The organism is Nonomuraea insulae (assembly GCF_042656245.1).
In genome coordinates, this window is record NZ_JBHSPA010000062.1 from 113,108 (window position 1) to 166,214 (window position 53,107).

The 53,107-nt window shown below is 70.2% G+C and carries 60 protein-coding genes, 2 tRNA genes and 1 pseudogene (1 of these 63 only partly in view); 26 read left to right on the top strand and 37 right to left on the bottom strand.

Annotated features, from left to right (window positions below):
• Positions 1–16: 16 nt before the first annotated feature.
• The 3 genes from ACFPZ3_RS46035 to ACFPZ3_RS46045 form a co-directional block, all read right to left on the bottom strand.
• Positions 17–211: a PspC domain-containing protein gene (locus ACFPZ3_RS46035; RefSeq protein WP_375114816.1), complete on the bottom strand. Its 195-nt coding sequence runs from the start codon at positions 209–211 to the stop codon at positions 17–19.
• 65 nt (positions 212–276) lie between these two features.
• A complete protein-coding gene (locus ACFPZ3_RS46040) occupies positions 277–783 on the bottom strand; it encodes an HAD domain-containing protein (protein WP_379520734.1) in 507 nt (168 codons plus the stop codon).
• Positions 780–1,703: an AraC family transcriptional regulator gene (locus ACFPZ3_RS46045; RefSeq protein WP_379520735.1), complete on the bottom strand. Its 924-nt coding sequence runs from the start codon at positions 1,701–1,703 to the stop codon at positions 780–782. The genes ACFPZ3_RS46040 and ACFPZ3_RS46045 overlap by 4 nt, the downstream gene beginning before the upstream one ends.
• 75 nt (positions 1,704–1,778) lie before the next feature.
• On the opposite strand from ACFPZ3_RS46045, the gene ACFPZ3_RS46050 reads away from it, so the two are divergent.
• Positions 1,779–2,588 carry an NmrA family NAD(P)-binding protein gene (locus ACFPZ3_RS46050; protein ID WP_379520736.1) on the top strand — a complete coding sequence of 270 codons (810 nt, stop codon included), beginning with the start codon at positions 1,779–1,781 and terminating at the stop codon, positions 2,586–2,588.
• Here the strand turns inward: ACFPZ3_RS46050 and ACFPZ3_RS46055 are convergent.
• Positions 2,585–3,409: a helix-turn-helix transcriptional regulator gene (locus ACFPZ3_RS46055; protein ID WP_379520737.1), complete on the bottom strand. Its 825-nt coding sequence runs from the start codon at positions 3,407–3,409 to the stop codon at positions 2,585–2,587. The two genes, ACFPZ3_RS46050 and ACFPZ3_RS46055, sit on opposite strands and share 4 nt — an antisense overlap.
• 103 nt (positions 3,410–3,512) lie before the next feature.
• On the opposite strand from ACFPZ3_RS46055, the gene ACFPZ3_RS46060 reads away from it, so the two are divergent.
• Positions 3,513–4,244 carry a dienelactone hydrolase family protein gene (locus ACFPZ3_RS46060; protein ID WP_379520738.1) on the top strand — a complete coding sequence of 244 codons (732 nt, stop codon included), beginning with the start codon at positions 3,513–3,515 and terminating at the stop codon, positions 4,242–4,244.
• Here ACFPZ3_RS46060 and ACFPZ3_RS46065 read toward each other — a convergent pair.
• The 6 genes from ACFPZ3_RS46065 to ACFPZ3_RS46090 are packed head-to-tail and all read right to left on the bottom strand — an operon-like array spanning position 4,228 to position 10,419.
• Complete coding sequence (locus tag ACFPZ3_RS46065) at positions 4,228–4,986, bottom strand: ABC transporter ATP-binding protein (protein WP_379520739.1); 759 nt, start codon at positions 4,984–4,986, stop codon at positions 4,228–4,230. The two genes, ACFPZ3_RS46060 and ACFPZ3_RS46065, sit on opposite strands and share 17 nt — an antisense overlap.
• Complete coding sequence (locus ACFPZ3_RS46070) at positions 4,986–5,927, bottom strand: ABC transporter ATP-binding protein (RefSeq protein ID WP_379520740.1); 942 nt, start codon at positions 5,925–5,927, stop codon at positions 4,986–4,988. The genes ACFPZ3_RS46065 and ACFPZ3_RS46070 overlap by 1 nt, the downstream gene beginning before the upstream one ends.
• Positions 5,927–6,769 (bottom strand): ABC transporter permease, encoded by an 843-nt coding sequence (locus tag ACFPZ3_RS46075; RefSeq protein WP_379520741.1) that lies wholly within the window; start codon positions 6,767–6,769, stop codon positions 5,927–5,929. The genes ACFPZ3_RS46070 and ACFPZ3_RS46075 overlap by 1 nt, the downstream gene beginning before the upstream one ends.
• Entirely contained in the window at positions 6,766–7,680 is a 915-nt protein-coding gene (locus ACFPZ3_RS46080; RefSeq protein ID WP_379520742.1) for an ABC transporter permease, read from the bottom strand. The genes ACFPZ3_RS46075 and ACFPZ3_RS46080 overlap by 4 nt, the downstream gene beginning before the upstream one ends.
• A gap of 4 nt (positions 7,681–7,684) precedes the next feature.
• Positions 7,685–9,292 carry an ABC transporter substrate-binding protein gene (locus ACFPZ3_RS46085; RefSeq protein WP_379520743.1) on the bottom strand — a complete coding sequence of 536 codons (1,608 nt, stop codon included), beginning with the start codon at positions 9,290–9,292 and terminating at the stop codon, positions 7,685–7,687.
• Positions 9,289–10,419: a C45 family autoproteolytic acyltransferase/hydolase gene (locus tag ACFPZ3_RS46090; protein WP_379520744.1), complete on the bottom strand. Its 1,131-nt coding sequence runs from the start codon at positions 10,417–10,419 to the stop codon at positions 9,289–9,291. The genes ACFPZ3_RS46085 and ACFPZ3_RS46090 overlap by 4 nt, the downstream gene beginning before the upstream one ends.
• A gap of 115 nt (positions 10,420–10,534) precedes the next feature.
• Here ACFPZ3_RS46090 and ACFPZ3_RS46095 point away from each other — a divergent pair, with 115 nt between their 5' ends.
• Positions 10,535–11,416, top strand: coding sequence for a MurR/RpiR family transcriptional regulator (locus ACFPZ3_RS46095; RefSeq protein WP_379520745.1), 882 nt, complete (start codon positions 10,535–10,537; stop codon positions 11,414–11,416).
• Between the two features lie 42 nt (positions 11,417–11,458).
• The gene (locus tag ACFPZ3_RS46100; RefSeq protein ID WP_379520746.1) at positions 11,459–12,289 is read left to right on the top strand and encodes an undecaprenyl-diphosphate phosphatase; all 831 of its coding nucleotides are present in this window, start codon (positions 11,459–11,461) and stop codon (positions 12,287–12,289) included.
• On the opposite strand, the gene ACFPZ3_RS46105 is transcribed toward ACFPZ3_RS46100, so the two are convergent.
• The 3 genes from ACFPZ3_RS46105 to ACFPZ3_RS46115 all read right to left on the bottom strand — a co-directional run bounded on the left by ACFPZ3_RS46105 (position 12,258) and on the right by ACFPZ3_RS46115 (position 14,701).
• Complete coding sequence (locus ACFPZ3_RS46105; protein ID WP_379520747.1) at positions 12,258–12,947, bottom strand: hypothetical protein; 690 nt, start codon at positions 12,945–12,947, stop codon at positions 12,258–12,260. The two genes, ACFPZ3_RS46100 and ACFPZ3_RS46105, sit on opposite strands and share 32 nt — an antisense overlap.
• A gap of 156 nt (positions 12,948–13,103) precedes the next feature.
• The gene (locus ACFPZ3_RS46110; protein ID WP_379520748.1) at positions 13,104–13,529 is read right to left on the bottom strand and encodes a tetratricopeptide repeat protein; all 426 of its coding nucleotides are present in this window, start codon (positions 13,527–13,529) and stop codon (positions 13,104–13,106) included.
• Between the two features lie 23 nt (positions 13,530–13,552).
• Positions 13,553–14,701: an MFS transporter gene (locus tag ACFPZ3_RS46115; RefSeq protein WP_379520749.1), complete on the bottom strand. Its 1,149-nt coding sequence runs from the start codon at positions 14,699–14,701 to the stop codon at positions 13,553–13,555.
• An 89-nt stretch (positions 14,702–14,790) separates the two neighbouring features.
• On the opposite strand from ACFPZ3_RS46115, the gene ACFPZ3_RS46120 reads away from it, so the two are divergent.
• From ACFPZ3_RS46120 to ACFPZ3_RS46130, 3 genes are read left to right on the top strand one after another with little or no spacing between them, the layout of a single operon-like run.
• Positions 14,791–15,129, top strand: a complete 339-nt coding sequence (locus ACFPZ3_RS46120; protein ID WP_379520750.1) for an ArsR/SmtB family transcription factor — start codon at positions 14,791–14,793, stop codon at positions 15,127–15,129.
• The gene (gene hrpB, locus ACFPZ3_RS46125) at positions 15,116–17,491 is read left to right on the top strand and encodes an ATP-dependent helicase HrpB (protein WP_379520751.1); all 2,376 of its coding nucleotides are present in this window, start codon (positions 15,116–15,118) and stop codon (positions 17,489–17,491) included. Before ACFPZ3_RS46120 ends, hrpB begins: the two co-directional genes overlap by 14 nt.
• Positions 17,443–18,105: a hypothetical protein gene (locus ACFPZ3_RS46130; protein ID WP_379520752.1), complete on the top strand. Its 663-nt coding sequence runs from the start codon at positions 17,443–17,445 to the stop codon at positions 18,103–18,105. The genes hrpB and ACFPZ3_RS46130 overlap by 49 nt, the downstream gene beginning before the upstream one ends.
• Here the strand turns inward: ACFPZ3_RS46130 and ACFPZ3_RS46135 are convergent.
• Positions 18,095–19,273 (bottom strand): threonine synthase, encoded by a 1,179-nt coding sequence (locus tag ACFPZ3_RS46135; RefSeq protein WP_379520753.1) that lies wholly within the window; start codon positions 19,271–19,273, stop codon positions 18,095–18,097. The genes ACFPZ3_RS46130 and ACFPZ3_RS46135 overlap by 11 nt on opposite strands.
• A 56-nt stretch (positions 19,274–19,329) precedes the next feature.
• Between ACFPZ3_RS46135 and ACFPZ3_RS46140 the strand changes: the two genes are divergently transcribed.
• Both ACFPZ3_RS46140 and ACFPZ3_RS46145 read left to right on the top strand, forming a co-directional pair.
• Positions 19,330–20,769 carry an amidase gene (locus ACFPZ3_RS46140; protein WP_379520754.1) on the top strand — a complete coding sequence of 480 codons (1,440 nt, stop codon included), beginning with the start codon at positions 19,330–19,332 and terminating at the stop codon, positions 20,767–20,769.
• A 68-nt stretch (positions 20,770–20,837) separates the two neighbouring features.
• On the top strand, positions 20,838–22,109 hold the full coding sequence (locus tag ACFPZ3_RS46145; RefSeq protein WP_379520755.1) for an FAD-binding oxidoreductase: 1,272 nt from the start codon (positions 20,838–20,840) through the stop codon (positions 22,107–22,109).
• On the opposite strand, the gene ACFPZ3_RS46150 is transcribed toward ACFPZ3_RS46145, so the two are convergent.
• The 4 genes from ACFPZ3_RS46150 to deoC are packed head-to-tail and all read right to left on the bottom strand — an operon-like array spanning position 22,106 to position 25,482.
• Positions 22,106–22,951, bottom strand: a complete 846-nt coding sequence (locus tag ACFPZ3_RS46150) for an aldehyde dehydrogenase family protein (RefSeq protein WP_379520756.1) — start codon at positions 22,949–22,951, stop codon at positions 22,106–22,108. The genes ACFPZ3_RS46145 and ACFPZ3_RS46150 overlap by 4 nt on opposite strands.
• Positions 22,944–23,138 (bottom strand): hypothetical protein, encoded by a 195-nt coding sequence (locus tag ACFPZ3_RS46155; protein WP_379520757.1) that lies wholly within the window; start codon positions 23,136–23,138, stop codon positions 22,944–22,946. Before ACFPZ3_RS46155 ends, ACFPZ3_RS46150 begins: the two co-directional genes overlap by 8 nt.
• The gene (locus ACFPZ3_RS46160) at positions 23,131–24,549 is read right to left on the bottom strand and encodes an aldehyde dehydrogenase family protein (RefSeq protein WP_379520758.1); all 1,419 of its coding nucleotides are present in this window, start codon (positions 24,547–24,549) and stop codon (positions 23,131–23,133) included. The genes ACFPZ3_RS46155 and ACFPZ3_RS46160 overlap by 8 nt, the downstream gene beginning before the upstream one ends.
• A 3-nt stretch (positions 24,550–24,552) precedes the next feature.
• Positions 24,553–25,482: a deoxyribose-phosphate aldolase gene (gene deoC, locus ACFPZ3_RS46165; protein WP_379520759.1), complete on the bottom strand. Its 930-nt coding sequence runs from the start codon at positions 25,480–25,482 to the stop codon at positions 24,553–24,555.
• A gap of 200 nt (positions 25,483–25,682) precedes the next feature.
• On the opposite strand from deoC, the gene ACFPZ3_RS46170 reads away from it, so the two are divergent.
• Positions 25,683–25,829: a hypothetical protein gene (locus tag ACFPZ3_RS46170; RefSeq protein WP_379520760.1), complete on the top strand. Its 147-nt coding sequence runs from the start codon at positions 25,683–25,685 to the stop codon at positions 25,827–25,829.
• A gap of 102 nt (positions 25,830–25,931) precedes the next feature.
• Positions 25,932–28,784, top strand: coding sequence for an ATP-binding protein (locus ACFPZ3_RS46175; protein ID WP_379520761.1), 2,853 nt, complete (start codon positions 25,932–25,934; stop codon positions 28,782–28,784).
• A gap of 50 nt (positions 28,785–28,834) precedes the next feature.
• Here ACFPZ3_RS46175 and ACFPZ3_RS46180 read toward each other — a convergent pair whose 3' ends face one another.
• The 12 genes from ACFPZ3_RS46180 to ACFPZ3_RS46235 all read right to left on the bottom strand — a co-directional run bounded on the left by ACFPZ3_RS46180 (position 28,835) and on the right by ACFPZ3_RS46235 (position 36,194).
• Entirely contained in the window at positions 28,835–29,401 is a 567-nt protein-coding gene (locus ACFPZ3_RS46180) for a TMEM165/GDT1 family protein (RefSeq protein ID WP_379520762.1), read from the bottom strand.
• Between the two features lie 231 nt (positions 29,402–29,632).
• Positions 29,633–30,670 carry a UDP-N-acetylmuramate dehydrogenase gene (locus ACFPZ3_RS46185; RefSeq protein ID WP_379520763.1) on the bottom strand — a complete coding sequence of 346 codons (1,038 nt, stop codon included), beginning with the start codon at positions 30,668–30,670 and terminating at the stop codon, positions 29,633–29,635.
• A gap of 11 nt (positions 30,671–30,681) precedes the next feature.
• Entirely contained in the window at positions 30,682–31,878 is a 1,197-nt protein-coding gene (locus ACFPZ3_RS46190) for a hypothetical protein (protein WP_379520764.1), read from the bottom strand.
• Positions 31,879–31,981: 103 nt separating this feature from the next.
• Positions 31,982–32,410 (bottom strand): MaoC family dehydratase, encoded by a 429-nt coding sequence (locus tag ACFPZ3_RS46195; protein WP_379520765.1) that lies wholly within the window; start codon positions 32,408–32,410, stop codon positions 31,982–31,984.
• Between the two features lies 1 nt (position 32,411).
• The gene (locus tag ACFPZ3_RS46200) at positions 32,412–32,861 is read right to left on the bottom strand and encodes a MaoC family dehydratase N-terminal domain-containing protein (protein ID WP_379520766.1); all 450 of its coding nucleotides are present in this window, start codon (positions 32,859–32,861) and stop codon (positions 32,412–32,414) included.
• A 188-nt stretch (positions 32,862–33,049) separates the two neighbouring features.
• Entirely contained in the window at positions 33,050–33,214 is a 165-nt protein-coding gene (gene rpmG / locus ACFPZ3_RS46205) for a 50S ribosomal protein L33 (protein WP_019632658.1), read from the bottom strand.
• Between the two features lie 71 nt (positions 33,215–33,285).
• Positions 33,286–33,359: transfer RNA gene (locus tag ACFPZ3_RS46210), tRNA-Met, on the bottom strand.
• A 276-nt stretch (positions 33,360–33,635) separates the two neighbouring features.
• Positions 33,636–33,708, bottom strand: a tRNA-Thr gene (locus ACFPZ3_RS46215).
• Between the two features lie 39 nt (positions 33,709–33,747).
• Positions 33,748–33,978, bottom strand: coding sequence for a transposase (locus ACFPZ3_RS46220; RefSeq protein WP_379520767.1), 231 nt, complete (start codon positions 33,976–33,978; stop codon positions 33,748–33,750).
• Positions 33,979–34,062: 84 nt separating this feature from the next.
• Positions 34,063–34,584: a C40 family peptidase gene (locus ACFPZ3_RS46225; protein WP_379520768.1), complete on the bottom strand. Its 522-nt coding sequence runs from the start codon at positions 34,582–34,584 to the stop codon at positions 34,063–34,065.
• Positions 34,585–34,620: 36 nt separating this feature from the next.
• Positions 34,621–35,580, bottom strand: coding sequence for a lysozyme (locus tag ACFPZ3_RS46230; protein WP_379520769.1), 960 nt, complete (start codon positions 35,578–35,580; stop codon positions 34,621–34,623).
• A 50-nt stretch (positions 35,581–35,630) separates the two neighbouring features.
• Positions 35,631–36,194 carry a P-loop nucleotide/nucleoside kinase family protein gene (locus tag ACFPZ3_RS46235; RefSeq protein ID WP_379520770.1) on the bottom strand — a complete coding sequence of 188 codons (564 nt, stop codon included), beginning with the start codon at positions 36,192–36,194 and terminating at the stop codon, positions 35,631–35,633.
• A gap of 198 nt (positions 36,195–36,392) precedes the next feature.
• Between ACFPZ3_RS46235 and ACFPZ3_RS46240 the strand changes: the two genes are divergently transcribed.
• The 3 genes from ACFPZ3_RS46240 to ACFPZ3_RS46250 are packed head-to-tail and all read left to right on the top strand — an operon-like array spanning position 36,393 to position 38,600.
• Positions 36,393–37,334: an ATP-binding cassette domain-containing protein gene (locus tag ACFPZ3_RS46240; protein ID WP_379520771.1), complete on the top strand. Its 942-nt coding sequence runs from the start codon at positions 36,393–36,395 to the stop codon at positions 37,332–37,334.
• On the top strand, positions 37,315–38,058 hold the full coding sequence (locus ACFPZ3_RS46245; RefSeq protein ID WP_379520772.1) for an ABC transporter permease: 744 nt from the start codon (positions 37,315–37,317) through the stop codon (positions 38,056–38,058). The genes ACFPZ3_RS46240 and ACFPZ3_RS46245 overlap by 20 nt, the downstream gene beginning before the upstream one ends.
• Before the next feature lie 41 nt (positions 38,059–38,099).
• Positions 38,100–38,600, top strand: coding sequence for an NUDIX hydrolase (locus tag ACFPZ3_RS46250; RefSeq protein WP_379520773.1), 501 nt, complete (start codon positions 38,100–38,102; stop codon positions 38,598–38,600).
• A gap of 19 nt (positions 38,601–38,619) precedes the next feature.
• On the opposite strand, the gene ACFPZ3_RS46255 is transcribed toward ACFPZ3_RS46250, so the two are convergent.
• Positions 38,620–39,345 carry an alpha/beta fold hydrolase gene (locus ACFPZ3_RS46255; protein WP_379520774.1) on the bottom strand — a complete coding sequence of 242 codons (726 nt, stop codon included), beginning with the start codon at positions 39,343–39,345 and terminating at the stop codon, positions 38,620–38,622.
• Between the two features lie 156 nt (positions 39,346–39,501).
• Between ACFPZ3_RS46255 and ACFPZ3_RS46260 the strand changes: the two genes are divergently transcribed.
• Positions 39,502–40,383 carry a helix-turn-helix domain-containing protein gene (locus ACFPZ3_RS46260; RefSeq protein ID WP_379520775.1) on the top strand — a complete coding sequence of 294 codons (882 nt, stop codon included), beginning with the start codon at positions 39,502–39,504 and terminating at the stop codon, positions 40,381–40,383.
• Here ACFPZ3_RS46260 and ACFPZ3_RS46265 read toward each other — a convergent pair.
• Complete coding sequence (locus tag ACFPZ3_RS46265; RefSeq protein ID WP_379520776.1) at positions 40,341–40,997, bottom strand: flavin reductase family protein; 657 nt, start codon at positions 40,995–40,997, stop codon at positions 40,341–40,343. The two genes, ACFPZ3_RS46260 and ACFPZ3_RS46265, sit on opposite strands and share 43 nt — an antisense overlap.
• 72 nt (positions 40,998–41,069) lie before the next feature.
• Here ACFPZ3_RS46265 and ACFPZ3_RS46270 point away from each other — a divergent pair, with 72 nt between their 5' ends.
• Positions 41,070–41,600 (top strand): DinB family protein, encoded by a 531-nt coding sequence (locus ACFPZ3_RS46270; RefSeq protein ID WP_379520777.1) that lies wholly within the window; start codon positions 41,070–41,072, stop codon positions 41,598–41,600.
• A gap of 256 nt (positions 41,601–41,856) precedes the next feature.
• Complete coding sequence (locus ACFPZ3_RS46275) at positions 41,857–42,351, top strand: GNAT family N-acetyltransferase (protein WP_379520778.1); 495 nt, start codon at positions 41,857–41,859, stop codon at positions 42,349–42,351.
• 8 nt (positions 42,352–42,359) lie between these two features.
• Here the strand turns inward: ACFPZ3_RS46275 and ACFPZ3_RS46280 are convergent, their stop codons facing one another.
• Entirely contained in the window at positions 42,360–42,998 is a 639-nt protein-coding gene (locus tag ACFPZ3_RS46280; protein ID WP_379520779.1) for a CGNR zinc finger domain-containing protein, read from the bottom strand.
• A gap of 31 nt (positions 42,999–43,029) precedes the next feature.
• On the opposite strand from ACFPZ3_RS46280, the gene ACFPZ3_RS46285 reads away from it, so the two are divergent.
• The 3 genes from ACFPZ3_RS46285 to ACFPZ3_RS46295 are packed head-to-tail and all read left to right on the top strand — an operon-like array spanning position 43,030 to position 45,640.
• The gene (locus ACFPZ3_RS46285) at positions 43,030–43,899 is read left to right on the top strand and encodes an SCO6745 family protein (protein WP_379520780.1); all 870 of its coding nucleotides are present in this window, start codon (positions 43,030–43,032) and stop codon (positions 43,897–43,899) included.
• A complete protein-coding gene (locus tag ACFPZ3_RS46290; RefSeq protein ID WP_379520781.1) occupies positions 43,896–44,222 on the top strand; it encodes a hypothetical protein in 327 nt (108 codons plus the stop codon). The genes ACFPZ3_RS46285 and ACFPZ3_RS46290 overlap by 4 nt, the downstream gene beginning before the upstream one ends.
• 8 nt (positions 44,223–44,230) lie before the next feature.
• Entirely contained in the window at positions 44,231–45,640 is a 1,410-nt protein-coding gene (locus ACFPZ3_RS46295) for a M20/M25/M40 family metallo-hydrolase (protein WP_379520782.1), read from the top strand.
• A 6-nt stretch (positions 45,641–45,646) separates the two neighbouring features.
• On the opposite strand, the gene ACFPZ3_RS46300 is transcribed toward ACFPZ3_RS46295, so the two are convergent.
• Together ACFPZ3_RS46300 and ACFPZ3_RS46305 are read right to left on the bottom strand one after the other, a co-directional pair.
• Positions 45,647–46,108, bottom strand: a complete 462-nt coding sequence (locus ACFPZ3_RS46300) for a VOC family protein (RefSeq protein WP_379520783.1) — start codon at positions 46,106–46,108, stop codon at positions 45,647–45,649.
• Positions 46,105–46,668 carry a DinB family protein gene (locus tag ACFPZ3_RS46305; protein ID WP_379520784.1) on the bottom strand — a complete coding sequence of 188 codons (564 nt, stop codon included), beginning with the start codon at positions 46,666–46,668 and terminating at the stop codon, positions 46,105–46,107. The genes ACFPZ3_RS46300 and ACFPZ3_RS46305 overlap by 4 nt, the downstream gene beginning before the upstream one ends.
• A gap of 52 nt (positions 46,669–46,720) precedes the next feature.
• Here ACFPZ3_RS46305 and ACFPZ3_RS46310 point away from each other — a divergent pair, with 52 nt between their 5' ends.
• Positions 46,721–47,689, top strand: coding sequence for a helix-turn-helix transcriptional regulator (locus ACFPZ3_RS46310; protein WP_379520785.1), 969 nt, complete (start codon positions 46,721–46,723; stop codon positions 47,687–47,689).
• On the opposite strand, the gene ACFPZ3_RS46315 is transcribed toward ACFPZ3_RS46310, so the two are convergent.
• A complete protein-coding gene (locus tag ACFPZ3_RS46315) occupies positions 47,669–48,058 on the bottom strand; it encodes a VOC family protein (RefSeq protein ID WP_379520786.1) in 390 nt (129 codons plus the stop codon). The two genes, ACFPZ3_RS46310 and ACFPZ3_RS46315, sit on opposite strands and share 21 nt — an antisense overlap.
• 91 nt (positions 48,059–48,149) lie before the next feature.
• Here ACFPZ3_RS46315 and ACFPZ3_RS46320 point away from each other — a divergent pair, with 91 nt between their 5' ends.
• The 5 genes from ACFPZ3_RS46320 (at position 48,150) to ACFPZ3_RS46340 (ending at position 52,247) form a co-directional block, all read left to right on the top strand.
• A complete protein-coding gene (locus ACFPZ3_RS46320) occupies positions 48,150–49,166 on the top strand; it encodes a helix-turn-helix transcriptional regulator (RefSeq protein WP_379520787.1) in 1,017 nt (338 codons plus the stop codon).
• A 154-nt stretch (positions 49,167–49,320) separates the two neighbouring features.
• Positions 49,321–50,052, top strand: coding sequence for an SDR family oxidoreductase (locus ACFPZ3_RS46325; RefSeq protein WP_379520788.1), 732 nt, complete (start codon positions 49,321–49,323; stop codon positions 50,050–50,052).
• A gap of 212 nt (positions 50,053–50,264) precedes the next feature.
• Positions 50,265–50,534: a 30S ribosomal protein S15 gene (rpsO, locus tag ACFPZ3_RS46330; RefSeq protein WP_379520801.1), complete on the top strand. Its 270-nt coding sequence runs from the start codon at positions 50,265–50,267 to the stop codon at positions 50,532–50,534.
• A 91-nt stretch (positions 50,535–50,625) separates the two neighbouring features.
• Entirely contained in the window at positions 50,626–51,588 is a 963-nt protein-coding gene (locus tag ACFPZ3_RS46335) for a TIGR03564 family F420-dependent LLM class oxidoreductase (RefSeq protein ID WP_379520789.1), read from the top strand.
• A gap of 50 nt (positions 51,589–51,638) precedes the next feature.
• Positions 51,639–52,247, top strand: coding sequence for a flavin reductase family protein (locus tag ACFPZ3_RS46340; RefSeq protein WP_379520790.1), 609 nt, complete (start codon positions 51,639–51,641; stop codon positions 52,245–52,247).
• Between the two features lie 25 nt (positions 52,248–52,272).
• On the opposite strand, the pseudogene ACFPZ3_RS46345 reads toward ACFPZ3_RS46340, so the two are convergent.
• Positions 52,273–53,107, bottom strand: a pseudogene (locus ACFPZ3_RS46345) (dihydroxy-acid dehydratase domain-containing protein); its annotated part runs 41 nt beyond the window's last position; the annotation flags it as partial.

A 53,107-nucleotide genomic window follows, 5' to 3' on the forward strand; every position in this document is an offset into this window, starting at 1 on the left:
GCCCATCGGCAACGACTTAGGCGGCGGTGCGGTAGCCCTTCGGCTCCTCCGGGATGAGGATCCACATCACGACGTACACGACCCAGAGCGGCCCCGGGATGAGCGAGAGCAACAGCCAGAGGATCCGTACGAGCGTAGGGGGCAGACCCATCTTGTCGGCCAGGCCGCCGCAGACGCCGGCCAGGATCCTGTGCTCTCGTGAGCGGTACATTCTGTTCCTCCGTGTGGTTGTGCTACCTATCTTTGGCAACGGACGAGCAGGCCCACAGACTCCCGTCAGGAACCCTGAGAAAACCCTGTAAGGGTCAGCCACTCATGTGCCATGCCCAGATGACGGCTGGTCAGTCCGCGTCTGGGATCCACGTGGATGAGCAGGAAATCGTCGAGACCCTGATGGACCCTGAGGTATTCCTCGTCCTCCGCCCACACCTGGTCATCGAACCAGACAAAGGGCCGCCGTCCCGCGTACGCGGCCACGTGCGGAGTCTTGAACATCTCCCCGAACTCGCTGGGCGCCTCGGGGCTCATGGTGATGACGGGCAGGGACGGCAGGCCGATTCTGGGAGCGATCCAATCGTTGGCGTGATGCTCCCAGGTGGTGGCCCAGACGAGCTCGGAGCCGGTGGCCAGGGCCAGGTCGAGCAGGCGGCGGCCGTGCCTGGCGTTGAGGTAGACGGTGTAGACGTCGGTGCCGATCGTGCATCGGTACGGCCGGAAGTCAGGGCTGGGCCGTCCCATCGGGTTGAGCACGCCGTCCACGTCGATCAGGAGCAGAGGTTTCAATGAACAACAGCTCCGGCCCGGAATTCCTGCGGACTGATCCCTCGGACCCGCTTGAAAGCCGCACTCAGCGCGAACGGGCTCCCGTACCCCACTTTTCTGGCCACCGATCCGATCGTCGCGTGCGGCTCCCGCAGCAGGTCGGCGGCCATCGCGAGACGCCAGTCGGTGAGGAAGGCCATCGGCGGCTCGCCGACCAGTTCGGTGAAACGCCTGGCCAGGGAGGCTCTCGACACGCCCACCTCGGCGGCCAGCGCGGCGACCGTCCACGGATGGGCGAGGTTGTTGTGCAACATCCGCATGGCCTTGCCGACCACGGGGTCGCTCATCGCGCGGTACCAGGCGGGCGCGTCGTGCGTGGCGAAGTGCGCCCGCAGCACCGCGATGAGCAGCAGATCCAGCAGTCGGTCGAGGACGGCCTCCTGCCCCGGCTCGTCCTTGACGATCTCCGCCCCGAGCAACGAGATGAGCGGGTCGCCCGGCTGCACGATGAGCGTCGGCAGCGCTTCGAGCAGCCGCCTGCTGACCTCGCCCTCCAGGTTGTAGGTGCCGGTGAGCAGCATGGTGCCGCCGTCTGGATCGTTGCCCCACGTACGAATGCCCAGGTCCATGGCCTGGTAGACGGACTCGCCGTCGAGCGTGGTGCAGCGCTGGCCGGGGTGGATGACGATCTGCGGCCTGGTGCCGGGCTCATCGGCCACCGTGTACGGCTCCGGCCCCCGCGCCACCGCCACCTCCCCTGGCTTCAGCCGCACGGGTTCACCGTCGTCGAACATGATCCACGACTCACCGCGCACCTGTGCCATCACCGACAGCGGCGCCTCGTCCTGAATGCGCAGCGACCAGGGCGGGTCAAGGACCGAGCGGAGCAGGAAGGCGCCCCGAGCTCTCGGGCCGTCGAGTAGCGCCGCGAGCTGATCCATGGGTTAGACGATCGCATATGGGATTGCGCTTCTCAACCATGGAGAGTCTTATCGGTATGAGGACTTACTAGATACATGACGATTCTGGTACTCGGCGGGAACGGAAAGACCGGCCGCCGCATCGCCGAAAGGCTCACCGCGCAGGACCTTCCCGTACGGATCGGCTCGCGCTCCGGCACGCCCGCCTTCGACTGGAAGGACCGTTCCACCTGGGAGGACGCCCTCGACGGCGTCACGGCCGTCTACCTGTCCTACTACCCCGACCTGTCCTTCCCCGGCGCGTACGACGACATCAAGGCGCTCACCGACCTGGCCGTGCGCGGGGGCGTACGGCGGCTGGTGCTGCTGTCCGGGCGCGGCGAGCCGGAGACGCAGGCCAGCGAGCGCGCGGTGCGGGAGTCGGGCGCCGAGTGGACGGTGCTGCGCTGCAGCTGGTTCATGCAGAACTTCAGCGAGGACTTCCTGCTCGGCCCGGTGCTCGACGGCGTCATCGCGCTGCCGGCCGCCGACGTGCCCGAGCCGTTCCTGGACGTGGACGACATCGCCGACATCGCCGCGGCGGCACTCAGCCAGGAGGGGCACACGGGCAGGCTGTACGAGCTGACGGGGCCGCGGCTGCTGACGTTCGCCGACGTGGCGGAGGAGTTGTCCAAGGCGACCGGCAGGAAGATCTCGTTCGTACAGGTCACGCCGGAGGAGTACATGGCCGACGCCGTGGGGCACGGGGTCCCCCGCGACGAGGCCGAGGGCCTGACCCACCTGTTCACCGGCATCCTCGACGGCCGCAACGCCAGCCTGACCGGCGACGTACGCGAGGCGCTCGGCCGACCGGCCCGCGACTTCACCGACTACGCCAGGGCCAACGTCCACGTCTGGACGGACTAGTACGCCGGCGAAAGGCTCCAGCCCGCGAGGAGTTGCACCGCGGCCTCGGTGGCGCTCCCCTCGACCGGCACGAGCACGACGAGCCGCTGCCGCGAGTCCCCCGCCGGGACGAAATGCTCATAGCTAAACGTCACGGTCCCCAACGCGGGATGCCGGAAACTCTTCACCCCATACGTACGAACACTGACATCCCGCGCGCCCCACATTCCGCGGAACGCCTCACTGCCGTCACGCAGCTCGTCCACGAGCGCGGCCAGTTCGGCGTCCCTCGGATACAACCCGGACGTGAGCCGCAGCTGCCCGGCGGTCTCGGCGGCGACCGCGTCCCACTCCACGTAGAAGTCCCCGCCGTCGAGGAACAACTTCCTGGCCAGGTTCGCCGGGGACCCGTCGAGCATGAACAGGCGGGCGGCCACGGCGTTGGCCACGAGAACGTCGAACCGGTCGTTGATCACCAGGGCGGGCGTGCGGACCAGCTCCAGCATCCGCACCAGCTCCGGCCGCGCCGCCCCGGCCGGCCGCGCGGCCCGGCGACGCGGCTCGCGGCGGCGCCCGGAGCCGGCCAGCGTGCGCAGGTGCTCACGTTCCACGTCGTCGAGCCGGAGCGCGGTGGCGAGGGCGTCGAGCACCTCGGGCGACGGATGCCCGGCCCGCCCCTGCTCCAGCCGCTGGTAGTACTCCACGCTGATCCCGGCGAGCTGGGCGACCTCCTCCCGCCGCAGCCCCGCCACCCGGCGCCGCCCCAGCCCGGTGATCCCCACACTCTCGGGGCTGATCCGTCCCCTGCGAGACCTGAGGAATCCCGCCAGCTCATCGCCCATGACGTCCAGTATGTCGGATTCACCCCTCGCGCTGGGTGGCCCTGCCAGTACCCGTAACCGCCGGGCCTGGGACGCCTGCCCCGACCCCGCCAGGCTTGCCAGCATGTGTCACGACATCGACAGCAGACCACCCGCCGCGCCCGTCGTCACCGGAAAGGTGGCCGAGCACGGGTCCCTGGAGCTCGGCGCCACGGACGGCAACCGTTTCCAGGCCTACCGAGCGGCCCCGACCGTCCCCAATGGCAGCAATGTGCTCCTGATGCCCGACGTGCGGGGCTTCCACCCGTTCTACGCGAGCCTGGCGCACCGGTTCGCCGAGGCGGGCTTCCACACCCTGGTGATGGACTACTACGGCCGCAGCGCCGGCACCGGCCCCCGGGACGACACCTTCGACGGCTACGCCCACATGGCCCTGCTCGAACCCCAGCACGTCGAGACCGACGCCGCCGCGGCCGCCGGCACGCTGCGCGCCTGGCATCCCGGCCCCCTCTTCACCGTCGGCTTCTGCCTCGGCGGCGCCTACTCCTGGCGCCTGGCCGCCGCCGGCCTCGGCCTGGCCGGCGCGGTCGGCTTCTACGGACCGCCGCGCTTCCTCGGCGACCGCACGTCCGAACCGTCCGCCCCGCTGCTCATGCTGCTCGCCGGCGACGACGTGGCCACCACCCCCGAGGAGTACGCCGCGCTGACCGCCGAGTTCGACCGGTCCGGCAAGACGTATGAGGGCCACGTGTACGACGGCGCGCCCCACTCCTTCTTCGACGCCTCCTACGAACAGTGGCAGGAGGCGTGCACCGACGCCTGGCACCGCATCCTCACCTTCACCTCCCACCGCTGACGAGCCACCCGGGCCGGGGCACGGAGTCGAGCAGCAGCCGGGTGTAGGGGTGCTCCGGCTCGGCCAGCACCCGCTCCACCGCCCCCCGCTCCACCACGACCCCCCGGTGCAGCACCAGCGTCTGCTCGCACAGGTGCCGCACCACGGCCAGGTCGTGGCTGACGAACAGCAGCGCCACCCCCGACTCGCGCCGCACCCGGGCCAGCAGTTCGAGGATCTGCGCCTGGATCGACACGTCGAGCGCGGCCACGGCCTCGTCGAGCACCAGCACCGACGGCTCCACCGCCAGCGCCCTGGCGATGGCCAGGCGCTGCCGCTGCCCGCCGCTGAGCTGGTGCGGCCGCGCCCCGGCCTCGCGGCTGCCCAGCCCGACCTGCTCCAGCAGCTCCGGAGCGCGCGTGCGGGGCTTGCCGTGCAGCCTGAGCGCCGTGTGCAGGCACTGCTCGGCCGTCAGCCGGGGATCGAGCGAGAGGTAGGGGTCCTGGAAGACCATCTGGATCTCCCTGGCCCTGCGCAGCCTGGCGGCCCTGCCGCGCTCTCTCAGGCCCCTTTCCCGCCCGTCCACGGTGATCGTGCCCGAGTCGGGGGTGACGAGGCCGACGAGCATGCGGGCGATCGTGGTCTTCCCCGATCCCGACTCACCGACCAGCCCGAGCGAGCCGCCCGCGGCCAGGTCGAAACAGACGTCGTCGGCGGCCACCGTGGCGCCGAAGGACTTGCGCAGATCGTTTACGGCGAGCATCAGACCTCCACCAGCCGGCAGGCGGCGGACCCGCCGGACACGCTCACGGGCACCGGCTGCCACTCCTCGCAAGCCTGCGTCGCCCCGGGACACCGGGGCACGAACGGGCAGCCCGTGAAGGCGTCGTCCAGCGACGGCGGCCGGCCGGGAATGGGCTGGATCGGACGAGGGTCGCCCAGTTCGGGCGTGCAGGCCAGCAGACCGGCGGTGTAGGGATGGCGCGGGTCCTCGAACAGCTCCTTGGCCGGCCGCGACTCCACCACCGTGCCCGCGTAGAGCACGTGAATGCGGTCGCAGAAGGCCGCCGCCAGGTGCAGATCGTGCGTGATGAACAACATGCCGAGCTCCCGCTCCGCCTGCACCCGCCGCAGCAGCGCCAGCGTCTCGGCCTGGGTGGTGACGTCGAGCGCGCTCGTCGCCTCGTCGGCCAGCAGCAGCGCCGGATCGGCGGCCAGCGCGGCGGCGATCACCACGCGCTGCAACATGCCGCCGGACAACTCGTGCGGATACTGCCGCATCCGCAACTCGGGATCACGCATCCCCACCGCGTCCAGCAGCTCCAGCGCCCGTGCCCGCGCCTCGGCCTTGGGCCGGCCCAGCGTGAGCACCATGCGCTCGGTCAGGAAGTCACCGATCCGGCGAACCGGGTTGAGGGACGACCGCGGATCCTGGTAGATCATCGACACCCGCGAGGCCCGCAGATCCCTGAGCGCGGCGGGCGACATCGTGAGCACGTCATCGCCGGACACCGCCACCCGGCCGGAGACCCGGGCATGGGCGGGCAGCAGGCGCAGCACCGAGCGGGCGATCGTGGACTTGCCCGAGCCGGACTCCCCAACCAGGCCCACGATCTCGCCCTTGCCGACGCCGAGCGACACCTCGCGCAGGATCGGCCGCCGGCCGCCCGCCTCGATCGTCAGCCCTTCCACCGAGAGCAGCATCACGTCCCCCTCACGCCCATGCGGTCGGCCAGGCGTACGCCGATCACGTTGAACGACACGACCACCAGCGCGATGGCCGCGCCCGGCACCAGCACCGGCAGGAACGCCCCCTGCACGATCGCCGGCTGCCCCTCCTTGACCATGAGCCCCCAGTCGGAGGACGGCGGCTGCGCCCCGAACCCCAGGAAGCTCAGCGTGGCCAGGCTCATCAGCCCCTCGCCGAACAGCACGACCAGGTAGCCGACGATCGAACGCGCCATGTTGGGCACCAGATGCCGCACGCAGATGGTGAACCCGCCCATGCCCTGCACCCGATAGGCGTCGATGTACGGCTTGCCGCATTCGCCCAGCGCGACGCTGCGGGTGTATTTGGCGATCGTCGGCGTGTACGCCAGCCCGAGCGCCACCACCGCCGTCGTCATCCCATTGCCGAACACCGCCACGATCAGCACCACGAACAGCAGCCCGGGGAAGGCGTACATGACGTCGGTCAGCCGGGACACCACGGCGTCCACCCACCCCCGATGCCAGGCGGCCAGTGTCCCCAGCGCGACGCCCAGCGCCGAGGCGATGGCCAGCAGCACCAGGGGGCCGATGAGGGAGGTGCGGGCGCCGTGGAGGACCCTGGAGAGCAGGTCGCGGCCCGACTGGTCGGCGCCGAGCAGGTGCTCGGGGGACACCGGGGCGAGCGTGGCGGCGAAGTCGACCGCGTCAGGATCGTACGGCGTCACCAGCGGCGCCAGCGCGGCCGCCACGACGACGAGCACGAGGAAGGCCGTGGCCAGCCAGTAACCGAGGGGCCGCGCCGTCTTGGGCGACAGCGTGGCGACCGCCGTGGTCATGCCTGCCTCCTCACTCGGGGATCGATCAGCGGTTGCGCCATTTCGACGAGGGTGGTCACGGCGATGTAGGCGGTGACCATGAGCAGCAGCACCGCCTGCGTCACGGGGAAGTCGTGGGTGTTGATCGCGTTCACGAGCAGCGAGCCGATCCCGTTGAGCCCGAAGGCGGTCTCCACGGTCACCGTGCCCGCGAGCATCCCGGCCGTGACCAGCCCGCACATGGTCACGATCGGCCCCAGCGCGCCGCGGAACACGTGCCTGACCACGATCAGCCGCTCCGGCAGCCCCGAGGCGCGGGCCACGGTCACATGGTCGAGCTCGCGCTGCTCGATCATGGACTGCCTGGTCACGCGGCTGATGATGGCGAGGGCGCCGAGCGCCAGCGTCACGGCGGGCAACGTCAGGTGCCACAGCGACCCGCCGCCCATGACCGGGAACCAGCCGAGTTGCACCCCGAACAGCGAGATCAGCGCCGTGGCGACGACGAACGGCGGCACCGAGGTGGCGAACGTCGTGCCGGCCACCACCGCCGAGTCGGTCCGCCCGCCGCGCACCGCCGCCAGCACCCCCAGCGCCACCCCGAAGACCACGAACAACACCGCCGAATACGCCACCAGCCCCAGCGTGCTCGGCAGCCGGGCCAGCAGCAGGTCGCCGACCTGGTCGTTGTACTGGGTGGAGCGCCCGAGGTCGCCGGTCACCGCGTCGCCCAGCCAGCGCCCGTACTGCACCAGGAACGGGTCGTCCAGGTGATATTGGACGCGGATCGCCGCCAGGTATTCGGGCGTCAGGTTCTCCTTGCCGCCCGCCAGGAACGTGACCGGATCGCCGGGCGCCGCGTAGGACGCCACGAAGATCACGAACGAGGTGGCGAGCAGCGTCGCGACCAGCCCGGCCAGCTTGCGGACCACTGGCTCAGCCCTTGGCCCCGAGATCGGCCGCCCACGGATAGCCCATATGGACCTGGGAGGCGGGCGGGCCGGTCACCTTGCTGCCGAGCACGACCGCGTTGGGCACCTCGACCAGCGAGATCCACACCATGTCGGCGGTGAACATCTTCTGCAGCTCGATGACGTCCTTGGCGCGGGCGGCCTGGTCGGTGGCCTCCAGCGCCTTGGCCACGAGATCGTCGTAGGCGGGCGAGCTGAACTTGACCCAGTTGTTGGCCGAGCCGGTCAGGCCGTTGTCGTAGAAGCCGATGGGGTCGGACTTGGTGATGTACCAGTCGTCAGGCACGAGATCGACCTGCGCGCGCAGGGATTTGTCGGTGTAGAAGCTGCCGAACTCCGCCGCGGGGACGGTCTTGATCTGCGCCGTCAGGCCGATCTTCTTGGCCGCGTCGACGACGGCGTTGGCGATCACCGTGCGTGACTGCTCGCCGTCGGTCGCCACCACGATCGGCTCCTTCGGCGACCCGGCCTCCTGCACCAGCTTCTTGGCCTCCTCGACCTGCGGCGAGTCCGGCGCCCCCTGGAGCTGGTCGTAGGCGGCCTGGAACGCCTCCTTCTCGTAGGACCACGCCCCGGCCCCCACCGGCACCTTCCACGGCCTGGCCAGCCCCGCGAAGCCGGACTTGGCGATCCCCGCCCGATCCACGGCCAGCGACAGAGCGCGCCGGATCTTCGGATCCTTCATCACCCCGCGATCGGTCGGCAGCAACACGAACACCCGCGTGGTCGCGCCGTAGGCCACGCTCACCGCCTGGTTCGCCTGGAGCGCGACGGCGGGCCCGGTGTCCGACAGGTAGGCTCCCTGCGCCGCCCCCGTCACCAGGCTGTTGACCAGCGCCGTGTCCTCGGCCCACTGGAACGTGACGCTCTTGGTGAGCGGCTTGACGTCCTTGTTCCAGTAGCCGTCATAACGCTCGATCGTGAGCTGCGACCCGGACTTCCACTCCTTCACCCGGTAGGGCCCGCCGCAGGCGTCCTCGCCCCCCGGCGTGCCGTATTCCTTGCCCTGCCTTTCGACGACCTTCCGGTTGAGCACGATCCCCGCGCCCCCGGCGATGGCCTGCTCGAACAGCGCGTTGGGCCTCTTGAACGCGATCGTGACCTCGTGCTCGCCGCTCTTGGCGACCGAGGCGACGTCCTCGAACTCGTCGGACTCGTCCATGCCCTCGCCCGCGTGCCGCTTCAGGCTCCACACCACGTCGTCGGCCGTCATCTTCGACCCGTCGTGGAACGTGGCGTCCTGACGCAACATGAGCACCATCGTCTTGGAGTCGGGCCGCTCCGCCTTCTCCGCCAGCCACGGCTTGACGGTCATGTCGGGCTGGGTCTGCATGAGGCGCTCGCAGACGTTGGCCATGATCGTGCGGTTGGGGGTGCCGCCGTCGGCGTCGAGGTCGAGCGTGCCCGGCTCCTTGTCGAGCAGCCAGACGGCGTTGTCGAGCGGACCGGCCGCCGTGGCCGTGCGATCGACGAGTGTGAGCTTGGCGGGATCGGGAGCCTTGGTGGTCGCGGCGGGCCCGCCGCAGGCGGCGACCAGGCAGGCGAGCCCGACCAGGGGGATGAGTCTTCTCACGTGGTCACTTCTCCATACGGTCCGTCGTAGAGGTTCCAGGGCACGCGCTCGTACTCGTGGTCGCAGGGCGTGCCGGCCGCGATCAAGTAGTCGCCCGTGGTGAGGTCGACGCAGCTCGACAGCAGGGTCGCCCACCGCTTGACGGCGGGCTGGGTCTCGTCGGGATGGGTGCAGAGGGACTCGGGGTAGCCCAGGTGGTCGGACATGGCGAGCCTGATCCGCTTGCGGGCCTCGTCGGTGCCGGACGCCTCGCGGACGAGACGCAGCCCGCCCTCGGCCCTCGGCACCCGGAACAACGAGTCGGCGCTGGGCCGGTAGTCGCCGGCCAGTTGTGGCGGCACGAACGCCTGGTAGTGGTTGCCGTGCACGAGCAGCCCGTCGGACGGGTACATCCACCCGACCGCTCCCGGGGTGGTCTCCAGGTCGATCGCGAACCCTTCCCTGTGGGTGACCAGCGCGTTGCTGGCGATGTGGGCCCGCGACTTGGTCAGTGCCTCCAGGGCGGAGTTGAGGTCGCCGCTGTCGAGCACCCTGCGCCTGATCAGCGTCTGCGGCACGCCCACCGAGTCGTCGAAGCGCCCACCGAGCCCGTTGGCGTTGAGCGCGATGCCCGCCGAGTTGGCCCCCTGCCGCCCGACCTGCCCCGCCTCGACGTGCATGATCACCGTGGGCCGCCCCGGCTGGACAATCCTGAGCACCATCAGCGTGTCGGACACGCCGTCGCGCCAGTCCCAGTTCTGGCCCGCGTAGACGTGCCCGTCGCCCGACGCCTCCCCCATCAGCGCGAACGAGGTGCACCCGTCGGGCTCCATGGAGCTGAAGGTGGTGTCGTAGATGATCTCGCCCCTGGCGTTAAGCGCCAGCACGTCGAGGAAGTCGATCCCGGCCCCCTCGGCGATGCCCTCCATCTCCTCGACCAGCTCGGGCGCGAACGCCTTGCTCGGCTCCACCCAGCGCGCCGCCCGCTCCACGACCTGCCCCCACGACAGGCCGCTGGAGTGCGCGAACGCCTCGGCGTAGTAGGTCAGCGCGCGCCCGATGCGCTCGCGCGCCTGCTCGCCGTATTGCCGCCCCCGCTCGCGCGGAGCGCCGGAGATCTCGACGAGGGGCAGGGATGTGACACTCAATGGTGCTCCTTGGACCGGCCGGAAGCCTGTAACGTTCATTTCAGGGGGCGGCGAGCCTGTAGCGGTCGTTTCCAAGGCCAGAGTAACGGTCGATACACGGGAGTCAAGAGTTGTAATGGAGAATACACAAAGCCCGATCGAGCAGCTCAGGGCTCAGGTCAGACAGCTTTGGGATGATTTGTCACCAGCTGAGCGGGCTGTGTGCCATTACCTGATCTCCACGTCGCCGGATCAGATCCTCTTCGCCAGCGCGCAGGAGCTGGGCACCGCGACGGGCACCAGCAACGCAACGGTGGTGCGCACGATGCAGCGGCTGGGCTTCGGCGGCCTGCCGGGCCTGAAGCGGGCGCTGGCGGCCGAGTTCACCTCGGCGGTGGCTCCCGACGTGCGCCTCAAGCAGCGCATCAGCCACGTCGGCCAGGACCTGTCCGGCATCTGGCAGCGCGTCTTCGACGAGGCGCGCGAGCGCGTCGAGCACTGCAGCAGGCTGCTCGACGCGGAGGCGTTCAAGAAAGCGGTCGAGCTGCTGGTCAACGCGCCCGGCGTGTTCGTCTACGGGGCGGGCGCCTCCGAGCCGGCCGCCCACCACCTGGCGCTCAAGCTCAACCGTCGCGGCCACCGCGCCCGCGCCGTCTCCGCCACCGGCTTCGCCCTGGCCGACGACCTCCTCTGGCTGACGCACGGCGAGGCGCTGGTCGTCTTCCAGCCGGCACGCAAGCTCAAGGAGATCACCATCCTGATCGACCGCGCGAAGGCGGTGGGCGCGGGCACCATCCTGATCTCCGACGAACTCGTCGGCTCGTTCGCCGACCGCGTGGACGCCGTCCTGGCGGCCCCCCACACCCCCACCGGCATCACCGCCGAGCCCCTGACCGGCATCATCGTCGCCGACGCCCTGCTCCTGGCTCTCGACACCCTCGACGAGCCCCGCTCGGTGGAGCACTCCCATCAGCTCAACGCCTTACGCGAACAACTGCTGGGTCCCCGATTCCGCTAACCTCACCCTCGTCACTCCCGCGTGTTCCGAGAGGTGTGTAGCGTGATCGGCTGGCTAGAAGCGGTGGTTCTGGGGTTGGTCCAGGGGCTCACGGAGTTCCTGCCGATCTCCTCCAGCGCCCACATCCGGGTGGTCTCCGCTTTCGCCGGCTGGCAGGATCCGGGGGCGGCGTTCACGGCGGTCATCCAGCTCGGCACGGAGACCGCCGTGCTGATCTATTTCCGCCAGGAGATCTGGCAGATCATCTCCACCTGGACCCGCTCCCTGTTCAACAAGGACCTGCGCAGCCACTGGGCCGCCCGCATGGGCTGGTATGTCATCATCGGCACCCTTCCCATCGCCGTCCTCGGCCTGGTGCTGAAAGACCAGATCGAAACGGTCTTCCGCGATCTCCGCCTGGTGGGCACCACGCTGGTCGTCTTCGCCCTCATCCTCTGGTTCGCCGACCACACGGCCCGCAACAAGCTCACGCTGGAGAAGCACCTCAGCATCACCCACGCCGTCATCTACGGCTTCGCCCAGTCCCTGGCCCTGATCCCGGGCGTCTCCCGCTCGGGCGGCACCGTGACGGCGGGTCTGCTGCTCGACTACCGCCGCGAGGACGCCGCGAAATACTCCTTCCTCCTGGCCATCCCCGCCGTCCTTGCCTCGGGCATCTTCGAGCTCAAGGACATCGGCGAGGGCCCCGCCCCCGCCTGGGGCCCCACGATCCTCGCCACCGTCATCTCCTTCGTCGTCGGCTACGCGGCCGTCGCCTGGTTCCTGCGCTACATCAGCACCCACCGCTTCACGGCCTTCGTGATCTACCGCATCATCCTCGGCTTCTTCGTCATCCTCGCGGTCACGCTGGGCTGGATTCCCGCTCAAGGCTGACCGCCGCCGGATAGTAGGCCGCCCACCCGTCGTTTCCCATCCGCAGCACCTTCACCCCGATCCAGCCCAGGGCGACGACGGGCGCCCCCCAGAACACCACGGTCAGCAGCCCGTACGAGAGGGCGAACGACCCCAGATACCCCACGGCCACGACCAGGGGCGCCCACCACCCGACGAACCCGGCCCGCCACACGGCCACGGTCAGCACCGGCAACCCGAAGAAGCCGAAGAACATCCACGGCATCTGGAACCCGAACACGACCCCGGGCAGGCCGAGCATCTCATCGAGGATCCGCTGCGCCTCCTCCGGCGAGTGATGCCGCCCCAGCCACCACTCCACCGGATCGCTGAGCAGCAGCCCGGACAACTGCAGATACCCGATCACGGTCAGCGCCCCCGCCACGTGCCCGAGCCGCGTGGCCTTCCGCCTGGTCAGATGCACGAGGCCGAGCACCGCCACGGCCATGAGCATCCAGCTCCAGTGGTAGAGAACGGACTGGATCTGGGCGAGCGCGGGATTCGCCGCGAAACTGACCGCCTCCCGATCGTCCCCCCAGGTCCCGGGATCGACGACGACGGCGATGGCTTGGAGCAGCGGCGCCACGATCAGCAGCACACCCGCCGCGACACGACGAAAACTCACCTGATCACTGAACATGCCGCCGACGCTACGAACAGCGGCCCCCGGCCGTCGTCCCCCTGCCGACTGACCGCAGATCCCCTCCCAGACGGATCCGCGGCCGGGCGACCTCCGCTCAAAAGGTGTGGCCTTCGCTCAAAGGTGTGGGCTTCGTTCAGAAGGTGTGGCCTTCGTTCAGAAGGTGAGGTCGAGATTGTCCGCGTAGAACTTCACCGCCCGCTCATACCCCCCGACCTGCCCGGTCTCGGCAAGGAGCATCAGCAGGTCCTGTACGGCCTCACGATGCCTGCCCAGATTGTGCAGCGCCATGGCGCGGAACGTGCGCAGCCCCGCGTCACCGGGAAACTCCTTCAGCCCTTCGTCGAAGGCCGCCAGCGCGTCTTCGTAACGCCCGCACCCCCGCAGCGTGCTGCCATAGCCGGTCCACGTGCCGAGCCGGTCGCTCGCGCCCGCCGCCAGCACCTTCTCGTAGTACGGCAGCGCCTCGTGCTCGTTGCCCAGCGAGTCATTGGTGTAGGCGATCTGCAGCAGCACCTCGGGGTCACTCTGGTCCCGGGTCAGCAGATCAGCCAGTTTCTCCCGCAGTTCGTCATCAGTCACGGCGCTCAGTATGCCCTCGGGCGTCACCTGGCCGGCACGCTCACCTTGGGGGAGATCACGGCCCCCCGGTAGGTGACCAGCGTGAAGGCCAGCCCCACCACCCCGAGAGCCACGGACAACACGACCACGCCCGCCCTCCCGTACCCGTCCAGCGCCGCCCCGCCGGCCACCCCCGCCAGGAACAACCCGAGGTACTGGGCCGACGACAACAGCCCCAGCCCGATCGGCACGTTGCCGGGCACCGCCATGACGGTCCTGAACTGCTGGGCGGGCGCGATCAGCCACCCGACGGCCCCCCACAGGAAGCCCCAAACGAGGGCGACGGGCAGGGCCAGGTTCGCGACGGGGATGAGCGCGAGGAACACCACGGACGCGCCCATGCCGATCATGATCATCCTGCGCGGCCCGTACACGTCGGTGAGCCGCCCGCCGAGCAGGTTCCCCACGATCCCGCCCAGCCCCCACGCCCACAACAGCGCGGGGAGCGGCAGGTCGAACAGCGACCCGATGTAGGTGTAGGCGCTGAACGCCGCCCAGAACATCAGCAACTGCGTGACCATCACCGCCAGCACCCGCCGGTCGCGCAGCGGCTCGAACCGCTCCCGCAGCCGCCCAGCGGCCTGGACCCGCGCGTCGGGCACCCGGAGGGCGACCCAGACCAGCCCGATCACGCCGAGCGCCGTGACCATCCACAACGTGGCCCGCCAGTTCACGGCCTCACCGAGCCAGGTCCCGAGCGGCACCCCGATGGCCGACGCCACGCTCAGCCCGCCCATCACCAGCGCCAGCGCGCGCCCGCGCCGCTCGGGCTCGGTCAGCGCGTTCGCCAGGGCCGAGGAGGTCGGGGTGAACATCGCCGCCCCCGCCGCCGCCACCACGCGCGTGAGCAGGACCAGCGGGTATGTGGGCGCCAGCGCGGTCAACACGTTCCCCAGCACGAACACGCCCATGGCCACCAGCAACAACGTCCGGCGCGACATCCGTACGGTCAGGGCGGCCAGCAGGGGCGACAACACGGCGTACGCCAGCGCGAACACCGTCATGAGCTGCCCCGCCGCGGACAGGGAGACCCCCAGATCCGCCGAGATGGACGGCAGCAGCCCAGCCGTCACGAACATGCCGGTGCCAATGGCGAAATTTCCGGCGGCCATCGGATAGAGCCGCGAACTCATGGAGCCTCCATACGGAAAAGTTGGATGCCCATCAAACTGACGTATGGTTGGATCGTTGTCAAACAATAAAACGGAGGTAGGCTTCGACCATGCGCCTGCTACCGCATCCAGCCACGGAGGACATCCAGCTCACGGAGGTCCTGCGGGCGCTGAGCGACCCCGTACGCCTGCAGATCGTCATCCGCCTGGCCGTCGCCGGGGAGATGACGTGCACCAACGCGGGCGACGACCTCGGCGTGCACAAGTCGACCGCCTCACACCACTACCGCACCCTGCGCGAGGCCGGCGTGGTGGTCACCAAGCAGGAGGGCAGGCTGAAGTACATGAGCCTGCGCCGCGCCGACCTGGAGAGCCGCTTCCCCGGCCTGCTCGACACGGTCCTCTACGCCGCCCACCGACTCCCCGCCGAGGCCCATGCCCAGTCCTGAGGCGCTGCCCATCAGGCACGTCCTCCCCGAGTTGCTCACCGCCCTCGGCCACCACGGAAGCGCCGTGCTCACCGCCCCGCCCGGCACCGGCAAGACCACCGTGGTGCCGCTGGCCCTGGCCGAGACGGGCCTGCGGGTGCTGGTGGCCGAGCCCCGGCGCCTGGCCGTACGAGCGGCGGCCCGCCGGATGGGCGTGAGCTACACGATCAGGGGCGAACGACACATAGGCGCCAACCCCATGGTCGAGGTCGTCACCACGGGCGTCCTCCTGCAACGCCTCCAGCGCGACCAGGAGCTCCCGGGCGTGGACGCGGTCGTGCTCGACGAATGCCACGAACGCCACCTCGACGCCGACACGGCGCTGGCGTTCCTCCTCGACGTACGCGAAACGCTCCGCCCCGACCTGCGCCTGCTGGCCACCTCCGCCACCGCCGACGCCCGGCCCTGGGCCGATCTGCTCAAAGCCCCCGTCGTCGCCGCGACAGGAACCACCCACCCCGTCGAGACCGTCTGGGCTCCGCCACCGCGCCCGGTAGCCCCGCCGCACGGCCTGCGCGTCGATCCCGCGCTGCTGTCCCACGTGGCCTCGGTGGTCCGCCGCGCGCTCGCGGAACAGGACGGCGACGTGTTGTGCTTCCTGCCCGGCGTGGGGGAGATCGGCAGGGTGGCCGGAATGCTGGCCGGGGACGTGGAGCACCTCCTCCAGGTGCACGGCCAGGCCCCGGCCCACGTCCAGGACGCCGTGCTCTCCCCCGGCCAGGCCCGCAGGGTGGTGCTGGCCACGTCGGTCGCCGAGTCCAGCCTGACCGTCCCCGGCGTCCGCGTGGTGGTGGACTCGGGCCTGGCCCGCGAACCGCGTACGGACCACGCCCGCGGCCTCGGCTCCCTCACCACGGTCCGCGTCTCGAAGGCCTCCGCCACCCAGCGCGCGGGGCGGGCGGGCCGCGAGGCCCCCGGCACGGTCTACCGCTGCTGGTCGGCGGCCGACCACGACCGACTCGCCGACCACGCCAGACCGGAGATCGCCCTGGCCGACCTGACCTCCTTCGCCCTCCAGGCCGCCTGCTGGGGCTCCCCGGATGCCACCGGCCTGGCGTTGCTGGACCCGCCCCCACCGGCCGCGATGTCCGCCGCCACGCGCACCCTGGAGGCACTCGGCGCCGTCGAGCAGCCCGCCAGGGTGACGGACCGGGGGCGGCGGATGGCGCTCGCGGGCGTGCATCCCCGCTTGGCGCGCGCCCTGCTCGACCTCGGCCCGGACGCGGCGGAAGTGGTGGCCCTGCTGTCGGAGCAGCTCCCCCGCGACGCCTCCGACGACCTGGTGGAGGTCTGGCGCACGGCCCGACGCGGCGGCACGGGCTTCGCCGCGCGCTGGCGCCAGGAGACCAGGCGCCTGCGCCGCGCCACCAGCGGCCGCGGCAGCGCGCCGGACGACGAGCTGGCCGGATCGGCGGTGGCGCTGGCCTTCCCCGAGCGGGTGGCGAGAAAGCGCGGCGGCGGTTACCTCATGGCCTCCGGCACTCAGGCCCAGCTCCCCGAGGGCTCCAGACTCCACACGGCGGAATGGCTCGCCATCGCGATAGCCGACCGCCCGACCGGCTCGGCCTCGGCCCGCATCAGGCAGGCGGTGGTGATCGACGAGCGGACGGCCCGCCAGGCGACGGGCACCACGATCGAGGACGAGATCATCTGGCGGGTCCCGCCAGGAGAGCGCCGCGGCGACGTCTCCGCCCGCACGATCGAACGCCTCGGCGCGATCGAGCTCTCCTCCACCCCTCTCAAGAACGCCGACGTCCGAGCGGCCATCCTGTACGGCCTGCGCACGGAGGAGATCCTCACCTGGACCAAGGAGGCCAAGGCCCTGCGAGACCGCCTCGCCTTCTGCCACCGAGCGATAGGCGCCCCCTGGCCCTCCATGGACGACCTCATGGACCTGGCCGACCAGTGGCTGGAGCCCGAACTGTCCAGAGCCCGCCGCCGGGCCGACCTGGAACGCGTGAACGTGGCCACCGCCCTGAAACGCCTGATCCCGTGGAGCGAACGCCTGGAGACCACGGCCCCGGAACGCATGGAGGTCCCCAGCGGCTCCAACATCCGCGTGGACTACTCGGGCGACCAGCCGGTGCTGGCGGCCAAGCTCCAGGAGCTGTTCGGCTGGCTGGAGACCCCGAAGATCGCGGGCGTCCCGGTCCTGGTCCACCTGCTTTCTCCGGCGGGCCGCCCGCTGGCGGTGACGGCTGACCTGGCCTCGTTCTGGCGCGAGGGCTATCGCCACGTACGAGCCGAGATGCGCGGCCGCTACCCTAAGCACCCGTGGCCGGAAGACCCCCTGACGACGAAGCCCACCCGCCGTACGAAGTGATCGCGGCGGCCCGCGACAACGCGATGTGGTGCGACCTGATGTGCCGCACCCACGGCATCCCCGGCACGTTCACCGAACACGCCTGGACCAACCCGGTCAGAACCCCGCCCCTCTATCCCGACGCCGTCACCCTCACCCCCCAGGCCAGCGCGCGGGACATCCTCGAAAACATCGACCCGGGTCCAGGCGCGTCGGTCAAGGACAGTTTCGCCACCCTCGACCTGCCGGGCTTCGACGTGCTGTTCGAGGCCCAGTGGATCCACCGCCCGGCCCCCGGCCCCACCCCCACCACCTGGGAAGTGGTCGAGGACGCGGCGACGCTGCGCGAATGGGAGCAGGCGCACGGCGCGCGGAACCTCTTCCGAGAGGCCCTGCTCGAAGAGTCGAAGATCGTCTTCGGCCGCACCGGCCGGACGATCACCTCCGGCGCGGTGATCACCCCGGCGGGCGGCATCTCCAACGTGTTCGGCCCGCAAGCCTGGCCGAACACCATCGCGATGGCCGCCAGGCTGTACCCCGGCCGCGACCTGCTCGGCTACGAGAGCGACCCGAACCCCGCGATGGAACACGGCTTCACCACCACAGGAAGGCTCCGCGTCTGGCTCAAGCCGTAAGAGACTCCAGAGAAGGATTCTCGACCACGGGATAGCGCTCACTGCCGACCCCGGCGTCCTTGAACCCGCTGGAGGTGGCCACACAGACCACGGGCCCGTCGAAGTCCCGCCGCAACCGCCGATACCCCGCCACCCCTGCGGCCCCCGACAGTTCCTGCCACATCCCCTGACGAGCCAGGTCCCGCTGCGCCCGCCGCAGTTCGTCATCCGTGACGAGCACGGCCTCACCCCCGCTGTCGCGCACGGCGACGACCCCCCGATGCCCGCCGACGGTCCCGGCGATCCCGTAGGCGTCGGTGGGCCCCAGCTCGACGATCGCGGCGGGCACGCCAGTGGCCAGCGCCCGAGCGTGCGGCCCGCCGGCGGCGGTCTCGCAGGAGAACATCCGCGGCATGCGGTCGGCCAGCCCCAGCAGCCGCAGTTCCACGAACCCCTTCCACACCCCGTACAACAACTCGGCATAGCCGGTGGGCGTGAAAACGGCCGCGGGCACCTCTCCGAGCTGCAGGAACAGCTCGTACGCGATCGTCTTGTACCCCTCCGGCCCGAACGGGTGCCCGGTATGGGTGACGGTCTGGTTGCTGACGGGGTGGTAGCCGAGCCGATCCACCACCTCCCGCAACAACGGCCAGCGCGCCTCGACGGGCACGGACACGACCTTCGCCCCGTACGCCCGCACGAACGCCTGCACGGCCAGCGGCGAGTCGGCGGAGGCCAGCACGATGGCCCGCAGCCCGGCCCTGGCGGCGTACGCGGCGGCCGAGGCCCCGTGGTTGCCCGAGGAGGCCACGACCACGCCCGGCGCGCCGCAGGCGACGGCGGCGCTGATCGCCACCCGGTTGAGCCGGTCCTTGTGCGACCACGTCGGGTTGCGCGACTCGTCCTTCACGTACACCTCCCCGAACTCCACCAGCGGCGTGCCGCCCTCCCCCAGCGTGGGCGCCTCCAGCGGCGGCAGCAGCGGCGACCAGCGGGCGAGATCGGGCCCGGGCTCCTGCGCGAACAACCGCCGATCGACCTTCGCGTAGTCGTAGGTGATCTCAAGCGGATAGGCGAGCGAGTCTGTGCTTGTCGCAGGACAGCCCCGGGTCAGCGGCGGGAACAGCGGGAACTCGGCGGAGGGATCACCCAGGGAGCGCTGACGGAGCGCGAGCGAAGGTCCATTCACGTGGATCGACCCTACCGAGCCTCGCAACGAAGAGTGAAAAGCTGCACACTCTAGTCATGTTGTGGGCAGGTAGGTCCGCCATCGAGATCGCGACGGCCGTCCGGCACGGGGATGTCAAGGCCACGACCGTCGTGGAGGAGCACCTTCACGCCATCTCGGAGCGGGATTCAAGGGTAGGTGCGTTCCGGCTGGTCAGGGAGCGTGCCGTGGACGAGGCGCGGCTACTGCAGCAGCGGCCCGACCTGGCGGAGTTGCCGCTGGCGGGGGTGCCGGTGGCGGTCAAGGACAATCTGGAGGTGGCCGGGGAGGCCACGCGCGGCGGGTCGGCGGCCACCTCGGACGCGCCCGCGCCCGAGGATCACGCGACGGTGGCGCGGCTGCGGGCGGCGGGCGCCGTGGTGGTGGGCCTGACGAACCTGCCGGAGCTGGGCCTGGTGGCGTTCGGCGACAGCGCGTACGGGATCGTCCGCAACCCGTGGAACCCCTCCCGCACGGCCGGCGGCTCGTCGGCGGGCAGCGCCGCGGCCGTGGCGGCGGGCATGGTGCCGATCGCGCTCGGCAACGACGGCATGGGCTCGCTGCGCATCCCGGCCGCGTGCTGCGGCGTGCTGGCCATCAAACCGGGCACCGACCTGGTGCCACCGCCGAGCGACGACTGGGACCGCCTCACCGAGAACGGCCCGCTGGCCACGACCGCCTCCGACCTGGCGCTCGCGCTGTCCGTGCTGGCCGCGGATCCGTCGCTGGCCGAGGCGTGGCGTGGCGGTCACCGGATCGAGCCCCCGCCGCGCATGCTCCGCTCGGTCTGGGCGGACGACGACGAGGTCTGGGAGCCGCAACCGCCACCGGACGCCCCCGACCCGTTCGACCTGCGCGTGGCCTACGCCCCTCAGCCGCTGCCTGCCGGGCTGACGATGGACAAGGAGTTCAGGGCGGCGGTACGCGGGGCCGCGGAGACGCTGCGCGTGGCCGGGCACACGGTGGTCGAGCACGAGAGCCGGCTGCCCGCCTGGCTCGGCCCGGCCACCATCGCGACGTGGCTGGTCAGGGCCGCCGAGTCCGTCGAGGGCCTCGACCGCGGGCGGCTCGAACGCCGTACCCGTGCGCTGGCCCGCGCGGGCCGCGTGCTGGCCGCGCTCAAGCTGGACGGCATGCGCGGCCGGGAACGCTGGCGCGGCTACGGCGCCGACCAGTGGTTCGGCGAGGCCGACGTGCTGATCACCCCCGCCCTGGCCGCCATCCCGCCGAAGGCCGACCGCTGGGGCGCCCGCGGCCTCCTGCGCAACCTCTCACGCAACATCAGGTACGCCCCCGCCGCCGGCCCGTGGAACATGTGCGGCTGGCCCGCCATCACCGTCCCCCTGGCCACTCACTCCAGCGCGCTGCCCATCGCCGTCCAGATCATCGCCCCACCCGGCGGCGAGCCCCACCTCCTGGGCCTGGCCGCCCAGCTCCAGGCCGCCCACCCACCGCTCAGACCGCCCGGCTTCTCATAACGATGGCTTATGGATGTCAGAATAACTATCTCTTGGACGTATAGCTCCGGGCTCGACATCCTGGATGTATGGATAAAAACCACCCAAACTATGACGCCGAACGAGTCGGCTTCCAGACCCGCATCTCCCACCGGCCCGACCTGATCGTCCCCGCCACGACCCCGGAAGACGTCCGCCGGGCCGTGGCCGGAGCCGCCGCTGACGGCCTGCCCATCGCCGTCCAGGCCACCGGGCACGGCCTGCCCGTCCCCGCCACCGGCGGCCTGCTCATCACCACGAGCAGGATGAACGCCGTCACCGTCGACCCCGCCACCGCCACCGCCCGCATCGAGGCAGGGGTGCGCTGGGATCGGGTCATCGAGGCGGCGGCCGAGCACGGCCTGGCCCCGCTGTCGGGCTCGTCCCCGGCCGTGGGCGCGGTGTCGTACACGCTGGGCGGCGGCATCGGGCTCCTGGCCAGGCGGTACGGCTACGCGGCCGACCAGGTGCGGGCCGTGGACGTGGTCACGGCCGACGCCGAACCGCGCCACGTCACGCCTGACAGCGACCCCGACCTGTTCTGGGCGCTGGTGGGCGGCCGGGGCAGGTTCGGCGTGGTGACCGCGCTGGAGATCGGCCTCGTGCCGGTCGAGCGGCTGTACGGCGGCGGGCTCTACTTCGACACCGACCTGGTCGAGCCCGCCCTGCGCACCTGGCACGAATGGACGCGGACCCTCCCCGAGGAGATGACCTCGTCGATCGCGATCATCCCCTTCCCCGACGTCCCCCAGGCGCCCTTCCCCGGCAGGACCGTGGCCCACCTGCGCATCGCCTGCACCGGGGACCCGCAGGAGGGCGAGGAGCTCGTGCGCCCGCTGCGCGCGATCGGCCCCCGGCTGCTGGACACCGTGGCCGAGATGCCGTACACCGACTCGGCCTCCATCCACAACGACCCCACGGAGCCCGCCGGCTACTACGCCACGCACACCCTGCTCCGCGACCTCCCCGTGGAGCCGCTGCTCGGCGTGCGCGGCGTGGTGGAGGTACGTCACCTGGGCGGCGCGCTGGCCAAGCCCCAGTCCGTGCCGAACTCCGTGGGCAACAGGGACGCGCTCTACTTCGCCACCGTGCTGACCCCCGGCCTGGCCCCGGGCGCGGACCTGCGAGAGGTGCGCCCGGTGCACGAGGCCGTCAGGGACGCGCTGTCACCGTGGTCCACGGGCGGCCGGGCGCTGAACTTCCTGTACGGCGAGCAGGCCACCCCCGAAGAGGTGCGCAAGGCGTACGAACCGGAGGACTACGAGCGCCTGACCGCCCTCAAGGCCCAGTGGGACCCGGCGAACCTGTTCGGCGCCCTCTAGATCCCGACGGGGTGCCAGACGGTCTTGGTCTCCAGGAACCGCGTCATGCGCCCGATGCCGGGATCGGCCGCCCAGTCCTCCTCGACGGGCCGCAGGACCCTCTTGAGGTTCTCCGCCGCCTCCTGCTCGCACTTCAGCGCCAGGTCGGCGTCCCCGACCCCGGTCAGGTCGATGCCGTTGACGTCCATGTGCGCCGCCAGCCACGGTGCCAGCTCGTTCTGGTGGCCGGTGAGGAGGTTCACCACGCCGCCTGGCAGGTCGGAGGTGGCCAGCACCTCGGCCAGGGTGATCGCGGGCAGCGGCGCGGGCTCGGAGGCGACCACGACACAGGTGTTGCCGGTCACGATCGCCGGCGCGACCACGGACACCAGCCCGAGCAGCGGATCGGCGGGCGCCACGACGGCCACCACACCGGTCGGCTCGGGGGTGGACAGGTTGAAGTAGGGCCCGGCCACGGGGTTCGAGGCCCCGTGCACCGAGGCGATCTTGTCGGACCAGCCCGCGTACCAGACGAGCCGGTCCACGGTCGCGTCCACCCGCTCCAGCGCGGCCCGCTTGCCGCCGCCCAGCTCCTCCGCGAACTGCGCGCGCCGCCCCTCCAGCATCTCGGCGACGCGGTAGAGGATCTGCCCCCTGTTGTACGCGGTCGCAGCCGACCAGCCGGGGAACGCCTTGCGCGCGGCCACCACCGCGTCGCGGACGTCCTTGCGCGAGGCCCGCGAGGCGTTGGCGAGGAAGTCGCCCTTGGCCGAGGTCACGGGGTAGGACCTCCCACTCTCCGAGCGCGGGAACGCCCCTCCGACATACAGCTTGTAGGTCTTTCTGACGGACAACCTACTCATCGCCCCGACCCCTCCACGTGGACTCCTGCGACATCTCGACCGGCACGAAGACCTGGCCGCACCGGCTGACGCCGCAGCGGTGGGCGTACCAGCCGGTGCGTACGGGACGGCCGGCCCTGGCGTAGGCGCGCCCACTGGTGGCCTGCGCGCGCCGCCCGGCGCGACGGGCACGGCGGTGCTCACACATCAAGGTAGGCCTCCAGCCCGTGGCGTCCGCCCTCGCGGCCGAAGCCCGACTCCTTGTAGCCGCCGAAGGGCGAGGCGGGGTCGAACTTGTTGAACGTGTTGGCCCACACCACACCGGCCCTGAGCCTGTCGGCCATCCACAGGATGCGCGAACCCTTCTCGGTCCACACCCCCGCCGACAGCCCGTACGGCGTGTTGTTGGCCTTCTCCACGGCCTCCGCCGGAGTCCGGAAGGTCAGCACGGAGAGCACCGGCCCGAAGATCTCCTCCCTGGCGATGCTGTGGGACTGCGCGACACCGGTGAACAACGTCGGCGGGAACCAGAAACCCTTGCCGGGCAGCTCACAGGCCGGCGACCAGCGCTCGGCCCCCTCGGACTCGCCCAGCTCGCTGAGCCGGCGGATCTTGGCGAGCTGCTCGGCCGAGTTGATCGCGCCGATGTCGGTGTTCTTGTCCAGCGGGTCGCCCAGCCGCAGCGTGCCGAGCCGGCGCTTGAGCGCGGCCAGCAGCTCCTCCTGGATCGACTCCTGCACCAGCAGCCGCGACCCGGCGCAGCACACGTGCCCCTGGTTGAAGAAGATCCCGTTGACGATCCCCTCCACGGCCTGGTCGACGGCGGCGTCATCGAACACGATGTTCGCGGCCTTGCCGCCCAGCTCCAGGGTCAGCTTCTTGCCGGTGCCCGCGACGGTCCTGGCGATGATCCGGCCGACGTCGGTGGAGCCGGTGAAGGCGACCTTGTTCACGTCGGGGTGGGCCACCACGGCGGCGCCGGTCTCGCCCGCGCCGGTGACGATGTTCACCACACCGGGCGGCAGGTCGGCCTGCCGGCAGATGTCGGCGAACAGCAGCGCGGTCAGGGGCGTCGTCTCGGCCGGCTTGAGCACCACGGTGTTGCCGCAGGCCAGCGCCGGGGCGATCTTCCAGGCCAGCATCAGCAGCGGGAAGTTCCACGGGATCACCTGCCCCGCGACGCCCAGCGGCTTGTTGCCGAACCCGGCGTACTCCAGCTTGTCGGCCCAGCCCGCGTAGTAGAAGAAGTGCGCCGCCACCAGCGGCACGTCCACGTCGCGCGACTCCCGGATCGGCTTGCCGTTGTCCAGCGACTCCAGCACGGCCAGCTCCCTGGCCCGCTCCTGGATGATCCGCGCGATGCGGAACAGGTATTTGGCGCGCTCGCCGCCCGGCAGCGCGCTCCAGACGCCGAACGCCTTGCGCGCCGCCTGCACGGCGCGGTCCACGTCGTCGGAGGAGGCCGTGGCGACCTCGGCCAGCGTCTCCTCGGTGGCGGGATTGACGGTCTTGAACGAAGGGCCAGAGCCGTCGACGAACTCACCGTTGATGAACAGCCCGTAGGAGGACCTCAGGTCAACGATGTCGCGCGACTCGGGGGCCGGTGCATACTCGAACATCGTCTAGTCCAAAGTGAAGTAGTCGGGACCCGCGTAGCGGCCGGTGGCCAGCTTCTCGCGCTGCATCAGCAGGTCGTTGAGCAGCGAGGAGGCGCCCAGCCTGAACCAGTCGGGGGTGAGCCAGTCATCCCCTGCGCTCTCGTTGACCAGCACCAGGTTCTTGACGGCGTCCTTCGTCGTACGGATTCCGCCCGCCGGCTTGACGCCCACCTGCCGCCCGGTCACGTCGCGGAAGTCGCGCACGGCCTCCAGCATGATCATCGTCACCGGCGGCGTGGCGGCCGGCGACACCTTGCCGGTGGAGGTCTTGATGAAGTCGGCGCCGGCCAGCATCGCCAGCCAGGACGCCCGCCGCACGTTGTCGTAGGTGGACAGCTCGCCGGTCTCCAGGATCACCTTCAGGTGGGCCGCTCCGCAGGCCGCCTTCACCGCGACGATCTGCTCGTAGACCTTCATGTAGTCGCCGGCCAGGAACGCGCCCCGGTCGATCACCATGTCGATCTCGTCGGCGCCCGCCGCCACCGCCAGCGCGGTGTCGCTCACCTTGACCTCCAGCGAGGTGCGCCCGCTGGGGAAGGCGGTGGCCACCGAGGCGACCTTGACACCGCTGCCCTTGAGCGCCTCGACGGCCACGGCGACGAGGTCGGGATAGACACAGACGGCCGCCACCGAGGGCGCGTCACCGCCGGGGCGTACGGCCTTGGCGCACATCGCGCGCACCTTGCCGGCCGTGTCGGCCCCTTCGAGGGTCGTGAGGTCCACCATGGAGATGGCCAGGTCGATGGCCTGCGCCTTTGCCGTGGTCTTGATCGAACGGGTGCCCAGCATGGCCGCCCGCTGGTCCGCGCCGACCCGGTCAACCCCGGGCAGGCCGTGCACGAATGCTCGCAGCGCCGCGTCGGACGAGCCGACCGCCGCGAGCGAGGTAGTCACAGTTGACACCTAGACAGCATCGCCGACCAGGGCCTCTACCTCCAAACCGGACCACCTTAGGGCACCGCGGGCCCGGGTCCTAGGTATGTCGTACGCCTGCGCACGCCGGAGATAAGGCATCCACCCGATGTGGTGACCAGGGCCTTAGCACGATTCTTAAAGATGTCAGGAAGAAAGCACGAAATTTCAGGAGAAACACCATGCATCCCGAGATCGAGTTCGAGCTCATGAAGAACCACGCGAACGAACTGCGTCAGGCGGCCGCCGAGCACCGGCGCGTACGCGAGGCCGAACGCCACAACAAGTCCGAGCGCCGCTCGTTCTTCGGCAAGCGCCGTTCCTCATGACCACCCCACGAGAGCCCGGCCGCAACCTCCCTCGCGGCCGGGCCTCACAACCCCCTTAAAAGGCGTCGAAAGCAGCGGATAAGGCATGACATGCTGGATGACATGCGCGGACGTTCTGTCAGTCCTGTCTTCGTAGGACGGGAGGAGGAGCTGGCGGCTCTGTCCGAAAGCTTCGACGAGGCCAGAAAAGGCACGGTGACGGCCGTCCTGCTCGGCGGCGAGGCCGGAGTCGGCAAGACCCGCCTGGTCCAGCGCTTCGCCGAGCACTGTACGACCGGCGGCGCCCACGTGCTGTTCGGGGGCTGCGTGGAGCTGTCCACCGAGGGCCTGGCGTACGCGCCCTTCACCGCCGCCCTGCGGCAACTCGTCAGGGAGCAGGGCCCGGCCGCCGTGGCCGGGCTGCTGCCGGAAGGCGCCGAGCGCGACCTCGCCCGGCTGCTGCCCGAGTTCGGCGAGCCCAGCGGCGACGGCGAGACCGACACCGACCGCGCCCGGCTCTTCGAGCAGTTCCTCACCCTCCTCGAACGCCTCGCGGACCAGCGCCCCACCATCCTCGTCATCGAGGACATCCACTGGGCCGACCGCTCGAGCCGCGACCTCATCGCCTTCCTCAGCCGCAACCTGCAGGCCCCGCAGGTGCTGATCCTCATGACCTACCGCTCCGACGACCTCTACCGCCAGCACCCGCTCAGGCCGGTGCTGGCCGAGCTCGGCCGGGTCCACGGCGTGCACCGGCTCGACCTGCCCCGCCTGTCCAGGGACGAGGTCGCCCAGCAGATGGCCGCGATCCTCGGCAAGGCCCCGGAGTACGGCAAGGTCGAGAAGGTCTACGAACGCAGCGAGGGCATCCCGCTGTTCGTCGAGGCCATGCTGGAGAGCGGCGAGGAGTGCACCTTCCCCGAGTCCATGCAGGACCTGATCCTCAACTCCGTCGAGCGGCTGCCCGAGGAGACCCAGCGCGTCCTGCGCGTCGCCGCCGCCGGTGGCAACCGGGTCGGCCACGCGTTGCTGGCGGCCGTGAGCGGCCTGTCCGACGTCGAGCTGGAGACCGCGCTGCGCCCCGCCATCGCCGGCAACGTGCTGCAGATCGCCGACAGCCGGGCCTACGTCTTCAGGCACTCCCTCATCCGCGAGGCCGTGCACGACGAGCTGCTGCCCGGCGAGCACCAGCGCCTGCACGCCAGGTTCGCCGAGGAGATCTCCAAGGACCGCACGCTCGTCCCGCCCGGCCGCGCCGCCGTCGAGCTGGCACACCACTGGTACGGCGCCCGCAACGACCGCTGGGCCCTGATCTCCGCCTGGGAGGCGGCCCGCAAGTCGTTCAAGGCGTTCGCCTACACCGAGGCGCTCCCGCTGCTCGAACGCGTCCTCATGCTCTGGGACCGGGTGGACGACGCGGCCGAGGTCATCGGCGCCGACCACGTCGCCGTGCTGGAACGCGCCGCCGAGTCCGCCAACGCCGGCGGCGACGCGGACAAGGGCGTCAAGTTCGTCAAGGCCGCCCTGTCCGAGCTGGACGAGAGCCAGGAGCCCGAACGGGTGGCCCAGCTCATCGTGCGGCGGGCGGCGTTCAAGAACTCCAAGGGCCAGCTCGGCGTCATCGACGACCTCAGGAAGGCGCTGAGCCTCGTGCCCGAGGACAGCCCCGACTGGGCCGAGGTCGTCACACCGCTGAGCCGCCACCTGATGTTGAGAGGCGAGATCCAGGAGGCCGACCGGCTCATCACCGAGGGCCTGCACTGGGTCAGGGAGCACGGCAACCGGCTCCTCGAAGCCGACCTGCTGATGAACCGCGCGCTCGGCCATTCGCTCAACGGCGATACGCAGACCACGCACGCCCTCAACGAGCAGGCCCTGCGCATCGGCAAGGAGGAGCGCTCAGGCCGCCTGATCACGCGGGCGCTCGGCAACAGCATCGACACGCTGCTCGACATGGGCCACGAGGAAGAGGCCCTGCGCCTGTCGGAGGACGGCTGGCGGGCCGCCAAGCAGTACGGCCGGCTGCGCGGCAGCGGCCTGTTCATCGCGAACAACTGGGCCGAGACGCTGGACGCGCTGGGCCGCTGGGACGAGGCCATCGAGGTCGTCGAGAGCGCGCTCAGCCACGGCCCCGTCCTGCGCACCAGATACGCCCTCCTGCACACCCGCGCCGACATCGCCCTGGCCAGGGGCGAGATGCAGCTCGTCGAGACCATCCTGGCGGAGATCGGGGTGTTCAAGGACCGGCCTGAGGAGTTCGTCCAGGACATCATCGGCAACGCCCGCCTGCGCATCGGCTGGCACCTGACCAGGGGCGAGCCGGCCGCCGCGCTGGGCGAGGCCGAGCGTGTGCTCTCCTACCCCAAGCTGTCGAGCAAGGCCATGCTCGGCTGGCGGCTGCTCTCCCTGCTCCGCACGGTCTGCGACGCCGCCCAGGGCACCGAGCCGGAGCGCGCCACCGCCGTACGCGGGCACGCCGCCGAGGTGGCCGCGGAGCTGTCGGTCATCGGGCCGGTCGTGGAGGCGTACCGGCTGTCCTACCTGGCCGAGTTCGACGCCTCGGCGGCGGGCTGGGAACGTCTCAAGCGGCCTCACAACCAGGCCAAGGCCCTGATGCGGGCGGCCACCGTCGTCGCGCGGGGCGGCGACAGGGAGGGGGCCGCGGCCCGGCTGAAGGCGGCGCTCCCGCTGGCCCAGGCGTTGCGCGCGACCCCGCTCGTGGCGGAGATCGAGGCCCTCTCGCGCCGCGTGGGCGGCCTCCAGGGCACCCAGGAGCCGTCGGAGGTGCTGACGCCGCGCGAGCTGGAGGTGTTGCGGCTGGTGACCCAGGGGCGTACGAACCGGGACATCGCGGCCGAGCTGTTCATCTCGGCGAAGACGGTGAGCGTCCACGTGTCGAACATCCTCGCCAAGCTCTGCGTCACCACCCGGGGTGAGGCGGCCGCCGCCGCCCACCGCCTGTCGCTACTGTCCTAGAAGGTCGCCTCCGCCAGGCTGTCCTAGAGGATCGCCCCCGCCAGGCTGTCCTAGAGGATCGCCTCCGCCAGCAGGATGACGCCGAAGATGGCGAAACCGGCGGCGGCGCCGTACCGGATGACCTTCTCCGGGAGGTGCTTGCCGAGCATGCGGCCCACCAGGATGGCCAGGGCGTCCGCCGCCACCATGCCGACCGTCGAGCCGAGCCAGGTGCCCACCCAGCCGTGCTGCGTGGCCAGCGTGATCGTGGCCAGCATGGTCTTGTCGCCCAGCTCGCTCAGGAAGAACGCCACCGTCACCGCGATCACGGCGTTCCTGGTGGTGCGCTGAGCCTTGCTCGACTCCTCATCGCTCAGCTCGTCACCGCGCAACGTCCACGCGGCGAAGGCGAGGAAGGCCAGCCCGGCCACCACCGAGATGGCCGTCGTCGGCAACGCGTCACCGATCAGGCCACCTACCGCGACGCTGACCAGGTGCACGACGGTCGTGGCGATCGTGATGCCGGCCAGCACGGGCCACATCTTGAAACGGGTCGCGAACGTCATGGCCATCAACTGGCTCTTGTCGCCCAGCTCCGCCACGAAGATCACGGCGAGACTGATCCAGAACGCTTCCAACGGTCCTCTTCCGCGCGGCCAAGCCGGAAGCAGGAACCCGGGGGAATTTCTTTCGGGCACGACTTTCGGCCCGGCAGCGTCTTTGTCATTTGACTGCCAGGCCGAAGGTCTCGTCCGCCCGTATCAAGGCCCGCGTGACCGGGCGCGGTGAAGCGCCAGCATGTCGATCACGCGATTGGGACTACTCCCCTTCGGTAATTCCGAATAACCATAACAGCCCCCTCGGGCCGCCTATTCCCCGAGCGTGCAGCCCACCAGCACCGGCTCGTTGACCAGCGTGACCCCGAACTTCTCCAGCACGCCGTCACGCACCTCCCTGGCCAGCGCCAGCAGGTCCTCGGTCGTCGCGCTCCCCGTGGGGTTGGTGAGAGCGAGCGTGTGCTTGGTCGAGATCCGTACGGGCCCGCGCTCGTAACCCTTCGGATAGCCCGCCTGCTCGATCAGCCAGGCGGCGGGCACCTTGACCATGCCATCGGGCATGTCCCAGCTCGGATGCCCGGGAGCCCGGACCGCCAGCTCCTCGGCCTGCTCCGCCGTGAGGATCGGGTTGGTGAAGAACGACCCCGCGCTCCGCGTGTCGGGATCACCCGGGTCGAGCACCATGCCCTTGCCCCGCCGCAGCCCCAGCACGGCCTCTCTGGCCCGCGCCGGCGGCACCCGGCCACCGACCTCGGTGTCCAGCCTCCTGGCCAGCTCCTCGTAGACCACAGGCCCGGACATCTCCGAAATATCCAGCGCGTACGTCACCGCCAGCACGACGTACCGGGCAAGATCCCGCTTGAAGACGCTGTCCCGATAGGAGAACCCGCACTGCCGCGCCTCCAGATCCACCACCTGCCGGGTTAGCCGGTCATAGGCCCGCACGCAGCGGATGGTCTGGGACACCTCCTGCCCGTACGCCCCCACGTTCTGGATCGGCGTCGACCCCACCAGCCCCGGCACGCCGGACATGCACTCGATGCCCGACCACCCCTCGGTCACGGCGCGGACCACCAGCCGATCCCAGTCCTCGCCGGCCTCGACGGTCACGACCGCCTGCTCGCCGTCGCGCGAGACGGCCACCCCTTCCGTGGCGACCCGGATGACCAGCCCGTCGAACCCCTCATCGGCCACGACGACGTTGCTGCCCCCGCCGAGCACCAGCGTGGGCACCGCGTTCATGTCGGCCTCGGCGATCAGGGACACGAGCTGCTCCGCCGACGTCGCCTCGGCGAAGTCGCGGGCAGGCCCGCCCAGACGCAGCGTGGTGTACGGCGCGAGCATCTCCATGGGCAACTAGCTTATGAGGCCCGCAGCCTGCGCAGCACCCCGTCATAGTTGCGCCGGGACTCCCGCTCCACGTAGCCGGGGTCGGCCTCGTGCCGTTCCAGCAGCCTGACCGGCAGCGGCTCGCGGGGCACGACCAGCTCGCCGGCCAGCGCGAGGGAGAGCCGCAGATCGGCGTACCTGCCGTAGCAGGCGTCCTCGGGCAGCGCGCCGAACGCCTTCGCCCGGCGTACCGCGAGCAGGTCCCCGCTCAGCGCCCGCACCCTTCCAGGCCCGGCCCGCCGCCACCGCGCGTCCTCGTCCGATCGCGGCTCCAGCCCCTTCCATCCGGCGGCCACCGCGCCCTCCACGACCGCCGCGATCAGCGGGGACAGCGCGTCGCCGCCCAGCGCGACGTTCGTCTCCATCAGCACGTGTATCTCGGCCTCGTCCAGCCGCAGCAGCTTCGCACGGCTCTCGCTCCAGGTCGCCGTGCCCCCTCGCCAGTGCGGCGCCTCGGCGACGTGCCATTCGACGATCCGCTCGGGATACTGCCGCGCCAGCTCATGCAGGACGTCGCCGGCGCCGTCCACGTTTCCCAGGTCGAGCGCGAGCACCCGCGCCTCGGTGTGGTCCATCAGCGACCGCAGGCACGTGCGCACGTCCTCGGGCCAGCCATCGATCAGCAGGCTCACGCTGACCGTGACGCCCTTGATCTCCAGGCGCTGCCGTTCGACGTTGACGCCGTGCTCGTCGAGGCGGTTGGTGGCCAGGGAGGCGTCCCAGGTTCGCTGGGCGAACAACATGTCGTCGTCGGGGTCGCCGTGTTGTTCAGGGTCCCCGGAGAAGCCCAGCTCAGCGGCCGGGTTGAGCCTGGCGTGCGCCTCTCCCGGCCTGGCGTGCGACCGGTGTGCCCTGGCACCCGCCGTGCCGACCCCGGTCGCCGCCCCCGCCCTGATCCCGCCCTTCCTGGACGCGCCCATCTCGGACGTGCCACCCGCCTCGGACGCACCCGGTTGCGACGCACCCGCCTCGGACGCACTCACCTCGGACGCACTCACCTCGGACGCACTCACCTCGGACGCACCCGGCTTGGACGCGCCTGGCTTGGACGTGCCTGGCTTGGACGTGCCGCCCGCCGTGTCGCGTCCGCTGCCGGAGCTACCCGCCACCTGCTCGACCCGTGCGGGCCGCAGCCGCCCGGGAGGCTTGCCGTCGGTGACCGCGGACACGGGGATCGATCGAACCGTGGGCCAGACCTGTCGCGCAGCTTCACTCATACGAACACGCGCTACCCGAGACCCGCCCGCCCTATCACCGCGAACCCCGCGCCGTTCAGGAGAGCTGAACCACCGCCCGGGCCTTGGACAACACCTTCGCGTCGCCCGACCGCGCGGTGAGCCCGACGACCACCCTCTTGTCCTCGAGCTTCTCCTCCACCACCCCGCTGACCGAGACCGTGGCCCCCTGATCGTCATCGGGCACGACCACCATCGACGAGAACCGCACCCCGAAGTCCACCACCGCACCGGGATCGCCCGCCCAGTCGGTGACGAACCGCCCGGCCTGCGCCATCGTGTACATCCCATGCGCGATCACGTCAGGCAGCCCGACCATCCTGGCGAACCGCTCGTTCCAGTGGATCTGGTTGAAGTCCCCGGACGCGCCGGCGTACATGACCAGGTTCACCCTGCGCACGTTGTAGCCCTTGGCCGGGATCTCCTGCCCGACCTCGACCTCGTCGTATCTCACCGCGGCGCTCATCTCAGCCGGCCCCTCCACGCTCGACGATCGTGTTGTACGTCACACACACCGGCTCGCCCTCGACCGTGCTCACGTCGCTCCTGACCGTCAGCAACTCGTTGCGCCCGGCGGTGCGGATGTCGGTGATCGTGGAGGCGATGACCAGCTCGTCACCGGCGTGCACGGGCCGTACGTACTCGAAGCGCTGCTCGCCGTGGACGACCATGGCGAGGTTCAGCCCCAGGTCGGGATCCACCAGCGCCTCGCCCCCGCTCTGCAGGCTGAACACGATGGGGAACGTGGGCGGCGCGATCACATCCGGGTATCCCGCGGCCTGGGCGGCCTCTTTGTCCCGGTACAGAGGGTTGTGGTCGCCGATCGCGGCAGCGAACTCGCGGATCTTCACCCGGCTGACCTCGTACGGGGCACTCGGTGGATAGGTCCTGCCCACGAAGTCACGATTCAAGGCCATCGCTGCTCCCTCGCATGTCCCGGCGCTGTTGAGCCAGACGCTAACAGAACAAGGTTCGGCTGTCCCTGGGGATGGCCTGCTTTTTGCCCAGCATCAAGGGAGGCGCAGACACGACAAACCGGCGCCCTGCATGGGGGACGCCGGTTGTGCGTTATGGAGAATGGTGGGGCGCAAGCCCTGCCCGGAGACTAGCGAGTCTCGCGGTGCGCGCGGTGGCAGCGGCAGTTGGGGCAGTATTTCTTCAGCTCAAGCCGATCCGGGTCGTTGCGCCGGTTCTTCCGCGTGATGTAGTTGCGGTGCTTGCACTCCTGGCAGGCCAGCGTGATCTTCGGCCTAACGTCGGTGGCAGCCACTTGGGAGTGCCTTTCTACGTTCGGGACATGGACACGCCCATGCCCAGGTCGGTGGACCTGGGATTGGGCAGTAGCGGAGGCCGGACTTGAACCGGCGACACAACGATTATGAGCCGTTTGCTCTGCCTGACTGAGCTACTCCGCCTTTGAACCGGAACGACCCGGCCCGTAGAGGATACCCGACGCGGTGAGCACATTCGTAACTCACCCGATCGGGTGGGGTGCTCCCCAGTATGCCTCAGGAACCCCCGACAACCGAAATCAATAAGCGACAGTCCCCATCTGCCGCCCCGCATGCGGGAGATCAGCCTAGCAGCGCCGCGAACCCCCGCGAACTCCACGGCTTCGCGGGCGGGGACACCACCACTCCCGGCAACGACAAACGCCCGACCCCGACGATCTCGGAATCAGGCGTCTAATGAGCCCCCAAACGGAATCGAACCGTTGACCTTCTCCTTACCATGGAGACGCTCTGCCGACTGAGCTATAGGGGCCTGTCCGGCGCTGCGGACAGGTGTAACCATACACGGCACTCAGCGTTGATGCGAACTCGTTCCGACCCCTGTCGAAGGCATGACCCTGCGCCGCGCGGAGAGTTCGATCACCTCGCACAGATCGGCCAGATCGAGGTGTCTGGCCACCTCCGCCACAGAGGTGCAGTCGGCGACCACCCACCCGTTCTTGCGCACCCGCAGCACCTGCCGCCCGGCTCGCACGGCGCCCACGACGTCATAACCGTCCAGGCCGACCCATCGCCTTCTCATAGCCGCACAGATTAGCCGTGGGGTCTCTCATTTTTCGCTGCGCCACAGGCGTTACAGGCATACCAACTCGGCAGGAGTCGAACGTCAGTACCGATAGAACCCCGCGAAGTCCTTCTTCCTGGACACCTCGTCGATCCGCACCACGGCCCCGGTCTCGGGAGCGTTCATCATCTTCCCGTCGCCCAGATAGAGGCCCACGTGATGCGTCTTCACCGACCTCTTCGTGATCTTCCCGAAGAACACCAGGTCACCGGGCCTGGGAGAGGAGACCCGGCGCATCTTCCGCACGTGGTCGTCGGTGTTCCCCGGCCCCAGCACGTCCTCGCCGTGCGCCAGCGCGTACACCCACCGGGTGAACCCCGAACAGTCCAGCCCCCGCGTCCGCGCGGCCGGACAGGGCTTGATCTTCCCCCGATACCCTCTGCAGGTCCCCTTCGACGGCCCGGGATCCTCGCTGTGGCCTCCGCCCCACGAGTACACGATCCCGCGCCCCTCGATCTCGTACGCGATCCGCACGGCCAGCGGCGCCGCCGGCAACCCCAGCGGCACCGAGGCCGTGGCGGTCAGCAGCACCAGCGCCACCGCCACGGCTAACCGCCGTCTCATCCCATTTCCCCCTCGGGTCCTGGGATTTATCCTGCCTTATCGGGCTTTGAGGGTGAGTTTTACCGAGCCCACCGTCACGTACATCCCCACCGTCCCCCTCGTCTTGCTGGGCCTGGTGGTGAACGTGAACGTCTTCTTCTGTCCCCGCGACAACTTCTCGATCCGGCACGACACCGCCGTACCGCTGACCTTGCACCCCGGCGCCCGCACCACGCGCTGCCCGCCGAACGCCCGCCCCGAGATCTTGACGTCCTGCACGGAGTGCGGTCCCGAGACCGAGATCGTCACCTTGTACGTCTTCCTGTTCGCGGCCTGCCCCGACACCTTCACCATGGCCGGCGGGTTGACCAGCGACGCGAGCTGGGACTCCGAACCGTTGAAGGAGTTCCCGCCCCCGACCAGCGGCCCCTTGTCCGCCGACTGCCAGAACGTCTGCTTCTTCCAGCTCTTCGGCAGCTCTCCCGGCTCGGTGCCCCAGCGCGCCAGCCAGAGGGGGTTGGACTTGAACTTGTCGGAATTGCCGGTACAGGTCTGCCACCAGCTCGTCGTGGTGTAGATGATCGCGTAACGGCCGGTCGCGTCCTGGTACCTCTTGGTGAAGTCCTTGATCCAGGTGACCATGTCCTCCACGGACAAGTCGTAACAGTTGTTCTTGCCGTTCTTGTCCTTGTACGGGTTGTCTTCGATATCGAGGACGCCCGGAAGGGTTTGACTGTCGCTGACCCAGTTGCCGCCGTTCTGGAGGAAATAGTCGGCTTGGGCCGTCCCATCGGATTCATGCGGTTGCGCAAAGTGATATGCGCCGCGGATCAGCCCGGCCGTCGCGGCGCCGCCGTACTGGGCGTCGAAACGGGGGTTTCGGTAGTTCGTCCCCTCGGTGGCGTGCACGAATGCGAACTTCCCGCCGCCGGAGGTCACGGTTCCCCAGTCGACGTCGCCCGTCCAGTCGCTGACGTCCACCCCGGGAACTTCGGCCGCCTGAGCGACCCCGGTCATGCCGACCGTAGCAATTACCACAAATAACAAGAGACGTTTCACGCCGGAGATCATTGCGGAGCAACACACAATTCCGCAAGTCCAGATATATCCACCTCTTTTGAGGTATCAAGCCGAAAGACCGGCCCCAGCCCCAACGGCCGGGCCCCGGCCGCCCAATCCCGCCACCGCTCATCCCCGACCTCGCGCTCACGGTGCACGACGTGCCGCACGCGCTCCTCGTACCGACGTCTGGCCAGTTCGACCGGTACGTCACACCACACCTCGCGCACAGCGGGGCCCACCTCGACGCCGGCCCGCGCGAGCCCGGCCACGACCACCGGCCGCAGCGGCGCCAGCCAGGGGCTTTCCAGCACCGCGCCGCGCCCGGCGGTGGCCAGCAACGTCCACAGGCTCTCCCCCGCGGCCGCTCCCAGCCGCCGGCTCCACTCGGCCTCGCTCACCCCGCCGGGTCGTTCGAGCATGTCGGCCAGCGTCTCCTTGAGGGCGTCCTTGCTGAAGACGGGCCAGCCGAGCTCCCGCCCGAACGCCCGCGCCAGCGTGGACTTGCCGGAGCCCGGCAGACCGTTCACGAGTACCACCAGTTCGCACATGACGAAAATCTTGCTGGGCATGGGAAGAAACCGCACCTCAGAGCCCCGAAATCGGCCCATGTCAAGACACCGTCCCAGACGGCGTCTCCGCAGGTCAGGGGCGTATATGTACGTGACATTCGCGTTTGCCAAACCGGGTTTCCTCTGCCCAAACTGGTTCCGATCCTCGAAGCCACCCCCGACCAGGGGTTTCTTCGCCATGCCCGGAGGAGACCGACCATGATCCATGCCCGGGGACTGACCCGAGTGTTCAAAGTCAAGAAGGAGACCGTTGACGCCGTACGCGGTATCGACCTGGACGTCGAGCCAGGCAGGCTCGTAGCGTTCCTGGGCCCGAACGGCGCGGGAAAGTCCACCACCCTGCGCATGCTCACCACCCTCCTGCCGCCCACTTCGGGCACCGCCACGGTGGCCGGCCACGACGTGGCCAAGGACCCGGCCGCCGTGCGCGCCAGGATCGGGTACGTGGGGCAGCGCAACAGCGCGGGCGAGGAGTTCCTCGTCCGCGACGAGCTCGTCACCCAGGGCCGCTGCTACGGCCTGCGGCACAAGGAGGCGGGCGTCCGCGCCGACGAGCTGCTCGAAGTCCTCGACCTGAAGCCGCTGGCCAAGCGGGTGCCCGGCACTCTCTCAGGCGGGCAGCGCCGCCGCCTGGACATCGCCCTGGGCCTCATCCACCGCCCCGACCTGCTCTTCCTCGACGAGCCCTCGACCGGCCTCGACCCGAAGAGCCGGGCGGAGATCTGGCAGCACATCCTGCGGCTGCGGGAGACGTACGGGACGACGTTGTTCCTGACCACCCACTACTTGGAGGAGGCCGACAACATGGCCGAGCGGGTGGTGATCATCGACGGCGGGAAGATCATCGCGGACGGCACCGCCGAGCAGCTCAAGAACGACCTGGCGGGCGACCACATCACCGTCACCACCAGCACCGGCCAGGAGGCGGAGCAGGCCGCCAGGATCGGCGACGGCACCGCCGAGGGCACGACCGTGCGCCTCCGGGTCGCCAAGGCGACCGCCGCGCTGCCCGACTATCTGCGGGCCCTTGACGCCGCCGGCATCAAGGTCGTCACCGCCGAGACCATCCGCCCGACCCTCGACGACGTGTTCCTCACCCTGACAGGGAGAAGCCTCACCGATGACGACATTCCTGCGTGACACCACCACCGTCTTCTCCCGCGAGTTCAAGCCCGGCCTGCGCAACCCGGCCGGGCTGCTGTTCGAGATGGGGCAGCCGCTGCTGTTCCTGTTCCTGTTCGGGTCGTTGCTGGACGGGGCCGTCGGGTCGTCCTGGCAGTGGTTCGTGCCCGGGATCCTGGTCATGATGTGCCTGACGGGGCCCATGGGCGCGGGCTACACGCTGCTGGTCGAGCTGATCGGGGGCGCGATGGAGCGCCTGATGGTCACGCCGCTGAACCGCACCGCGATGCTGGTCGGCAAGAGCATGAAGACCATGCTCACCCTCCTCGTACAGGCGGTGCTGATCATCGCCCTGGCCATCCCGCTGGGCTTCGAGCTGTACGCGGCGGGTGTGCTGGCGGGCCTGGTCCAGCTCGTGATCTTCGGGGTGGGGCTGGGCGCGCTCTCCTCCCTCCTGGCGATCAAGTCGGCCCCGAACGGGACCCTGTTCTACATCGTCAGCCAGTCGATCCTGTTCCCGTTGCTGCTGCTCTCGGGGGTGCTGCTGCCGCTGGAGAGCGCTCCCGGGTGGTTGCGGACGGCCGGGCTGTTCAACCCGGTCACCTACATCGTGGATTCCCAGCGCGCCCTCTTCGCCGGCGACCTCGCCAACCCCTCCGTCCTGTACGGCACCGCCGCCGCCTGCGCCATCGCCGCGATCGGCCTCTACCTGGGCAACCGCGCCCTGCGCAAGGGCGTCTGAGTTTTGACACCGGGATCAGGCGAGGCCGACAGTGAGGAACTATGACTCCTCATGTGCTGGCGACCAAGACGGTGCCCTGGATCCCGGTGACGCACCGCCTCGACGTGATCCTCGCCGAGACCCTCCCACCCGTCGACCAGACCACGACGGCGTTCGCGTTCGTATCCGATTCGTCCGGCCGGACGTTGATGACGTGCGTGGACAGGGAGGGCCGGGGCTGGGACATTCCGGGCGGTCATCTGGAGCCGGGCGAGAGCGCGCTCGACGCGGCGGTCCGGGAGTTGTACGAGGAGACCGGCCTGCGCCTGCCGCCCTCCGAACTGTCGATCTTCGCCTGGCACCGCATCCAGCTCCTGGAGCAGCCTCCGGCGGACTACCGCTACCCGATGCTGGCGTACATGACCATGTTCCGGGCGGTTCTGCCCGGTCCCGGCACTCCCACGCAGCCGCCCGCCGGGTCGGAGAGCACTCATGCGGACTGGCTGACGCGGGAGGAGATCGAGCGCGTCTGCGGTCAGCGCACGTGGCTGGCACTGCTGTAGGTGCTGTAGGTGCTGTATGTCAGACGAGCTTGAGCAGCAGTCCGGCGAGCTCGACGGGCATGGTGATCATGCAGTCGTGGCCGGTCGCCAGTTCCCACACCTGTGCCGGGCTGCCGTTGGGCTGTGTCGCGGGGACGGGCCGGCGGACGATGCCCTCCGGCACGCCGACGGTGCAGTGGATGTGCGTCCGCGGGACCGTGTCCGCGGCCGGGTTGTCCAGCCGGACCGGTTGCTGGAGGCAGCGCACCGGCTGATCCGACAACATCGTGCGCAGCCAGGCGACGTCCGCCGGGTCGGTGACCCCGAACAGACCCGAGGGCGGCGGCTTCTCGGGCAGCGGCGGCACCCGCCAGCCGCCGCCCGACTTCACGGCGAGGTCGATCAGGGCCCGGATCATGGGCTGGGCGTCGACCGCGCTCTCACCGTCCTCCGGGACCATCGCGTCGAGGTAGACCAGATGGGCGATCCGATCCGGGACCCGGTTGACCACGGAGGAGATGACCAGCCCGGCGTAGCTGTGCCCGACGAGCACCACCTCGGTGAGGTCCTCCTCGACGATCAGCCCGACGACGTCGTCGACGTGCGTGTCCAGCCCCACCTCGGGGCTGAGCAGATGCGCCTTGTCGCCGAAGCCGGTCAGCGACGGCGCGAACACCCGGTGTCCGGCCGAGGTGAGCAACGGGACCACCCGCTCCCAGCACCGTCCGCTGTGCCAGGCACCGTGTACCAGCAGATATGTCGACACGCTCTCGCTCCTCATCGTGCTTGTCCGACGTCCTCCGGCGGCTGCCGGTGGGCCGCTGACCAGGCTGTCGCCCGGGCTCTGACCCAGCCAGGGTCCCCGTGATCCTGGGGGTGACAGGGCCAGGCACGCGCGGACCTGCGCAAATACAGTGGAGAAATGAGAGACGAATCGAACCTGCTGGGCGATTACGTGCGCGCCCGCCGTGAGCTCGTCACTCCCGAACAGGTCGGTATCCCCGTTCTCGGGATACGGCGCGTGCCGGGCCTGCGCCGCGAAGAGGTGGCGATGCTCGCCGGCATCAGCGCCGACTACTACCTGCGCCTGGAACAGGGCCGCGACCGCAACCCCTCCGCGCAGGTCCTCGAGTCCCTCGCCCGCGTGTTGCGGCTCGACGACGACGCGACGGCCTACCTGCTACGCCTTGGCGCCGGCAAGCCACGGCCGCGCCGGCGCAGGGCCAGGAAGGAGAGCGTCCCGCCGGGCATCGCCAAACTCGTCGCCACGCTCCCGCTCCCCGCCTACGTCGAGGGCCGCTACTTCGATGTCCTGGCCGCCAACGCCCTGGCGACCGCCCTGTCACCTCGCCTCGTGGCGGGAGCCAACCGCCTGCGGGACCTGTTCCTCGACCCCGCGGAGCAGGCCCTCTACCCGGACTGGGAGAGCGCCGGCCTGGGCATGGTCGCCGGCTTCCGCGAGTCCGTCGGCACCGACACCGACGACCCCCGATTCATCGAGCTCGTCGGCGAGCTCTCCCTCGCCAGCCCCCGCTTCAGCCGGTTCTGGGCCCGCCACGACGTGGAGGCGTGCGAAGGCGCACCCAAGCACATCGACCACCCCCAGCTCGGTGGCCTGCTGCTGAACCGGGAGAGGCTGGACGTCAGCGGCACGACAGGCCAGAAGCTCGTCATCTATCACCCGGACCCCGGCACCGACAACGCCGACAAACTGGCGCTCCTCGCCTCCGCCATGCGGACACCGCCAGGAGATGACGAGGTTCAGGCTGTACGGGCCCGCGCCAGATCGTCCTCGGGCCGGTAGAACAGCTCGGGGATCCTGGCCAGGGTGGAGGGGTGCACCTGGGGGCCCAGGCCGTACAACTTCTGGAAGCTCATGATCAGCGGACGCCACGCGTCGGGGTCGATGTGGTCGTCCGTCCCCGGCAGGCGGATCTCCTCGTGCGCCCAGACCCGCTGCACGCGTACCTCGAACGCCAGCGTCCCGCCGTCGCCGATGGGGTGGTGGCGTTCGAGCACGGCCTCCATCGTGACCGGGCACTCGCCCACCCGCGGCGGCGCCACCGTCTCCGACGGCACCGCGGTCAGCCCCGCCCGCCCGAACTTGTCCCCCACATACCGGTACCCCCGCTGCGCCTTGCGCTCGGGAACGGGATCGGACCCGGTGGTGAGCGCCAGCCGGTCGACGACCGCCGCGAGGGCGTCAGAAGGCAGATTCAGTACGCACTCACGGGTCCTGAGCAGGTTCTGAGCCGTCTTGGCCCGCGCCCCCAACCCCAGCACGGCCCGCCACCCCAGCCAGAAGGCGGACGACATCGGGGCAAGGTTGGGCGTTCCGTCCTCGTTCTCGGAGGAGAGCAGGACGACGGGGGTGCCGAAGTAGAGGATGTTCGGCTCGATAGCTGTATGTGTGCTCATGACCATTTACTGTCGTGCCTGGCCCACCTCGTACGCTGGCGGCCTTCGGACCTCTCGCTTCATGATGGCGAAATGAACTGGCGCGCACCGGAGATCACCCGGGTCCATCACCCCGTCACGTTCACAGAGTTCGGTGAACGCGCTCTCGCGGACGCCTGGCTCGACCACCACCGCGAGACGTTGCTCTGGAAATGCGGCGGCCTGACCGCCGACCAGCTCAGGTCGCGCTGCGTCGAGCCGTCGAACCTCTCGCTCCTGGGCCTGCTCCGCCACATGGCCGAGGTGGAACGCGACTGGTTCCGTACGAGATTCGCCGGCGAACAGGTCCCTTACCTTTTCTGCGCCGACGACGACCTGACCGCGGAATTCGACAAGGTCGACAAGGCCGACGCGGAGGCCGACCACGCCACCTACCTCCGCGAGATCGACCGGATCCGCCAGGTGCTGGCCCCCCGCTCCCTGGACGAGACCTTCGTCGACCCCAGACGCAAGATCACCATGACCCTCCGCTGGGTCTACTCGGTCATGATCCAGGAGTACGCCCGCCACAACGGCCACGCCGACCTGCTCCGCGAACGCCTCGACGGCACCACCGGTCACTGACCGCCCGGCCATTGACGAGGCGACACAGCCCGTGCCGGAGCACAATGGCGTGATGGCCACCCAGTACGAATATCGCCGCTACATGGTGCGCGACCTCGCCGTACTCGAAGCGCGATAATCTTCTGAACACGTGACCGCGCACGGCCGGGGAGGTTGATGAATATGGCTCGCCAAGAGCGTTATCAGCATGCCCTCGACCGGGTCGCCTCAGCCTAGAAGGCCCCAGGTCGTCCTCTCCATCGACCAGGAGTGTCACGTGTCCGCGTTCTCAACGACCGGCGCCGATCTGATCACCGAGCGCCTCGTCCTCCGTCCCTGGCCCACCGGCGAGCTCACCGCCGTCCGCCTCGGCGACCGCACGCCGGGCTGGGCCCCCGACTTCCCCGCCGAGGGTGACCGCGTGATCGCGGGCGTCCTCGCCGACCACCCCGGCCTGCTCGGCCCGTACGGCCACCGCCAGATCGCCGAACGCGCGAGCGGCCTCGTGGTGGGCTCCATCGGCCTGTTCTGGCCGCCGCTCGACGGCGTCGTGGAGATCGGGTACGGCATGGTGCCCTCACGGCGCGGCCAGGGCTACGCGACCGAGGCCACTCGCGCCCTGGTGGCGTTCGCCCTGACGGCACCGGAGGTCAAGGCCGTCCGCGCCACCACCGAACTGACCAACCCGGCCTCGATCCGCGTACTGGAGAAGGCCGGGCTGCGTCGGGTCGGCGGTGACTCCGCGACCGCCGAGTTCCGCAACATCGAATAACACCACCGTCACCGTCCAGGAGGAGGGCCGCCTTCGCCGGCCGCCGTACCGGCCGCACGGCGCTGTCGGTAGGTGCTGGCCTTGGCGCGGTTCTGGCAGGACAGGCCGCAGAACCTGCGGGAGGCGTTGCGCGTGGTGTCGAAGAAGGCCCGCTCGCAGTTGGCGGCCTCGCAGGACCGGAGCCTCTCCCCCTGGCCCACGCCGATGACCATGGCCAGGGCGGTGCCCGCGTCGGCGGTCCAGGCGTCGACCAGGCCGGCCTCCGCGCGGTGAAAGGCCAGGACGGGGGGTCCGTCCGGCCGGCCGTGCAGGTTGGGGACGGCCGCATGCCGTACCAGGAGGCGGTTGAGCTCTTCGATCACGGGCTGGGATCCCGTGCGGAAAGCGGGCCGGAGCTGGGTGGCGACGGCGGCGAGCCGGTCGGCGTCGGCGGGCGTGAGCGACTCGCTCGCGGGCAGCCCGGCCGTGGCGAGCGCCTCCTGGACGGCCGCCTGGCGGTCCGGTCCCGTGGCCGGTGGCACGACCTGGCGACCGTACGCGCGTTCGACGGCCAGCTCGTTCACCAGCAGTACGGCGCGCTGCACGTGCCGTTCGACATAACTGTCTATTTGTTGTTGACCAGTGATGCGCCAAGGATCTACAGTCACTGGCATAGCTTATCTAGACAGTGAGGCAATCATGTCGGTGAACGCTCGCGGAATGTGGCACCAGATCGAGCCGGTGCACGCGATGTTGTACTTCTCGCCCCAGGCGTTCGAGGAGGCGGACCGGCTCGGCTACGACGTCGGGTCGCGCTGGCCGAGCTACTTCGCCTGGCGCTGGGCACCGCTCGGAGCAGCGGGTCCGCACCTGGTCACGGCCACGGCGTACAGCTTCAGCCCGTCCATGATCGCCGAGTACGTGCCGGCGATCTGGGCCACCTCCACCCCGGAGAAAGTCCTCGACGCCCGGCTGCGGGCGGTGGACCGCACGTACCGCGCCCTGCTCGGCGACCGGCTGGATCACCCGGACATCGCCGAGGCGGCGGGCCTGGCCAGGCGGGCGGCGGAGAGCGTGGACGTGCCGCACCGGCCGCTGACCGCCGCCAACCTCGACCTGCCCTGGCCGGACGAGCCGCATCTCGTGCTCTGGCAGGCGTACACCGTGCTGCGCGAGCACCGCGGCGACGGGCACCTGGCGGCGCTGGCCGCCGCCGGACTCGACGGTTGCGAAGCGCTGGTCTCCTTCGCCGCGGTCGGCGCGGCCCCCGTGGTCAACTTCGCCGGCCGCGGCTGGAGCGAGCAGGAGTGGGCGGCGGCGCAGGACCGGCTGGCCGCCCGCGGCCTGATCGACGCCGACGGCCAGGCCACCGACCAGGGACGACGCCTGCGCGACCAGGTGGAGCGCATGACCGACGACCTCGCCGCCGCCCCCTGGCGAGCCCTGGGCGCCGAGCGCGCGGAACGGCTGGCCCAGCTGAACCTCCCGATGCTCGGCGCCGCCTTCGAGTCCGGCGTCCTGCCGATGACCAGCACCCTGGGCATCGGCACGGTACAGGCGCCGGCATGACACTCGGCCTGCTGACCGGCGAACAGAGCCTGGTCCGGCAGCCCGAACTGGTGCACCTCTACCGCTCGGCCTTCACCGGCCCGCCGTGGCACGAGAACGAGAGCGCGGTCACCGCCTTCGACACCCGCCTCACCGCCGACGCCCGCCGGCCGGGCTTCCGCGCGGCCCTGGCGGCCGGACGCTGGTTGCTGACCTCTCCTGGCGCCTCGGACGCGGTTCGGTTGTACGAGCGGTCGGGGTGGGAGCGGGCCGGCGAGGATCGGGACGTCGTAGTGTTCGTCCGCGGAATCTGCCTCTGGCGCTCGCGTCGAAGAGGAGGTTGATTCATGTCATGGATACGAGTCACCCTCACACGACCCGGCGTACATTCCTGACCGCATCGGCCACGGGCGCTGTGGCCCTCCCGCTCATCGCCGACCCCGCGTCCGCCACGGTGAGCGACGGCCCAGGCCGTCCGACCCGGCCACAACGTCCCGACCAGGCGCTGCGCGCGCTGTTACGCGCGGTCGACCCAGCCCGGATCAAGGCGGACGTGCTGCGGATGGTGGCCTTCGGCACCCGGCACACCCTGTCCACCCAGACCGACCCGGTACGCGGCATCGGCGCCGCCGTGGAATGGGTGCACTCCCGGTTCCTGGAGATAGCGGCCACCTCAGGGGGCCGGATGACCGTCGAGAGGCAGGCGTTCGTCCAGCCGGTCAGCCCGCGCATCCCCGAGCCGACGACCATCACCAACGTCATCGGCACGCTCCGCGGCGACGCCTCCCCCGCACGGTTGTACGTCGTCACCGGCCACCTCGACTCCCGCGTCACCGACGTCATGAACGCCACCGCCGACGCCCCCGGCGCCGACGACGACGCCTCCGGCGTGGCCGTGGTGCTCGAACTGGCCCGGCTCTTCGCCACCCGCCGCACCGAGGGCACCCTGGTGTTCGCCGCCGTCAGCGCCGAGGAGCAGGGCCTGTACGGCTCGGCGCACATGGCCGCGCGGCTCAAGGAGGCCGGCGCCGACGTACAGGCGATGTTCAGCAACGACATCGTCGGCGCCAGCTCCGGCTGGGACGGCACCCGCCCGGAGCCGCACACGGTACGCCTCTTCGTCGAGGGCGTGCCGACCACCGAGACCCCCGCGGAGGCCTCCACCCGGCAGTCGGTCGGCGGCGAGAACGACGGCCCGTCGCGCCAGCTCGGCCGCTTCGTCAAGGACGTGGCGGACAACGACGAGACCGGCATGAAGGTCCGGGTGATCTGGCGGCGCGACCGGTACCTGCGCGGCAGCGACCACATCTCGTTCATCCGGCAGGGCTACGCGGCCGCCCGCTTCACCGAGCCGCGCGAGAACTATGACCACGAGCACCAGGACATACGGGTGGAGAACGGCGTCCAGTTCGGCGATCTGCCGCAATTCGTCGACTTCGCCTACACCGCCCGGGTCGCCAAGGTGAACGCCGCGACGCTGTGGTCCCTGGCGCAGGCCCCTGGCACGCCGAAGAACGTCCGGATCAACGCGACGAGCCTGACCAACGACACCACGCTGACCTGGGACCGCGGCACCGAGCCCGACCTGGCCGGCTACGAGATCATGTGGCGGGAGACCACATCGCCGGACTGGACCCACGCCATAGACGTCGGCGACGTCATCACGGCCACCGTCGACCTGGCGAAGGACAACGTACAGTTCGGGCTGCGCGCCGTGGACCGCGACGGCCACCGCAGCCCGGTCGCCTTCCCCCGGATCTAGAGCGCGTCAGTCCAGGCAGAACTCGTTGCCCTCGGGGTCGGTCATCACGATGAGGCCGGCGCTCATCGGGGGCTCGGGCTCGTAGCGGCGCACCCGCTTGGCTCCGAGCGCGACGAGCCGGTCGCACTCGGCCTCCAGCGCCGCCATCCGCTCCGCTCCCTGAAGTCCGGGAGCGGCGCGGACGTCGAGGTGGAGGCGGTTCTTGGCGACCTTGTCCTCCGGCACCCGCTGGAAGAACAGCCGTGGGCCGTGCCCGTCCGGGTCCTCGACGGCCGACCTCTCGTTGTGCTGCTCCTCCGGTACGCCGATCCGCGAAAGGAAGTCGTCCCACGCGGCCAGGGGGTCGGCGCCCGCGGGCAGGTCGACCCCGGGCGGGCCCGGATGGACGTAGCCCAGGACGTCGCGCCAGAAGGACGACAGGGCCCGCGGGTCGTGGGCGTCGAAGGTGACCTGGATGTGGCGGCTCATCGGGATGCTCGATTCGTGTGCAGGTACAGGTCGCGCAGCAGGCAGACCTCGGACAGGTGGTGGATCAGCTCGCGGTGGATGTGCAGCACCAGATCGGCCATGGGCGCCTCGGGGTAGGGCTCCTTCTCCCCGACCGGGATCCGGAGCTCGGCCTCGCTCAGGCCGCGTACCCCGGCCGTCCAGACGTCGAGCTGGGTTTCGAGCTGGTCGAGCGCGGTGGCGGCGCTGCCGGCGTACTCCCAGCTCTCGTACGACGCCGCCGGCGCGCCGAAGTGCGCCGCGTTACGCGCGGCGAGCACGCCGACGATGACGTGCCCGAGTCGCCAGGCGATCGTGGTGAAAGGTTCGGGGACCGGCTGGGGGAAGCTGAAGTCGATCGTGAAGTCCCCTGAACCGATCTTCGAGCTGCCGCGCGGCCGTACGTTCCAGGCGTCCGGCACCGGCGACCAGAAGTATTCGTCGTCGGTGAGGCCGTCGAGCCGGTCTCGGAGCTGGTGGTTCCAGTGCCACTCCCACTGCTCGCGCAGCGCACGGTTCCAGTCGATTTCGTGTTCGTCCATGGCTCCACCCTGACACCCCAAGCGGACAGGATCGGTCCGCTATCGTGGCGGGGTGGAAGAGCGGGGAACGACGGAGCGGGTGCTCACCCTGCTCGGGCTGCTGCAGCAGCGCCAGATCTGGACCGGCCCCGAGCTCGCCGACCGGCTCGGGGTGACGCCGCGCACGGTACGACGCGACGTCGAGCGGCTGCGTACGCTCGGCTATCCGGTGCACGCCAGCCAGGGCACCGGCGGCGGCTACCAGCTCGGCCCCGGCCAGGACCTGCCGCCGTTGCTCCTCGACGACGAGGAGGCGATCGCCACCGCGGTCTCGCTGCTCGCCGGCGCGGGCGGCGCGGTCGCGGGCGCGGGCGACGCCGCGCTGCGGGCGCTGACCAAGCTCGACCGGGTGCTGCCCACCCGGTTGCAGGCCGAGGTGCGCGCGCTCTCCGGCTCGGTGGAGTCCTTCGGGGGAGGCCGCACGCCGGTCGACTCCGAGGTGCTCATGACGCTGGCCAGAGCCTGCCGCGACGAGGTCGAGGCCGCCTTCGGCTACCCGTCTGCGGACCAGGTGCGACAGCGGCGGGTCGAGCCGTACCGCCTGGTCGCCTCCGACCGGCGCTGGTACCTGCTCGCCTACGACCTCGATCGCGACGGCTGGCGCAGCTTCCGCGTCGACCGGATGTCCGATGTGTCCGCACGGACCTGGCGCTACCGGCCGCGCCCGGCTCCCGACGCGGCGACGTACGTGCAGGAGGGCGTGGCGAGCCGGGTCTATCCGCATCAGGCGCGCTTCCTGGTGCACGCGCCGGCCGACACGGTACGCACGCAGATTCCGGCGTCGGCGGCCGCCGTACGAGAGCGAGGAAGTGGACGCTGCGAGGTGCTCAGCGGGGGCGCCAGCCTCGACTTCGTGCTCGTGCACATGCTCCTGCTGGGGCACGACTTCGAGGTGCTCGACCCTCCGGAGCTCGGCAGCCGCTGTCGCGAACTGGCGGAGAAACTGCTGTCGGCCGCTACGTCACCTCTGGACGGCCGCTGAGGCGACGGGGGTGAAGAAGTTGACGAGGTTGCCGTCGGGGTCGCGGAACAGGAGCGAGCGGTTGCCCCAGGGCATCGTCGTGGGCTCGTTGACGAAGTCCCCCACGAAGCCGGTCAGGTTCCGGTGCACGCTGTCGACGTCGTCGACCAGGAACTCGATGATGACGCTGCGGTTGTCGGCCGGGTGGGCGGCGCCGGGCGCGAACAGCGGAACGGTACGGGTGCTCGCGATCGCGAGGGTGGCCGAGGCGGTCCTGAGCTCGGCGAAGTCCTCATTGGACCAGTTCGCCCGCACTCCTGTGGCGCGCTCGTAGAAATTGACGAGGCGGGCGACATCGCCCGTGATGATGCGGATCGAGACGAAGTTCATGGGGTTCTCCAGGGGTCGTTGCTGCTGCTGACCGCACGTTATGCCCAATACCGGACAGAACCCGCCCGGTATTCAGGGGAGACTTCTAGACATGTCCCGACCCATTGCTCGCGTGCTCTCCCTCCTGGAGCTCCTGCAGGCGGGAGGCATTCGGACGGTGGCCGAACTCGCCGACCGGCTCGACGTCGATGAGCGCACGGTGCGGCGGTACGTCGACCACCTCCTCGACCTCGACATACCCGTCGAATCCGTGCGCGGCCGCTACGGCGGCTACCGGCTCGCCGCCGGCTACCGCATGCCTCCGCTCATGCTGAGCGACGACGAGGCGCTCGCCGTACTGCTCGGCCTGGTCGCGGGCCGGCGAGCCGGCCTGGCGACGGCGACCGGTACAGCGAACGAGACGGGGACGGGGACGGGGACGGCGAGCGAGACGGCGGCGGCGAAGATCCGGCGGGTGTTGCCGGAGCGGCTCCGCCGCAGGCTCGACGCCGTGCTCGACTCCCTCGCCTTCACGGCTCCGCCCGGCGAACCGGCCGCCCCGGAGGCCGCCGTCCTGCTCTCGATCGCCGACGCGGTGCGCCATCACCGGCCGATCTCGATCCGCTACACCGCCGCCGACGGCCGGAGCGGCGAACGCTCGCTGCATCCGTACGGGCTCGTCGCCCACTCGGGCAGGTGGTACGTGACGGGTGTGGATCCCGCGATCGGCGAGGACCGGACGTTCCGGCTGGATCGCATCACCGATGCGAGGCCCCTGCCCGGCGCGTTCGAGCCGCCCGCCGAACTGGACCCGGCGGAGCGCGTCCTGACGGGGTTCGCCACCGCTCCGTACCGGTATGAGGTGGCTCTGCGGATCCAGGGAACAGCCCAGCAGATCCGCACCCGACTCCCCGCCGGCGTCGCGATCGTGGAGGAATCACCTTCGGGCTGGTCCCACGTCGAGCTGCGGGCGGAACGGCTCGACTGGCTGCCTGCCGTGCTCGCGTCGCTGGACCTGCCGTTCGTCATCGAACGCCCGGACGAACTCCGCGACCGCGTAGTGGCACTCGCTGACCGGCTCACGCAGTCGGCCCGGCGACGTCCGCCTCACGACGACCCAGGTGCATGAGCCGGGCCACCGCAGTACCTTCCCCGACCTCTGCGACGCGTTCAACACCACCCGCTCGGGGCTTGGGAGCAACGATTGCCCAGGACGCGGCATGAGAGCACAATCCACGAGTATCACCCGGCCGCGCCCCAGCGCCTGCTCCCTAGGAGCGTTCATGAGCACAGTCGCATTGATCACCGGCGCGGCGAGTGGCATCGGCGCCGCCGTGGCGCGGCGGCTGTCCGCCGGCGGGGCCGCCTGCGTCCTGGTCGACCGTGACGGCGAGGGCGTCGAGCGGGTCGCCAAGGAGGTCGGCGGCGCGTGGCTGGTGGGCGACGTCAGCTCGGCGGAGACGTCGTCACGGGCCGTGGCGCTCGCTGACGAACGCTACGGTCGCCTCGACTTCGTTCACCTGAACGCCGGGACGAACGGCGGCATCGACATGTCCGCCTTCGACCCGGAGCGGTACCGCACGGTGATGGGCGTCAACACCGACTCCGTCGTCTACGGCGTCGCGGCCGCCCTCCCCCTGCTCAGGAGCAGCGGCGGCGGCTCCGTCGTGGTCACCTCGTCGCTGGCCGGGCTGGTCGGCTTCGGCCCTGACCCGATCTACGCGATGACCAAGCACGCCGTGGTCGGCCTCGTCAGATCGCTGGTGGAGCCGCTGGCCGAGGCGGGTGTCAAGATCAGCGCCGTCTGCCCCGGTTTCACCGACACACCACTGCTCGCGCCCGCCAGGGACATGCTGGTCGAGGCGGGGATTCCGATGCTGACGGCCGACCAGGTGGCGGCCGCCGTGGACTCGCTCTTCCATGCCGAGTCGTCCGGGACCGTGCTGGTGGTGCAGAGCGGGATGGAGCCGACGCCGTACCAGCACGCGGACCTGCCCGGTCCGACCGCCGGCTGACCGCACCGGGCACTTCAAGAAATCAGTTGTGCTTCGCGTCCCAACCGGCGAATTATCGGCACAACGGTACAGCGAGCCGTTTTCTGAATCGCGATACGGGAGGAGAAACAGCATGTTCACCGACCCTGATCAACGCGGCAGAGAAAACCCCGGTCAGCGTGAACATGTCCCCGCTGCGCGCGCTGATCGACCTCCAGGAATCAAGGGAGATCATGGCGCTCGAAGACGCGCGCAAGAAAGCGATCATCGCGGAGTACGCGACCTTCGAAGGTGACACCGGTTCATCTGAAGTGCAGATCGCGCTGTTGACCCATCGAATCGCCGACATCACCGAGCATCTGCGCACCCACCAGCTGGACCATCACGGCCGTCGCGGGTTGCAGCTGCTCAACGGTCGTCGGCGGCGACTGCTGCAGTACCTACGCAGAACCGACATCGATCGCTACCGACGCCTCATTCAACGGCTCGGCCTGCGCCGATGACGCCCGTGCCGGGGGAACGACCGCTCCCCCGGCACGCCGGGGTAACCTTAACTGAGTTAAAATATTAACCGAGTTAAGAGTGGAGTACCCCATGCGTATCGGCATCGCGCTGCCCACCGATCACACGCGGCTCTCCGCCGGGACCAACTCCGTCGACACCCTGATCAGCCAGGTGAAAGAGCTCGCCGCCGCCGGGCTGACCTCAGCCTGGTTCACCCAGCGGTTCGACCACGACGCCATCACCGTGGCCGCGCTGGCCGCCCGCGAGGTGCCCGGCATCGAGCTCGGAACCGCAGTCGTACCGATCTACCCACGGCACCCGATCGCGATGTCGATGCAGGCCCAGACCGCGCAGGCGGCCTCCCACGGGCGCTTCACCCTGGGCGTGGGGCTGTCGATCAAGTCGTTCGTCGAGCGGACCTACGGGATCACGCCGCACCCCAGGGTCCGTCATCTACGCGAGTACCTGGACGTGCTGCGCACCCTGTTCGAAACCGGTGACGCGAACCTGGACGGCGACACCCTGGTCGCCAAAGCGCCCCTCCCGGTCAAGGTGCCCGGCGCGCAGCCACGCGTACCGGTGCTGGTGGCGGCGGCCGGCGAGCAGACCCTGCGTGCCGCCGGCGAACTCGCCGACGGCGCGCTGCCGATCCTGTCCGGCCCGAGAACACTCGCCGAGTACACCTTGCCGACCATCACCCGGTACGCGCGGGCGGCCGGGCGACCGGCGCCCAGGGTCGCCGCGATCGTCTCCGGCGTGGTGACCGCCGACGTGGCGGGGGCCCGAGCCCGCGCGGAGCAGAACATGGGGTACTACGGGAGCATCCCGGCCTACCGCGCGGCGCTGGACCGGGAGGGCGTCGACAATCCCGCCGACCTGGTCGCGATCGGGGACGAGAAATCGCTCGAGGACCAGGTGTCCGCGTACTTCGAGGCGGGCGTGACCGAACTCGTCTACACCCAGACCGCGATCGGCTCCGCGGAAGACGAGCGCCGGACCTGGAAACTGCTCGGCGAACTGGCCGCGCGATATCGGCACGACCCCCTGCGGTAGTTCCGCGTGGCGGCGACTACGCGGTATGAGCGCAATGGATACTGAGCGGCATGCGTGTCGACTTCGATCCCGAGGTTTTGGGCGGGCAGGCTTTCTACCGATTCATGACCTCGGTCGTTGTTCCGCGTCCGATCGCGTGGATCTCCACCGTCACACCCGACGAAGCGGTGGAGAATCTCGCTCCGCACTCGTTCTTCAGCATCGCCAGCACCGATCCGCCGATCGTGCAGTTCACCTCGATCGGCCGCAAGGACTCCCTGCGCAATGTCGAGGACACCGGAGAGTTCGTCGTCAACTTCTCCTCAGAACCGCTGCTGCACCTGATTCGCGACACCGCCACCGACTTCCCTCGAACCGTCAGCGAATTCAGCTTCGCGGGAATCGAACGCGAACCCAGCCGTCATGTGCGGCCGCCCAGGGTGGCCGCCTCTCCCGTCGTCCTGGAGTGCCGTTCGCACACCACGCTGCGCATGGGCAACTCCACCCTGGTCTTCGGCAGGGTCTTCCTCGCGGCGGTGCATGAGGAGTACCTCGTCAACGGCCGCCCTGACGCCGCAAGGCTCCGCCCATTGACCAAGCTCGGCGGCGACGAGTGGGGCACTCTGGGCGAGATCCTGCACCTGAACCGCATCCCCTACGAGGAGCCGCAGGGCGAATGATTCCTCGCACGGCAGGCTGAAGGAGTCAGTCGGCGGGCAGGGCGCGCACGGCGCCCCTGTCGGCGGACTGGGCCAGAGCCGCGTACGCGCGCAGGGCCGTCGAAACGGGCCGCTCGGGGCGGCGCGGCCGGTGACCCGAGCCCTCTCGGCGGCCGAGCTCCGCCTCCGGCACCTGGAGATGGAGGGTACGGGCCGGGATGTCGACGGTGATCAGGTCACCGTCGGCGACGAGGGCCAGAGGGCCTCCGGCGGCGGCTTCGGGCGAGACGTGGCCGACGGACAAACCGGAACTACCGCCGGAGAAGCGGCCGTCGGTGACGATCGCCACGGAGTGGGCAAGGCCCCTGCCCTTGAGGTAGGCCGTCGGATACAACATTTCCTGCATACCCGGACCGCCGCGCGGACCCTCGTAACGGATGACCAGCACACTGCCCGGACGCACCCGCCCGGACAGGATCGCTTCCACCGCCTGCTCCTGGGAGTCGGTGACCACGGCTTCGCCGGTGAACACGGTCATGCCGCCGGGGACGCCGGCGGACTTGACCACCGCCCCGTCCGGAGCGAGGTTGCCCCGCAACACGGCCAGCCCGCCGTCGGGTGAGTAGGCGTGGGCGGTGTCGCGGATGCAGCCCGCGGCCGCGTCCAGGTCCAGCGACTCCCAGCGGGCCGACTGGGAGCAGGCGGACGCGGAGCGCACACCCCCCGGAGCGGCGAGGAAGAGGGCGACCGCCTCCGGGGCGGGCGAGGGATCGCGGACGTCCCAGCCGGACAACCACTCGGTGAGCGAGCCGGCGTGGACGGCCTGGACGTCCTCGCGCAGCAACCCGGCGCGGTGCAGCTCACCCAGGAGAGCGGGAACG

Coding starts and splice junctions, on each gene's coding strand:
- ACFPZ3_RS46225 (WP_379520768.1), bottom strand. CDS start 34,584: ATGAGACGGCGGTTAGCCGTGGCGGTGGCGCTGGTGCTGCTGACCGCC.
- hrpB (WP_379520751.1), top strand. CDS start 15,116: ATGCCCAGTCCTGAGGCGCTGCCCATCAGGCACGTCCTCCCCGAGTTG.
- ACFPZ3_RS46185 (WP_379520763.1), bottom strand. CDS start 30,670: ATGGAGATGCTCGCGCCGTACACCACGCTGCGTCTGGGCGGGCCTGCC.
- ACFPZ3_RS46320 (WP_379520787.1), top strand. CDS start 48,150: ATGTCCCGACCCATTGCTCGCGTGCTCTCCCTCCTGGAGCTCCTGCAG.
- ACFPZ3_RS46335 (WP_379520789.1), top strand. CDS start 50,626: ATGCGTATCGGCATCGCGCTGCCCACCGATCACACGCGGCTCTCCGCC.
- ACFPZ3_RS46260 (WP_379520775.1), top strand. CDS start 39,502: ATGAGAGACGAATCGAACCTGCTGGGCGATTACGTGCGCGCCCGCCGT.
- ACFPZ3_RS46285 (WP_379520780.1), top strand. CDS start 43,030: ATGTCGGTGAACGCTCGCGGAATGTGGCACCAGATCGAGCCGGTGCAC.
- ACFPZ3_RS46295 (WP_379520782.1), top strand. CDS start 44,231: ATGGATACGAGTCACCCTCACACGACCCGGCGTACATTCCTGACCGCA.
- ACFPZ3_RS46120 (WP_379520750.1), top strand. CDS start 14,791: ATGCGCCTGCTACCGCATCCAGCCACGGAGGACATCCAGCTCACGGAG.
- ACFPZ3_RS46220 (WP_379520767.1), bottom strand. CDS start 33,978: ATGAGAAGGCGATGGGTCGGCCTGGACGGTTATGACGTCGTGGGCGCC.
- ACFPZ3_RS46235 (WP_379520770.1), bottom strand. CDS start 36,194: ATGCCCAGCAAGATTTTCGTCATGTGCGAACTGGTGGTACTCGTGAAC.
- ACFPZ3_RS46230 (WP_379520769.1), bottom strand. CDS start 35,580: ATGACCGGGGTCGCTCAGGCGGCCGAAGTTCCCGGGGTGGACGTCAGC.
- ACFPZ3_RS46060 (WP_379520738.1), top strand. CDS start 3,513: ATGTGTCACGACATCGACAGCAGACCACCCGCCGCGCCCGTCGTCACC.
- ACFPZ3_RS46150 (WP_379520756.1), bottom strand. CDS start 22,951: ATGAGTAGGTTGTCCGTCAGAAAGACCTACAAGCTGTATGTCGGAGGG.
- ACFPZ3_RS46050 (WP_379520736.1), top strand. CDS start 1,779: ATGACGATTCTGGTACTCGGCGGGAACGGAAAGACCGGCCGCCGCATC.
- ACFPZ3_RS46315 (WP_379520786.1), bottom strand. CDS start 48,058: ATGAACTTCGTCTCGATCCGCATCATCACGGGCGATGTCGCCCGCCTC.
- ACFPZ3_RS46115 (WP_379520749.1), bottom strand. CDS start 14,701: ATGAGTTCGCGGCTCTATCCGATGGCCGCCGGAAATTTCGCCATTGGC.
- ACFPZ3_RS46325 (WP_379520788.1), top strand. CDS start 49,321: ATGAGCACAGTCGCATTGATCACCGGCGCGGCGAGTGGCATCGGCGCC.
- ACFPZ3_RS46340 (WP_379520790.1), top strand. CDS start 51,639: ATGCGTGTCGACTTCGATCCCGAGGTTTTGGGCGGGCAGGCTTTCTAC.
- ACFPZ3_RS46065 (WP_379520739.1), bottom strand. CDS start 4,986: ATGCTCGCCGTAAACGATCTGCGCAAGTCCTTCGGCGCCACGGTGGCC.
- ACFPZ3_RS46145 (WP_379520755.1), top strand. CDS start 20,838: ATGGATAAAAACCACCCAAACTATGACGCCGAACGAGTCGGCTTCCAG.
- ACFPZ3_RS46245 (WP_379520772.1), top strand. CDS start 37,315: ATGACGACATTCCTGCGTGACACCACCACCGTCTTCTCCCGCGAGTTC.
- ACFPZ3_RS46070 (WP_379520740.1), bottom strand. CDS start 5,927: ATGCTGCTCTCGGTGGAAGGGCTGACGATCGAGGCGGGCGGCCGGCGG.
- ACFPZ3_RS46095 (WP_379520745.1), top strand. CDS start 10,535: ATGGAGAATACACAAAGCCCGATCGAGCAGCTCAGGGCTCAGGTCAGA.
- ACFPZ3_RS46195 (WP_379520765.1), bottom strand. CDS start 32,410: ATGAGCGCCGCGGTGAGATACGACGAGGTCGAGGTCGGGCAGGAGATC.
- ACFPZ3_RS46290 (WP_379520781.1), top strand. CDS start 43,896: ATGACACTCGGCCTGCTGACCGGCGAACAGAGCCTGGTCCGGCAGCCC.
- ACFPZ3_RS46140 (WP_379520754.1), top strand. CDS start 19,330: ATGTTGTGGGCAGGTAGGTCCGCCATCGAGATCGCGACGGCCGTCCGG.
- ACFPZ3_RS46240 (WP_379520771.1), top strand. CDS start 36,393: ATGATCCATGCCCGGGGACTGACCCGAGTGTTCAAAGTCAAGAAGGAG.
- ACFPZ3_RS46305 (WP_379520784.1), bottom strand. CDS start 46,668: ATGGACGAACACGAAATCGACTGGAACCGTGCGCTGCGCGAGCAGTGG.
- ACFPZ3_RS46250 (WP_379520773.1), top strand. CDS start 38,100: ATGACTCCTCATGTGCTGGCGACCAAGACGGTGCCCTGGATCCCGGTG.
- ACFPZ3_RS46270 (WP_379520777.1), top strand. CDS start 41,070: ATGAACTGGCGCGCACCGGAGATCACCCGGGTCCATCACCCCGTCACG.
- ACFPZ3_RS46300 (WP_379520783.1), bottom strand. CDS start 46,108: ATGAGCCGCCACATCCAGGTCACCTTCGACGCCCACGACCCGCGGGCC.
- ACFPZ3_RS46045 (WP_379520735.1), bottom strand. CDS start 1,703: ATGGATCAGCTCGCGGCGCTACTCGACGGCCCGAGAGCTCGGGGCGCC.
- ACFPZ3_RS46170 (WP_379520760.1), top strand. CDS start 25,683: ATGCATCCCGAGATCGAGTTCGAGCTCATGAAGAACCACGCGAACGAA.
- rpsO (WP_379520801.1), top strand. CDS start 50,265: ATGGCGCTCGAAGACGCGCGCAAGAAAGCGATCATCGCGGAGTACGCG.
- ACFPZ3_RS46035 (WP_375114816.1), bottom strand. CDS start 211: ATGTACCGCTCACGAGAGCACAGGATCCTGGCCGGCGTCTGCGGCGGC.
- ACFPZ3_RS46160 (WP_379520758.1), bottom strand. CDS start 24,549: ATGTTCGAGTATGCACCGGCCCCCGAGTCGCGCGACATCGTTGACCTG.
- ACFPZ3_RS46075 (WP_379520741.1), bottom strand. CDS start 6,769: ATGACCACGGCGGTCGCCACGCTGTCGCCCAAGACGGCGCGGCCCCTC.
- ACFPZ3_RS46175 (WP_379520761.1), top strand. CDS start 25,932: ATGCGCGGACGTTCTGTCAGTCCTGTCTTCGTAGGACGGGAGGAGGAG.
- ACFPZ3_RS46055 (WP_379520737.1), bottom strand. CDS start 3,409: ATGGGCGATGAGCTGGCGGGATTCCTCAGGTCTCGCAGGGGACGGATC.
- ACFPZ3_RS46155 (WP_379520757.1), bottom strand. CDS start 23,138: ATGTGTGAGCACCGCCGTGCCCGTCGCGCCGGGCGGCGCGCGCAGGCC.
- ACFPZ3_RS46105 (WP_379520747.1), bottom strand. CDS start 12,947: ATGTTCAGTGATCAGGTGAGTTTTCGTCGTGTCGCGGCGGGTGTGCTG.
- ACFPZ3_RS46200 (WP_379520766.1), bottom strand. CDS start 32,861: ATGGCCTTGAATCGTGACTTCGTGGGCAGGACCTATCCACCGAGTGCC.
- ACFPZ3_RS46265 (WP_379520776.1), bottom strand. CDS start 40,997: ATGAGCACACATACAGCTATCGAGCCGAACATCCTCTACTTCGGCACC.